Below are 56,822 nucleotides of genomic sequence, written 5' to 3'. Positions count from 1 at the left end.
GTTCCGGACAGCTCCGCGTGCATCGGGATGACGTTGCAGGCGTGCCCGGCCTCGATCCGGCCCCAGGTGACGGACATGCCCGAGCGGGCGTCCATCCGCTTGGTCAGCAGGGCGGGCAGGTCGAGGGCGAGCCGGGCGGCCGCCGTCACCAGGTCGGTGGTCAAGTGCGGACGGGCGGTGTGCCCGCCGGGGCCTTCGAGGGTGACCTCCAGCCGGTCGCAGGCCGAGGTGATGGGCCCGGCGCGCAGGCCGATCCGGCCGGCGTCGACCCGGGGGTCGCAGTGCAGGGCGATGATCTTGCCCACGCCGTCCAGCACCCCGGAGTCGATGGCCTCGGTGGCGCCGCCGGGCAGCACCTCCTCGGCGGGCTGGAAGAGCAGCCGCACCGGACGGGGAAGCTCGCCGCGGCGGTCGAGCTCGGCGAGGACGAGGCCCGCGCCGAGCACCACGGCGGTGTGCACGTCGTGGCCGCAGGCGTGGGCGCGGTCCGGGACGGTCGAGCGGTACGAGACGTGCGTCTTGGCGTCCGGGATGGGCAGGGCGTCGATGTCCGCGCGCAGGGCCAGCATGGGACGTACGCCGTCCCAGGTGCCGACGTCACAGATGAGCCCGGTGCCCGACTTCAGCACCCTCGGGCGCAGGCCCGCTTTCTCCAGCCGGGCCTTGATCGCCGCCGTGGTGCGGAACTCCTGGTGTCCTAGCTCGGGATGCATGTGCAAGTCCCGGCGGAAGGCGATCAGTTCGGCACGCAGGTGGTCCGGAAGCTTGCCGGGCAGCTCGGGCCGGTCGGGCGTGCCGGGCAGGGCGGTCTGGGACTCGCGGGACATCAACTGGTTCACCCGTTTAAGGGTAGGCCCACCCATGGGTCAACTGGCTGGAGATCACAAAAAGTTCATGCCGTTAGGGGAAAGAAACCCGGCCTCTGGACGCATGACCGGATGTGGGCGCGGGTAAACTCGCGCGCTCACTCGTCCACTCATCCGGCCGCCGGAGCCGTCTGAGCAGGAAGTCTGTGCACATCACGGGCGGTTTCGGTGACTCCGGCGAGGAAACCGCGGGCCCGCTCCGAGGCCGACGCGGTGAGCCAGCTCGGATCCACTTCGCATACGGCCACGGTCACACCGGTGCCGGTCAGCGCGTAGGGCAGGGTGTGGACCACCGTGGAGGGAAAGCTGACGATCGTCCGGCCGACCGGGCCCCGCCGGGCGATCAGCTCCAGCGGCAGGTCGGGACGTACGATCTCCAGCCCGGTCGCCTCGCTCAGGGAGCGCAGCTTCTCCGGGGATTCCCGGCGGTGGGCGAAGTAGCGGGTGGCCCCGTGTTCCAGGGTCAGGGCGCGCACCGCCTCCAGGTAGCGGTCCGGGTCGACCACGCCGGTCTCCACCAGCGAGGTCCCGACCAGGTCGGTGCCCTTGGTCAGGAGGGGCGGGCCGAAGCGGGCCCGGGTCCACGCGAAGTCGTTGAGCCGTACGGTCATCCCGCCGTGCGCGGTGACCGGCATCGAGCTGAACACCTCGACGCGGCGGCCGCCGCCCCCGCCCGGGGTGAACCGCCGCCGGGCCGTCGCCGAGACCGGCGCGTACGCCAGCTCCCGCAGCCGGGCCGGGAGGCCTCCGCCGCCGACCCGGTGCCAGCGCACGAGGCGCTCGCCGCGGGCCGTCTGGGCGACGAACTCCATCGTCGCGGTGCCGTCGTCGACCACGACGAGCTCCTCGGCCCGGACGAGGGTGAGCAGGAGCTGCACGTAGCGGGAGAACGGATCCCCTATGACCACCCGCTCGGCCGCCCGCACCTCCCGCGCGAGCGCGGCGAAGGCCTTGAACGGTGCGAACCGCCCCCCGCGGGCCTCCTGCCACCGCACCTCGTGCCCCTCGTCCCGGGCCAGCCCCGCCATCCGGCGGAGCTGGCCCCGGGACATGGGGTCGGTGGGCGGGAGCACCACGATCCGCAGACCCGGGACAGCCGCCTCGGCCGGGGCCGCCGCCCCGGCCTGTCCGGGCTCGGTCCCGCCGCCGCGGGCCGGCTGGCGCGGGACGACTCCGAGAAGCCGGCCGGCGCCCCGGGCGTGCGCCCACTCCAGGACGTTGAGGAGCTGGACCGGGCTTTCGACGAAGGCCAGGGTCGGGGCGGGGGCTGAGGGGGTCACCATGTGCTCCTCGTCGGAGGGTGGAGGGGAACGGTGCGGCCGGCGGCACGCCGGACGGAGTCCGGCGCAGCGCGCCGAAACCCGGGAGGCCCGCCAGGGCCGAGCGGTGCGAGGGGTGCGTGAAGAATCAGACGGAGGCGAGCTCCCCCTGGACGCGGCGGAGCTTCTTCATCGGGCCGAGCTCGGACTCGTAGACCCGCTTCACCCCGTCGCCCAGCGCGGTCTCGATGGTGCGGATGTCGCGGACCAGGCGGGTCAGGCCGCCCGGCTCGACGGAGGCGGCCTGGTCGGAGCCCCACATCGCGCGGTCGAGGGTGATGTGGCGCTCGACGAAGGTGGCGCCGAGGGCGACGGCGGCCAGGGTGGTCTGCAGGCCCGTCTCGTGGCCGGAGTAGCCGATCGGGACGTTCGGGTACTCCTCCTGGAGGGTGTTGATCACCCGCAGGTTGAGCTCCTCGGCCTTGGCCGGGTACGTCGAAGTGGCGTGGCAGAGCAGGATGTTGTCGCTGCCGAGCACCTCCACCGCGTGCCGGATCTGCTTCGGGGTGGACATGCCGGTGGAGAGGACGACGGTGCGGCCGGTGGCGCGCAGGGCTCGCAGCAGCTCGTCGTCGGTCAGCGAGGCGGAGGCGACCTTGTGGGCGGGGACGTCGAACTTCTCGAGGAAGGCGACGGCCTCGGTGTCCCACGGGGAGGCGAACCAGTCGATGCCGCGCTTGGCGCAGTGCTCGTCGATGGCGCGGTACTCGTCCTCGCCGAACTCCACGCGGTGGCGGTAGTCGATGTAGGTCATCCGGCCCCAGGGGGTGTCGCGCTCGATGTCCCACTGGTCGCGGGGGGTGCAGATCTCGGGCGTGCGCTTCTGGAACTTCACGGCGTCGCAGCCGGCTTCGGCGGCGGCGTCGACGAGGGCGAGGGCGTTGCCGAGATCGCCGTTGTGGTTGATGCCGATCTCGCCGACGACGTAGACGGGGTGGCCGGGGCCGGCGATGCGGGAGCCGAAGGTTCGGAGGCGGGAGGTGGGGGTGACCGTCATGGCAGGGCTGTCCTTCGGAGCGTGGGGTGTACGGGGAGGTGCGGGCACGGATGCGAGCACCGGGGTGTGGAGCGAGGTGTGGACTGCGGTGGGGACTGCGGTGGAGAGGGGTGTGGGGGCCGGTGTGGCCACGGGAGTGAGTACGGGTACGAGGGCGCGGGCGCGGGCCAGGTCGTGGGGGTCGTCGATCTCCAGCACGCGTGCGGGGTCGGTGGCGACCGGGACGGTCCGCCCGAAGAAGCGGTGGCGGGCGGTCCGGAAGCCGGCGGCGTCCATGGCGTAGGCGGCGCCGGTCTCCAGGAGGTCCTGGGGGCGGTCCTGGCGGCGGGGGCGGTACGAGGTGTCGTGGTTGACCCCGGTCCCGGAGCCGTCGGGGGCCGCCCGCCAGAGGAAGCCGTGGAAGGGGGCCGCGGTGAGCGCGGAGTCGGCGGCGCCGGACGCGACGGCGGCGGCGACGGACTCCACGTCGGAGGCGGTGACGAAGGGGCTGGTGCACTGGACGAGGAGGACCACGTCGACGGTGACGGAGTGCAGTTCCTCGAAGGAGTCGAGCGCGTGCAGGACGGCGGCCTCGCTGGTGGCGGTGTCCCCGGAGATCCCGGCGGGCCGCCGCAGCACCACGGCCCCGGCTCCCCGGGCGGCGTCGCCGATGGCCTCGGAGTCGGTGGACACGAGGACGTCGGTGACGGTCGCGGCCCCCAGGCAGGCCCGCACGGCCCGGACCACGAGCGGCATCCCGCCGACGTCGGCCAGGTTCTTGCCGGGCACTCCCTTGGACCCGCCGCGCGCGGGGATCACGGCGAGCACCCTGGGCACGGCGCGGGCCTCGCGGAGGGATCCCGCGGTGGCCGGGGCGGGGACGGCGGCGGTCGCGGGGACGGCGGCGGTGACGGCGGCAGCGGCAGCGGCAGCGCTGTCAACGGCAGCGCTGTCAACGGCGGCGCTGTCGACGCCAGCGGTGTCGGCGGCGGCGCTGTCGACGGCGGGCGTTCCGGCTCCGGCCGGGCGGGGGCTCACAGCTCCCCCAGGCGGCGGATCACGGGCGCGACGCGCTGGACGCCGTGGCGGTAGGCGCCGCGGGCGGCTTCGCGCAGGTGGGCGCGGAGGCGGCGGCGCAGCCGGGACCCTCCGTCGTCGGTCCGGGCCGCACCGGGCAACGGGTGCCCGTCGGGGCCGAGATGGTGTCTGGACAGGATCCCGGGCAGGTATCCCGGCGCGGTGTCCTGCGTGTAGTAGGGCGCCACGGCCGGGAGCGGGCCCGCGCCCAGCAGCTCCGCGAGGCGTGCCCGCGCGGCGGTGTAGGGGTCGTGCCCACCGGCCTGTCCGGCCGGCCCGGCCCAGCCGCCCTCTCCGCCCTCTCCGGCCCCGTCGGCCCGCCCGGCCCCGTCGGCCGCCGGGGTGCCCACGCCCTGGGCCGCCAGCCAGTCCGGGTCGGCCTTCGGGAGCAGGCCCGCGTCGAGCTGGGTCCAGGAGGCCATGCAACCGGAGCCCAGGAAGTGGTGGTTCCCGAGGGTCTCGCGGACTCCGAGGTCGGTCAGGACGGCCGTCGGGATGCCCCGGTGGAGGGATTCCAGGGCCGCCGTGGAGGAGACGGTGACCAGCAGGTCCGTGGTGTCCAGGACCTCGCCCATGTTCCCGTACACCAGACGGCAGTTGGAGGGGAGGCCGCCGGGGATCCGCTCCGCGAGGCGCTGGTACGGGAGCTCCTCCAGGTGCGTGGTGTGCTCCCCCGGCCGGCTGCGGAGTTTGATCAGCACCTCGCGCCCGGGGTGCAGCCGGGCGTGTTCCGCGGCGCGGCGCAGCAGGTACGCGCGGTCCGCCCGGGTGTCCGGCACGGACGGCTGGACCGCGAAGACCACCCGGTGGACGGTGGCGCCCACCGGCTCGTAGGGCTTCACGCCGACCGGCGCGAGGAAGGGCAGCGCGGTCTCCACGACGGCGCCGGCTTCGGCGCCGACCCCCTCGTAGACCGCGCGGAACCGTCCGGCGTCGTGGCGGGAGTTGGCGAGCACCAGGTCGGCGCCGTGGCGCAGCAGCAGGCCGTCGGCGAGCTTCTCGTAGACGACTCCGACGTAGCCGGTGACGAACGCCGGCCGCGCGGCCGGCTCCGGCCACAGGGCCCGGGCCCCGTGCAGGACGGCCTGGACGGCGCCGCCGACCAGGGCGAGGACGACGACGTCGTAGGGGTCGCGGGACTCCCGCTCCGCCGCGAGGAGTTCGGCGAGGAACTGCGCGCAGGTGACTTCGGCGAGCCGGTCCGCCGTGACCCCGACTTCGCCGAGCTGGCGCGCGGTGGGCGTGGCCCGGCCGCGGAGCAGGTACCCGGTCAGGTGGACGGAGTCCGGCTCCGGGGCGAGACGGCGCGCGGTGAGCGCTCCCCATTTCCAGCGGGTGTCGGAATCGGCGAGTACGGCCACACGGAGGGCGCGGTTGCTTGCTGGCACCCGGCAGAAGTTATTCCGGCTTTTCGGTGATCGGCCCAACGAACGCACAACAGCGGGTTAACAACCCGTCGACGGAATGCGAAAGCGTGCGGGTTAACGCTCCCGCCGTGCGTCGTTCACGTGGAGTCCGCGTCCGGGCCACAGTCGATGACGAGCAGCGCTCTAATGTCTCGAAGGTGCTCAAGCTCTCTGTTGTCGTGCCGTTCTTCAACGTGCAGACGTATGCGCCGGATGCCCTGAAAAGCCTCGAAGTCAACGCTCGGGACGATTTCGAATTCCTGCTCGTGGACGACCGCTCCACGGACGGGACGCCCGCACTCCTGGAGCGGGCGGCCCGCGAGCTGCCCGGCGCCGTGCACCTCAGACACGAGCGCAACGGCGGCCTGGCGACGGCGCGGAACACCGGTCTGGACGCGGCCCGCGGCGAGTACATCGCCTTCCTGGACGGGGACGACTGGCTGGCGCCGGGCCACCTGGCCCGCACCCTGGCCGCCATCGAGGCCCTGAAATGCGATTTCGTCCGTACCGACCACGTCCAGTGCACGGGCAGGACGCGCAGCGTCCAGCGCGTCCCCTACGGGCCGGAGTCGGTGGTGGCCGATCCGCGCAGCGGAATCCTGCCCGTCACCCGCGCGACCTCGGTGGACTATCCGTACGCCTGGGCGGGGATGTACCACCGGCGGCTGCTGGACCGCGGGCTGCTGCACTTCACGGACGGTCTGCGGACGGCGGAGGACCGGCCGTGGATCTGGCGGCTGCACCGGGAGGCTGAGTCCTTCGCCCCGGTCGGTCTGCCCGGAATCTTCTACCGTCGCGGGGTCTCCACCTCGCTGACGCAAATCGGTGACGAGCGGCAGCTCGATTTCATTCGGGCATTCGATCAGGTTCTGACCGAAGCGGCCGCCGACCGGGAATCCGATCTCCTCCTCCCGAAGGCCGTCCGAACATACTGCGCGATTATCGCTCACCATGTCGGGTCCATCGAAAGGTTCGAACCACCCGTGGCCAGAAAACTCCGCTCGATGAGCACGGCCGCGCTCGGCAGAATGCCCCAGCGGGTACTGGACCGGACCCTGGACTCGATGGACGCCGACCGCGCGGCCCTGCTCCGCCGGCTCCGCAGGCGCGCCACGGCCGGATCCGCCCCGGCGTCCCCCGCCGCGACCCCCGCGTCCCCCGCCGCGTCCGCCACGTCCGACGCATCCGCCGGGGTGAAGGCGTGAACGTCACCCAGATCTTCCTGGCCTCCACCCTCTACGGCACGGCCACCCTCGCCGCCGCCCTCGACGCGAACCTCTTCCCGCCCGCCGGCCGGCGGATCCTGCTGACCAGCAACCACTCCGTGACCGCCGAGATCACCCCGGGCCTGACCGCCGCACCCGGCTTCGCCGCCCTGCGGACCCGTTTCGACGAGGTCCTCGACTGGAACGCCGTCATCGCCCCGCAGCACCCCAGCACCTGGAGCCCGCGCCCCGACGACGTCCCGCTGTGGGAACGCCAGCTGCGCTCCTCCTGGGGCCTGGGCACCGACCGCGTCGAGCTGATCGTGGAATCGCTCCAGGTGCCGCCCGCCCAGAGCCTGTGCCGGCTCTTCCCCGGGGCTGCCATGGAGGTCTACGCCGACGGGCTGATGAGCTACGGTCCCACCCGCTTCCGCCTCGATCCCGGGCTCGGGATGCGCGTACGGCGGGTGTTGCACCTGGACCTCGTACCGGGCCTGGAGCCGCTGCTGCTGACCGAGTTCGGCGTACGGGCCGAGGCGATCCCGGCCGCCGCCTTCCTCAAGGTCATCGGCGAGCTCGAAGCGGCGGTGGAGACACCGGTGGAGCTGCCTCCGGCGCCGGCCGATGCGGACTCCGGGGGCCCCGCGCTCCTGCTGGGCCAGTACCTCTCCGCCCTCGACCTCGTGCCGGCCGACGAGGAGGAGGAACTGCACGGGGAGATGGTCCGCGGCGCCCATGCGCTGGGCCACCGCGAGATGGTCTTCAAACCACACCCCAGCGCCCCCGCCGCCTACGCCCGCCGGGCGCGGGAGGAGGCCGGGCGGCTCGGCGTGCGGCTCACCGTGCTGACCACCCCGGTGCTCGCCGAGACCCTCTACGAGCGGCTGCGCCCGGCCCTGGTCGTCGGATGCTTCTCCACGGGGCTGCTGACCGCCGCCACCCTGTACGGGCTCCCGGTGGCCCGGACCGGCACGGGAACCGTGCTGGGGCGCCTGTCCCCGTACCCGAACAGCAACCGGATCCCGCTCGTGCTGGCCGACGCCCTGCTGCCCGACCTCGCGGACCCCGCGGCCGTACGCTCCTGGACCCCGCCGGGGCCCGAACGGGTGGCGGCCGAGCTGGCCGGCCTGGTCACGGCGGTGGGCTTCACCATGCAGCCCAAGATCCTGGCGGAACGCCGCACGGAGGCCGAGCGCTGGCTGGCCGCGAACCTGACCCCGGACACCTGGCGCTACTTCACCCGCGGCCGGCTGACCACCCTCGGTCTGCCGGGCGGCATCCCGGCGCAGTTGTCCTTCCTGCCCCGCAGCCGCGCGGCCCGCCGGGTGGCCCGGCTGCTGCGCAGAGCGGTCCGCTAGCCGCCGCACCGCCGCGAGGCCGGATCAGCTGACGGCGAGCTTCGCGGCGAAGCCCAGGAACAGCACGCCCGCCGCCGAGCTGGCACCGGCGGCGAGCCGCTTGCGCCGCCGGAAGGCTGCCGCCAGGCGGTTCCCGCCGAAGATCAGCGTGGTCAGGTAGAGGAAGCTGCCGATCTGCATCAGGCCGCCCAGCAGCAGGAAGGACAGTGCCGGGTAGGCGTAGGCCGTGTCCACGAACTGCACGAAGAAGGACATCAGGAAGAGGATGGCCTTGGGGTTGAAGACGCTGATCAGCAGCGCCCGCCGGTAGGGCCGCTCCGTGTCGCCGGCCTTCACCCCGGCCGCGGCCACGGCCGCCACCGGGCTCTCCCCGGCGAGCCCGTCGGTCCCGGCGCGTTCGCGGCGGGCGCGCCACATGGTCCACGCGCCCCGCAGCATGCCGATGGCGAGCCAGGTCAGGTATCCGGCGCCGAGCAGTTTGACGACGCCGAACACGATCGGGCTGGTCTGCAGCAGCGCCCCGGCACCGACCGCGGCCAGGGTCATGAGCAGGGCGTCTCCGGTGAACACGCCGGCGGCGGCCCGGTACCCCTGGCGGACCCCGCCGCGCGCGGCGACGGAGAGCACGTAGAGCGAGTTCGGCCCCGGCAGCAAAATGATCAGCACCAGGCCGGCGAGATACGTCGGAAGATCTGTGACACCCAGCATGTGCAGGAGTGTCCCATGAGGACACACCTGTCGCGCCAGTCGATTTCACGGGCCGGGACCGAATCGGAATCAGCCGCGGTCACCAGCCGGAATCAGCCGGCACGTACGTCCCCCACACCTCCCGCAGCGCCCCGCAGACCTCCCCCACCGTGGCCCTGGCCCGCAGCGCCTCGCGCATCGGATAGAGCACGTTCTCCGTGCCCGCCGCCGCTTCCCGCAGCGCCGCCAGCGCCTCGTCCACGGCCGCCCCGTCGCGCCCCGCCCGCAGCGAGGCGAGGGACGCCCGCTGCCGGTCCTCGATCGCCGGATCCACCCGCAGCGGCTCGTACGGCTCCTCCTCGTCCAGCGCGAAGCGGTTGACCCCGACCACCACGCGCTCGCCGGCCTCGGTCTCCCGGGCGATCCGGTACGCGTTCCGCTCGATCTCCGCCTTCTGGAAGCCCGCCTCGATCGCGGCCACCGCCCCGCCCATCGCCTCGACCCGCGCCATCAGGTCGAGCGCCGCCGCCTCCACCTCGTCCGTCATCCGCTCCACCGCGTAGGACCCGGCGAAGGGGTCGACGGTGTGCGGCACGTCCGTCTCGTACGCCAGCACCTGCTGGGTCCGCAGTGCGAGGCGGGCCGACTTCTCGGTGGGCAGCGCGATCGCCTCGTCGAAGGAGTTGGTGTGCAGCGACTGGGTGCCGCCCAGCACGGCCGCCAGCCCCTGCACGGCGACGCGGACCAGGTTCAGCTCCGGCTGCTGCGCCGTCAGCTGCACCCCGGCGGTCTGGGTGTGGAAGCGCAGCATCAGGGATCTGGGGTCCCGGGCCCCGAACTCCTCGCGCATGACGCGGGCCCAGATCCGCCGGGCCGCGCGGAACTTCGCGACCTCCTCCAGGAGGGTGGTGCGGGCGACGAAGAAGAACGACAGCCGGGGCGCGAACGCGTCGACCTCCATCCCGGCGGCCAGCGCGGTCCGTACGTACGCGATCGCGTCGGCCAGCGTGAAGGCGATCTCCTGCGCGGGCGAGGCCCCCGCCTCGGCCATGTGGTAGCCGGAGATGGAGATGGTGTTCCACCTGGGGAGCTCGGCCCGGCAGTAGCGGAAGACGTCGGCCGTCAACCTCAGGGAGGGGCCGGGCGGGAAGATGTAGGTCCCCCGTGCGACGTACTCCTTCAGCACGTCGTTCTGGACCGTGCCGGTCAGCAGGCCGGGCTCGATCCCCTGTTCCTCGGCGACCAGTTGGTAGAGCAGGAGCAGCAGCGCGGCCGGCGCGTTGATCGTCATCGACGTGGACACCCGGTCGAGCGGGATCCCGTCGAAGAGCACCCGCATGTCCTCGACCGAGTCGATCGCGACGCCCACCTTCCCGACCTCGCCGTGCGCGAGCGGGGCGTCGGAGTCGTGACCCATCTGGGTGGGCAGGTCGAAGGCCACGGACAGCCCGGCGGCGCCGCCCGCGATGAGCTGCCGGTAGCGGGCGTTGGACTCGGCGGCCGTGCCGAAGCCGGCGTACTGACGCATGGTCCAGGGCCGTCCGGTGTACATCGTCGGGTAGACGCCCCGGGTGTACGGGTACTCCCCCGGCTCTCCCAGCTCGGTCCCGGGGTCCCAGCCGGCGAGGTCGTCCGGGCGGTAGACGGGCGCGATCGGGATCCCGCTCTCGGTGTGCCGCTCCATGGGGCGCGCTCCTTCGTGGATCCGAGGGGCCCGGGGCTGATAAAACGTCCCCGCGGCGACCGCGCGGCGGCCGCTGGTCACAATGGCGCAACATCGCGGCCGTCCCCGCAACTGTCCACGCCCACGTGGCATCACCTAGTTACACACGCAGAAATCGGGGGACCGCAATGCACCGCCAGAAAGCAATAGTTCGCGCACTGGGCCTGGCCACCGCCGTCGCGCTGGCCGCGACCGCCTGCGGGCCGCAGAAGACGGAGTCCGCGGGCTCCGGTTCTTCCGCGCCCGCATCGCCCACGGCGGTCGCCTCTCCCGACGTCTCCGCGTCCACGGACGGAAAGCCGGGCGACGCCTCGCCGTCGGCGTCCCCGTCCGCGTCGCCTTCGCCTTCGGCCTCCGCTTCCGCCTCGCCCTCGCCGACCGTGAAGCAGGTCATGGCGAACGGCGACGACAGCGAGCTGGTCCGCGAACTGCAGGCCCGGCTGCGTCAGCTCAAGCTGATGACGGTCGCCCCGACCGGTTTCTACGGTTCGAAGACGACCGCGGCGGTCAGGTCCTTCCAGTCGAAGAACGGCCTGCCCGCCACCGGCGGCGTGGACGAGCCCACCTGGAAGAAGATCCAGAACGCCACCAAGAAGCCGACCGAAGCCGAGCTGCGCCCGCCGACCGTCAACGAGCCGGACGCGCCCGACGCGCGCTGCATGACGGGCCGGGTGATGTGCATCAGCAAGGAGAGCCGCACCCTCGCCTGGATGATCGACGGGAAGGTCGTCTCCACGCTGGACGTGCGCTTCGGCTCGGAGAAGACCCCGACCCGCGAGGGCGAGTTCAAGGTGGAGTGGAAGGCCAAGGACTGGACGTCGACGATCTACCACACGCCGATGCCGTACTCGATGTTCTTCAACGGGGGCCAGGCCGTGCACTACTCGGCCGACTTCGCCGCCCGCGGATACGCCGGCGCCTCGCACGGCTGCGTGAACGTCCGGGACAAGGCCAGGCTGGCGACGCTGTTCGACGCGGTGAAGGTCGGCGACAAGGTCGTCGTCTACTGGTGACCTACCGACGGCCCGGCGCGGGGCCGTCCGGTCCGGGCGTCCACGGTCGGAAGTTGAGGGCGCGGGCGGGATCGGGGGAACGAATCCCGCCCGCGCCGGTTGCGCAGAGCCCAGGGGTACGGGGGGAACCCCGGCTCATGCGCGGCCGATGACCAGTCGGCTCGTTATGTACTGCGCCGCCGGTTCGAAAAGTGTTACAGCGGGGGCGCCGCCTGTTTCAGGCCAGTGTCCGGTACCCGGTCCCGCGCCTTTTCCCGGGCCGTTCCGCGCCCGTGCCGTGCCCGTGCCGGGCCCGTTCCCGCACCCCGGCCCGCCCTCGGGCGGGACCTTCTCAGCGGCGCTCGCCCACACCCGGCGACGGAGCCGGCGAGGCGGTCCCGGCCGGGGTCAGGTCCAGCGAGCGCGAAGGAGAGCTGGGCGTGTCGCCGCGCGAGCCGCCGCCCGGGGCCATGTCGAGCACCACCTGGCAGTAGCGCGGGACCCGCAACAGCCCCTTGGCCAGCCGTACGAGCCGCTCACGACCGGCCTCGTCGAGCCGCCCCGCCCGGAAGTCCCGGCACAGCTCCACCGGTCCGGTGCGGCCCTCCCGGTCCCGGCCGGAACCGTCGCGGGGTTCGGTCGTCGAGCCGTCGGTGCCGCCCTGGAGGGACCGGTCGCGGCCGTCCCGGCTGCTGCCGGTCGAGCCGCTCGAGGACGGTTCCCTGCCGGTGCCGCCGACCGCACCGGAGACCCCGTCGGGCGCCGTGGTCGTACGTCCTTCCGTGCCCGGGGTGTTGCCGGGGCTCGGGCTGCCGCTCCAGCCCCCGCCGCCCTCGGGCGCGGTGCTGCGGAGCGGCGCGAAGGGTGTCGCGTACCCGCCGTCCGCCGAGGCCCCGGAGGAGGAGCCGACCGACACCGAGACGGCCGGCGCCCCGCCTGCGGCGTCCCGGGCGTCCCGGTCCAGCAGTCCGGCGCCCGCGGCGGCCGCCAGGCCGCCCACGGCGACACCGGCCACGGCGGCGGCGAGGACGAAGCGGACCGGGCGGCCGCGCCGGGAAGGGTGTGCGGCCGGGCCGGCCGGCGGGCCGAGCTCCACCACCGTGTCCGCGGAGCCGAACAGCGCGGCGTCCGGAGCCTGCGTCTGGGGTTCCGCCTGGAGTGCGGAGCCGCGCGCGCGGAACGCGGCCACCGCGGCGGCCTCACCGCGCAGTTCCCCGGGCAGCCCGCCGGGAGCCGCGGGCGGCGGCTCGGCAAGTGCGTCGAGGGCGGCGCGCAGCCGCTCGGACCGGACCCGGGCGTGGTGCTCGGCGCCAGGTGCGGCCGGTTCTCCGCGCAGCAGTCTGTCCGCCGCGGCTTTGTCCAGCCACCTGTCGCGCTCGTCGGCCATCACATGTCCTTCTGCGTCCGCCAACGTGAATGCGTCACACCGGTTTGTTCTACGAGGCCCGCGGCGCGGGCCCGCTGCGCCGGTACGGCGTCGAGGTCCCGCCCGCCCCCGGCGCCCCGTGCGCGCCCGTCATTATCACCGAGGCCGCGCCGGCGTCCGGAGCCGACGCCCACGGTGGAGCCGATGCCGGACTCGGGGTCGACGTCGGGGTCGGAGCCGGGGCCGGACTCCGGGTCGAAGTCACCCTCGACGGCCTCGCCGAGCAGCTCGGCCAGCTTCTTCAGGCCCCGGTGTGCGGCGGTGCGTACCGCGCCGGGGCGCTTGCCCAGGGTCTCGGCGGCGCTCTTGGCGTCCAGGCCGACGACCACCCGCAGGACGACGGCCTCGGCCTGGTCCCGCGGGAGCTGGGCTATGAGTTCCATGGTGCGGCAGGTGGAGAGGGACTCCATGGCCTCGCCGGCGGTGTCGGACTCGGCGGCGTGACCCGTCAGCTCGGTCTCGTCCCCGCCGACGGCGGGCCGGCGCCCGCGCATCCGGATGTGGTCGAGGGCGCGGTTGCGGGCGATGCGGGCGGCCCAGCCGCGGAATCGGTCGGCGTCGCCGGTGAAGGAATCGAGGTCGCGGGCGATCTGCAGCCAAGCTTCGGAGGTGACGTCCTCCGCGTCGCCGTCCCCGACGAGCGTGCGGACGTATCCGAGCAGGCGCGGGTGCACGGCGCGGTACACAGAACGGAACGCGAGCTCGTCGCCGTCTTGTGCCGCGAGCACCGCGGTGGTCAGCTCCGCGTCGTCCCCCAGCAAAATCCCCAACCCGTTCACAGTCCCGTTCGTGTGGCGCAAATCAGCACGTTACGGCTTTCAAGCACCTTCGTCCACGAGTTGTACAACGCGCAACCATCCCTGCGCGGAGCGGGGTGTGACACAAAACGCACCGAAGGCGCTGACAGGGGTGCGGGCTTGTCGCACGAGTCCGCGCCGGATGGCGGCCGGGGCCTCTCCTGTGGGGGGTGGCGGCCTCGGTCGCCCTCCCCTTCCCCGCCGTCCCCGCGGCCATCATGCCCCGGTGCCCGCAGGGGGCCCAAGCGGCCCTCCACCCGGTCCGACATGCGCTCTCGTCATCCTTTCGGCTCACTTCCGAGTGAAATCCAAGAATGGGTACGACACACCCGGCCCCACGTCGATAGCGTGGCGGGACACCCGCGCCGCGCCACGAGGAGCCCCCCGCTGTCCAGCCACCTTCCGGCACAGGCCCGCGGAGGCTCCGACCCTTCCCTCGGCTCCCTCCCCCTCCACGGCGTCGGCCCTTGCGGCGACACCGGGCTCGTACGGTTCAACGCCCTGTCCCCCGAGGCCGCCCACTCCGCCCTGCTGCACTGCTGCGGCAGCCGGCGCTGGGCGCACCGGGTGGCCGCCCACCGCCCTTACCCCGACTTCGGCGCGCTACTCGCCGCCGCGGACGAAGCTTCGTACGACCTCTCCCAAGCGGACCTCTCCGAGGCGCTGGCCTGCGAGTTCCCGCCGGAGCTGGAGCACGGGGCCTCGTACGCCGCGCTCCTCGCGCTCGACGCGGCGCACGCGGAGTACGAGCGGACCTATCGCCACGCCTTCGTGATCTGCCTCCACGGGACCACCCCGGAGGAGCAGGCGGACCAGCTGCTGGCCGCGATCCGGCGGCGGATGGAGCTGGACGTGGACGAGGAACGCGCGATCTCCGCGGACGAGCTCCGTCGCGTCGCGCAGGTCCGGCTCGCCGACCTGACACACTGGCTGACCTCGACAGATGGGGTATCTGCTGCCGAATTCGGGCTATTCGCCCCTGTGGGATAGTCCGTCCGTGCCTGTTTGATCACACCGATGGCCCCTGCGCAAGGGAACCGACAAAGCGTCGCTACGATGGCCGGGGCCGGAGGACCGTACCCGGCCGGGCCCGACCGACAAAGAAGCCGGCTGGCCCCCGCCCCGCTTCCGGAGGGTTTTCCGTGCCGGCTGGAACGTTGTACCGCGGCCGGGAAGGAATGTGGTCCTGGGTGGCTCATCGAGTCACCGGCGTCCTCATTTTCTTCTTCCTGTTCGTACACGTCCTCGACACCGCTCTCGTCCGCGTCTCCCCCGAGGCGTACGACGATGTCGTGGCTACCTACAAGACTCCGATCGTCGCGCTGCTGGAGTACGGCCTCGTCGCCGCAATCCTGTTCCACGCGCTCAACGGTCTCCGTGTCATCGCCGTGGACTTCTGGTCCAAGGGCCCCCGCTACCAGAAGCAGATGCTCTGGTCCGTGGTGGGCATCTGGGTCGTGCTGATGGTCGGGGCCCTGTACCCCGTCCTCGGACACGCTTACCTCGAACTCTTCGGGAAGTGACACGCATGTCTTCTGACACTTCTTTCGAAAAGGGCATCGGTGACGTGGAGGGCGTGTCCCTCTACGACGTCGACAACCCGGCGCCGTACATCGAGGCCCCGCGCAAGCGCACCGGCAAGACGCCTCGCTCGACCCGCGGCAACTTCGAGATGGTCGCGTGGCTCTTCATGCGCCTCTCGGGCATCGTGCTCGTCGTCCTGGTCCTCGGCCACCTGCTGATCCAGCTCGTCCTCGACGGCGGCGTCTCCAAGATCGGCTTCGCCTTCGTGGCGGGCCGCTGGGCCTCCCCGTTCTGGCAGGGCTGGGACCTGCTGATGCTGTGGCTCGCGATGCTGCACGGCGCGAACGGTCTGCGTACCGTCATCAACGACTACGCGGAGCGCGCCAACACGCGTCTGTGGCTCAAGGGCCTGCTCTACACCGCCACGGTGTTCACCATTCTTCTGGGCACGCTGGTGATCTTCACCTTCGACCCGAACATCCGCTAGGCAACGGGGCTGAGGCGAAACCAATGAAGATCCACAAGTACGACACCGTCATCGTCGGGGCGGGCGGCGCAGGCATGCGCGCCGCCATCGAATCGACGAAGCGCAGCCGCACCGCCGTGCTGACCAAGCTCTACCCCACCCGCTCCCACACGGGCGCCGCGCAGGGCGGCATGGCCGCCGCGCTCGCCAACGTGGAGGACGACAACTGGGAGTGGCACACCTTCGACACGGTCAAGGGCGGTGACTACCTGGTCGACCAGGACGCCGCCGAGATCCTGGCGAAGGAGGCCATCGACGCGGTCCTCGACCTCGAGAAGATGGGCCTGCCGTTCAACCGCACCCCGGACGGCACCATCGACCAGCGCCGCTTCGGCGGCCACTCCCGCAACCACGGCGAGGCGCCGGTCCGCCGGTCCTGCTACGCCGCGGACCGCACCGGCCACATGATCCTCCAGACGCTGTACCAGAACTGCGTCAAGGAGGGCGTGGAGTTCTTCAACGAGTTCTACGTCCTGGACCAGCTCCTGGTCGAGGAGGACGGCGTCCAGAAGTCGGCCGGCGTGGTCGCGTACGAGCTCGCCACCGGCGCGATCCACGTGTTCCAGGCGAAGTCCGTCATCTACGCCTCGGGCGGCACCGGCAAGTTCTTCAAGGTGACCTCCAACGCGCACACCCTCACGGGTGACGGCCAGGCGGCCTGCTACCGCCGCGGCCTGCCGCTGGAGGACATGGAGTTCTTCCAGTTCCACCCGACGGGCATCTGGCGCATGGGCATCCTGCTGACGGAGGGCGCCCGCGGTGAGGGCGGCATCCTCCGCAACAAGGACGGCGAGCGCTTCATGGAGAAGTACGCGCCGGTCATGAAGGACCTCGCGTCCCGTGACGTCGTCTCGCGCTCCATCTACACCGAGATCCGTGAGGGCCGCGGCTGCGGTCCCGCCGGTGACCACGTGTACCTGGACCTGACGCACCTGCCGCCGGAGCAGCTCGACGCGAAGCTCCCGGACATCACCGAGTTCGCGCGCACGTACCTGGGCATCGAGCCGTACACGGACCCGATCCCGATCCAGCCCACCGCGCACTACGCCATGGGCGGCATCCCGACGAACGTCGAGGGTGAGGTCCTCAGGGACAACACCACCGTCGTCCCGGGCCTGTACGCGGCCGGCGAGGTCGCGTGCGTATCGGTGCACGGCGCGAACCGCCTGGGCACCAACTCGCTGCTGGACATCAACGTCTTCGGCAAGCGCTCGGGCATCGCGGCCGCCGCGTACGCCCACGCCCACGACTACGTCGAGCTGCCCGAGAACCCGGCGCAGCAGGTCATCGACCAGGTCGAGCGGCTGCGCAACTCCACGGGCAACGAGCGGGTCGCGGACCTTCGCCTGGAGCTCCAGGAGACGATGGACGCCTGCGTGATGGTGTTCCGCACCGAGCAGACGATCAAGACCGCGGTCGAGAAGATCGCGGAGCTGCGCGAGCGCTACCTGAACGTGTCCGTCCAGGACAAGGGCAAGCGCTTCAACACGGACCTGCTGGAAGCCATCGAGCTGGGCAACCTGCTCGACCTGGCCGAGGTCATGGCCGTGTCCGCGCTGGCGCGCAAGGAGTCCCGCGGCGGTCACTACCGCGAGGACTACCCGAACCGCGACGACGTCAACTTCATGCGCCACACCATGGCGTACCGCGAGGTCGGCGACGACGGCAAGGACTCCGTCCGCCTGGACTACAAGCCGGTCGTCGTCACCCGCTACCAGCCGATGGAGCGTAAGTACTGATGGCCACCCCGACCCTGTCCAAGACGGACGCGATGGAGGCCGCGGCCGCGGCCTCGCCCTTCATCACGGTCACGTTCCGGATCCGCCGCTTCAACCCCGAGATCTCGGACGAGTCGCAGTGGCAGGACTTCCAGATCGAGATCGACCCGAAGGAGCGCGTGCTCGACGGTCTCCACAAGATCAAGTGGGAACTCGACGGCACGCTGACCTTCCGTCGCTCGTGCGCGCACGGCATCTGCGGCTCCGACGCGATGCGGATCAACGGCAAGAACAGGCTCGCCTGCAAGACGCTGATCAAGGACATCAACCCGGAGAAGCCGATCACGGTCGAGGCCATCAAGGGCCTGACGGTGATGAAGGACCTCGTCGTCGACATGGAGCCCTTCTTCCAGGCGTACCGGGACGTCATGCCGTTCCTGGTCACCAAGGGCAACGAGCCGACGCGCGAGCGCCTGCAGTCCGCCGAGGACCGCGAGCGCTTCGACGACACCACCAAGTGCATCCTGTGCGCCGCGTGCACGTCCTCGTGCCCGGTGTTCTGGAACGACGGCCAGTACTTCGGCCCGGCGGCGATCGTCAACGCGCACCGCTTCATCTTCGACTCGCGTGACGAGGCGGGCGAGCAGCGCCTGGAGATCCTGAACGACAAGGACGGCGTGTGGCGTTGCCGCACGACCTTCAACTGCACCGACGCGTGCCCGCGAGGCATCGAGGTCACGAAGGCCATCCAGGAAGTGAAGCGGGCACTGATCACCCGCCGCTTCTAGCCTTTCGAGGACTCCGTCCGCCGGTCTCAGCCGAGGCCGGCGGGCACGGGGCCCCGCCCCCTGCGGATCCTTTCCGTGAGGGGGCGGGGCCTTCGCCGTAGGGCCTGCGGATCAACCCGCCCGGTACGAACAGCCCTTCGACGGCCCCCGCCCCCGGGCGAACATCACGCTCCCCGCGCCCGGAGATCGAGGCGGGCGCCGACAACCGCCCTACGGGCCCCTGCGCGACTGTGGAATTATCGGCCGCATGAGCGAGCAGCAGCCCAACCCGTACAAGAGCGAGCCCGGCGCGGGTGGCCAGGGTGACTACAACACCACTCCGGGACAGCCGAATTACGGCTACCCGCCGCAGCCCGGCTACGGCTACCCGCCCCCGGCACCGGACCAGCCGGGCTACGGCTACCCGCAGCCCCCCGCCTACCAGCCGACCATCGCCGGCGCGGGCATCCCCGCCCCGGCCGGCCCCACCACGCCCCCCATGGGGACCCCGGGCCCGCCTCCCATGGGCTACCCCGTCGGCTCCGCCGGGCTCTCCCTGGGCGACATCACGATCGCCGGCGACCAGATCATCACCCCGTCGGGCAACATGCCGCTCAGGGGCGCGATCTGGAACGCCACGGACTTCTCGCGGACGGAGGAGAAGATCCCGGCGCACGCGATCGTGCTGGCCGTCATCTTCTTCATCTTCTGCCTGCTCGGCCTGCTCTTCCTCCTGATGAAGGAGCGCCGCACGACGGGCTACATCCAGATCACCGTGAACAGCGCCGGCCGCCACCACTCCACGATGATCCCCGCGGTGGACGCGGGCACGTACATGTGGGTCATGAGCCAGCTCAACCAGGCGCGTGCGCTGAGCATGTGAGTCCGGCCGGGCGGGAACCCGGTGGCGGGCCGGGGGTCCCGTCGCGGATGATCGCGGCATGATCATTTCTCATGATGTGGACGGGCCCGCCGATGCGCCGGCCGTCGTACTGCTCCATTCCTCCGTGTGCGACCGGCGGATGTGGGAGCCGCAGTGGCAGCCGCTGCTCGCGGCCGGGTTCCGGGTGGTCCGGCCGGACTTCCGGACCTGCGGGGACTCCCCCGCCGCCGAGGCCCCGTACAGCGACCACGAGGACGTACGGGAGCTGCTGGCGCACCTCGGAATCCGGCGGGCCGCCTTCGTCGGCAGTTCCTACGGCGGGCGGGTCGCGCTGACGCTGGCCGCGCTGCGTCCGGAACTGGTCAGCGCGCTGGCCCTGCTCTGCCCCGCCCGGCCCGCGCAGCGGCGCGGCCCCGCACTGCTCGCCTTCAACGCCGCCGAGGCCGCCCTGCTGGACGCGGGCGACCTGGAGGGCGCGGCCGGGCTCAACGCCCGCCAGTGGCTCGGCCCGGACGCCGACGAGGCCACACACGCCCTCGTACGCGCCATGCAGCTCGGGAACCTGCGGGGCGCCCTGGCCGCCGACGAGGACCACGAGCTCCCCGAGCCCGCCTTCGAGCCGGCCGCGATCACCGCCCCCGTCCTCGCCGTCGGCGGCGCGTACGACATCCCCGACTTCCGGGACGTCCCCGCCGAGCTCCCCTCCCTGGTGCCCGGCGCCGTCCACGTGGAGCTGCCCTGGGCCGGCCACCTGCCCTCCCTCGAACGCCCGGAGGAGATCACGCGGTTGCTGCTGCCCTTCCTCTTCGAGGCGGCCCTCCCGAGGCACTGACCGAGCCCGGCGCGCCATTCGCTTGAACCTGTTCAAAAAGAGGTCTACAGTCGATGTCGTCAGCAGTTGAACACGTTCAAAGGGGCTGAGGGCATGGACCTCACCGTGGTCGCGTACGTCATCTACCTGCTCATCAGCATCGGACTCACCATCTGGGTGGCCCGCACGCTCAGCCGCAACGGCCGCGTCTTCATCGGCGACGTCCTCCAGGGGAACGAGAAGCTCGCCGACGCCGTCAACCAGCTCCTGGTGGTCGGCTTCTACCTCGTCAACATCGGCTTCGTGACCCTCTACCTGCGGTCGGCCGAGGAGATCGTCGCGGCCCGCGGACTCTTCGAGGCCCTGTCGGTCAAGCTCGGAGTCGTGCTCCTGGTCCTCGGCTTCATGCACCTCGCGAACGTCTGGGTGCTGAACAAGATGCGCCGCCGGGGAATCATGGAGCGTCAGGGGACCCCGCCGGTCGCCCCCCAGGGGTGGACCGCGCCCCAGGGGTGGACCGCGCCCACCGGGGCCTGATCCCCGTGGCCACCGCGGCGACCCGGCACCTGACGGTGCTCTACGACGCGAACTGCCCGCTCTGCGTGCACATCCGGCACTGGCTGCTCGGCCAGCGCCGGCTCGTACCGCTCCGGCTCGTCCCCGCGGCCTCCGCCGAGGCGCGGGGGCGGTACCCGCGGCTCGACCACGCCTCGACCCTGAAGGAGATCACCGTCATCGGCGACTCCGGACAGGTGTGGAGGGGGACCGACGCCTTCATCGTCTGCCTGTGGGCGCTGGCCGAGCACCGGCCGAAGGCGAACTGGCTGGCCACCCCGGCCGGCCGGCCCTTCGCCAGGGCGGCCATGTACACCGCCTCCACCTGGCGGGAGGCGGTTCGGACCGGCTCCCCGGCGCAGGACGGGGAACCGGCCTGTGACGACCAGTGTTCCGCTCCCCGATAGGCTCGGGACCGTGACTGATCAGAAGGCTCCCAAGAGCGAGCAGACCCGCACGCTCATCCTCGAAACCGCGCTCCGCCTCTTCCAGGAGCGCGGCTTCGACAAGACGACGATGCGCGGTATCGCCAAGGAGGCCGGAGTATCGGTCGGCAACGCCTACTACTACTTCGAGTCCAAGGAACACCTGGTCCAGGGCTTCTACGACCGGATCGGCGCCGCCCACCTGGCGGCGGTCCGGCCGATCCTGGACCACGAGACCGATCTGCAGAAGCGGCTCGCGGGCGTACTGACCAGCTGGCTGGACATCGCCGCGCCGTACCACGAGTTCGCCTCGCAGTTCTTCAAGAACGCCGCGGACCCCGAAAGCCCGCTCAGCCCGTTCTCCCCGGAGTCGGAGGCGGCCCGCAAGCAGGCGATCGACATGCACCGCGAGGTGCTGGCCGGGGCCAAGACCAAGGTGCCCGACGAACTGGCCGACGTACTGCCGGAGCTGATGTGGCTCTCGCAGATGGGCCTGGTCCTCTACTGGGTCTTCGACCGCTCCCCGGACAGCGAGAAGACCCGCAAGCTCGCACAGCGCGGGGCGCAGCTCACGACGCGCGGCATCATCCTGGCCCGGTTCCGGGTGCTGCGGCCGCTGGTGCGCGAAGTGCACGAGCTGTTCACGGACTTCCTGCCGGGCATGGCCCAGTCGGCCGTGTCCCGTCCGGGCCGCAAGCGGGCCTCCGACCCCGATGCGGGGCCGGAGGAGGGCCCTGAGGTGGGCCCGTAGACGGGTCCTACAGCCAGTTGAGCTCCCACAGGCGCCACACACCGGTGCCGTCCGAGAGGTACTGGGCGCCCGCGACGGCCTCGCGGGACATCACGTAGTCCTTCTTCTGCCAGATCGGCATCATCGGGACCTGCTGCGCGACCAGCTTCTGCAGGTCGCGGAAGTCGTTGGCGGCGGCGCCGCGGTCCGAGAAGGACTGGGTACGGGTGATGAGGTCGTCGACGGCCTTGTCGGAGTAGCCGTTGTTCATCGAGTTGTCGGCACCGACGAGCGGGGCCAGGAAGTTGTCCGCGTCCGGGAAGTCGGCGATCCAGCCGATGGTGTAGGCGTCGAACTCGCCCGCCGCGTAGGCCTTCTGGAAGTCGCTCCACTTCTCGACCGGCTTGATGGCCAGCTTGAAGAGGCCGGTGGACTCCAGCTGCGCCTTCAGCTCCTCGGCCTCGGGAACGCTCGCGCCGCGCTCGTTGACCCCGAGGGTGATCGCGACCGGGGTGGTGATCCCGGCGTCCTTGAGCAGCTTCTTCGCGGTGAGCCCGTTCGGCGAGGGCCAGGCGTCGAAGAACGGCGTGCTGTGGGCGGCGATGCCCGCCGGGACGAGCGAGTAGAGCGGGGTGACGGTGCCCTTGTAGACCTCGGTCGCGACCTTGGCCCGGTCCACGATCGCGGCGACGGCCTGGCGGACGGCGGGCTGGGCCACCGGGGAGCCGGGGCGGAGGTCGAAGACCATGCTGCGGATCTCCGTACCGCCCGAGGCCTGGTACCGGGTGTCCTCCAGGCCCGGGTTCAGGCCGGCCAGGACCGCCGGGGGCATGTCGCGGTGGGCGACCTCGATCCCCCGGTCGGTCCAGGCCTGCTCCAGCTGCGCGGAGTCCTTGAAGTACTTCACGGTGACCGGGCTCTTGGAGATCTTGCCCTGGCCCTTGTACGAGGTGTTGGGCTTGAGTTCGGCGCTCGCGCCGGCCGTGTAGCCGTCGAGGGTGAAGGGGCCGGAGCCGTCGACCTTCTCGTCCTCGCGCAGGGCCTTGGCCGGGTACTTGTCCTTGTCCACGATCGAGGCGGCGCCCGTCGCGATCTTGAACGGGAAGGTGGCGTCCCCGGCGGAGAGGCCGAAGGTGACGGTGCGCCCCTCCGCCTTGACCGACTCCAGGGTGTTGAACAGCGGCGCCGGACCCTGGTCGGAGTTGATCGCCTTGATCCGGTCGAAGGAGTACTTCACGTCCTCGGCCGTGATCGCCCGGCCGGAGGAGAACTTCACGTCCGAGCGCAGCTCGCACTGGTACGTGGTGAGCTTGTTGTCGATGAAATTGCAGGAGGAGGCCGCGTCGGGCACCGGGGTGTCCGAGCCGGTCCTGATGGTCAGCAGCGACTGGTAGACGTTGCTGAACAGGGCCCAGGAGCCCGCGTCGTACGCGCCTGCGGGGTCGAGGGAGGAGACCACGTCGCTCGTGCCGACGCGGATGGGCTCCCCGCCGCCGGCCGTCTGCGGCAGCAACTGCCAGGTGGCGACGCCGGCGACGCCGAGGACCAGCCCGGCCGCGATGGCTTTCGAGCGGACAGACCGCAACATCCTTGACTCCACCCCACGTGGGCGCACACCGAAATCCGCGACCCGTTATCCGATTATCGGTCACATCCCATCACGGAATTTCAGCCTCGGGAAGGCCGATTTGTGGCGTGGCGTTGAAGGTTCGGACGGTTCAGGCCTGATATGAGGCGAGTTCGACGACTGTGATGTCCGACGGTGCGCCGACCCGGACCGGCGGCCCCCAGGCACCCGCGCCGCGCGAGACGTACAGCTGGGTGTCGCCGTAGCGCTCCAGCCCGGCGACGGTGGGGTTGGCGAGCTCGGCCACGTACTCGCCGGGCCAGAGCTGCCCGCCGTGGGTGTGGCCGGAGAGCTGGAGGTCGGCCCCGTACCGGACGGCCTCGTCGATGACCACCGGCTGGTGGGCGAGGAGTACGGCGCTGCGGGCGCGGTCCCGGTCGCCGAGCGCCGCCTGGAAGTCCGGGCCCTGGCCCTCGCTCTCGCCCGCGATGTCGTTGACCCCGGCGACGTCGAAGTACGGGAGCTCGCGGCGGGCGTTCTCCAGGGGGGTCAGGCCGAGCTCGCGGACGTGGTCGACCCACTGCCGGGCGCCGGAGAAGTACTCGTGATTGCCGGTGACGAAGTACGAGCCGTGGCGCGCGCGGAGGCCGCGGAGCGGTTCGGCTGCGGGGGCGAGGTCGTGGACGCTGCCGTCGACGAGGTCGCCGACGATGGCGATGAGGTCGGGCTGCGTGCGGTTGATCGTGTCGACGATGCGGGTGGTGTGGGCGCGGCCCAGGATCGGGCCGAGGTGGATGTCGCTGACCACGGCGATGCGGAAGCCGTGGGCCGCGCGGGGGAGCTTCGCCAGGGGGACCTGGACCCGCTTGACACGGGGGCCGCGGAGGACGCCGTACGTGCCGTAGCCGACGGTGCCGACCGCTGCGGCGGCGGCCGTGCCGGCGGCGATGCGTGCGAAGCGGCGGCGGCTGACGCCGGACGGGGTGGGCTCAGTCGGGCTGGGCGCCGCTGCGGGGTCGGCCCCCGCCGGGTCGGCTTCCGCCGGGTGTTGCCCGGCCGGGGCCGCGGGCTCGGCGGTGGCTTCGAGGGTGGCCTGCGGCGCAGTTCCCCTCCCCGCCCCTTCCCGAAACCGGGGCTCCGCCCCGGACCCCGAGAGGTCCGCGGCGGCGTGGCGGGGCTCCGCCCCGGACTCCGGGGTGGGGGTGGGGGTCGGGTGGGGCTCCGCCCCGGAGCCCGCCGGGGCCGCGCCTGCGGAGGCGGCCCGGGCCGTGGGTCCGTTCTGGCGGCGGAGCCAGACCGTGCGGACGGGTTCGGCCAGCAGCATGGCCAGGGAGAGGTAGAGGAGGACGGCCAGCCAGAGGTAGCCCGGCCAGGCGACCGTGCGCTCCAGCCAGAAGGGGGCTCCCGCGCGGCCCGCCACGAGGGCGGCCACGGACAGGAGCGGGAGCGCGAAGGCCAGGACGGTGCCCGCGCGGCGGATGCCCGTGCCGGGGGCGGTGGTGTCGCGGACCAGGCGGATCCAGAGCCAGCGGTGCACCAGGACCAGGAGGGTCAGGACCAGCAGGGCCACGACCGCGAAGAGGACGATCGTCACGCGCCCGCCTCCGTACGTGATTCACGCCGCAGCGCCCCCACCCCGCGCAACCCGATCACTCCGACGGCCGTCCCCAGGAGAAAGGACGCCACCGCCAGGAGAAGGTGGACCCAGAAGTACGTGGTCGGGTCCCCCGCGTCGTCGAAGGCCAGACCGCTGCCGTCCTTCCACAGGTTCCGGACGAAAGACACCCAGATGAACCAGCTCCACACTCCGAAGGCGAGCAGGAACCAGGAAGCGGCGCGGCTGAGTTTCATGAGCTCAGTATCGGTTTCGTCGCCAGGACGGACGCGCCGGGGTGGGCTGTCCCGGCGGTGGTTGCGGCGGGTTGGCCGGTCCGTGACGCTAAGCACAGCATCGGGATGTACTTTCACCTGCGTGTCTGCCAAGAAGACCGCGTTGACGGTCCTATCCGCCGCACTTCCCGCCCTGCTGGTCCCGACGCTGCTGGCCTCGCCCGCGTACGCCGTGCCGACGCCGACGCCACCGGTGGACGGGAAAGGGCAGCCGCGCAAGGCGCCGGCGCCGCCCGCCTCGATGTCCACGGTCGGCGGCTCGGCGCTCGGGCAGCCCGGTACGCAGGTCAACCTGCTGCCCGGCGCGCCCGCGCTGCCCGCGAACCTGACGGGCCGTTCGTGGATCGTGGCCGACGCCGAGACGGGCGAGATCCTCGCCGCGCACAACGCGCACTGGCGGCTCCCCCCGGCCTCGACCATGAAGATGCTCTTCGCCGACACCGTGCTGCCGGGTCTGCCCAAGGACCAGGTCCACAAGGTCACCGACCTGGAGCTGGACGGGGTCGGTTCCGGCTCCAGCCTGGTGGGCATCAAGGAGGACGCCGAGTACAGCGTCCACGACCTGTGGCTCGGGGTGTTCCTGCGCTCCGGGAACGACGCCGTGCACGTACTTTCGGCCATGAACGGCGGCGTCGAGAAGACCGTCAAGGACATGCAGGCGCACGCCGAGGAGCTCCAGGCCCTGGACACCCACGTGGTGTCCCCGGACGGCTACGACGCTCCGGGCCAGGTCTCCAGCGCCTACGACCTCACCCTGATCGCCCGCTCCGGTCTACAGAAGCAGGACTTCCGGGAGTACTGCGGCACGGCCAGCGCGAAGTTCCCCGGCCGGCAGGAGGCGGGGAAGCCGCGCGAGACCTTCGAGATCCAGAACACCAACCGGCTGATGACCGGCGCCGGCGGCCTCCCCCCCTACAAGGGCATCGCCGGGGTGAAGAACGGCAACACCACGATGGCCGGCTCCACCTTCACCGGAGCCGCCCAGCGCGGTGACAAGAAGCTGCTGGTCACGGTGATGAACCCGGGGACCGGCGGCGCCAACTCCGTGTACGAGGAGACCGCCGACCTGCTCGACTGGGGCTTCGCGGCGAGCGGGAAGGTCAAGCCGGTGGGCGAACTGGTGCCGCCGAAGAGCGCGGACACCACGTCCCACGGCTCCCCGGCCCAGTCCCACGAGAACAACCCGTCGGCGTCCGGTGCGGGCTCCGGCGGCGGGGCCGGTACCGCCCTCGGCGTGGCGGGCGGGGTGCTGGCGGTGGTGGCCGGCGGGGCCTACGCCGTCAACCGGCGCTGGCCGCGGGGGCGCGGCCGCCGGGCTCGCGGCCGGGCGTAGCGGAGCCTGCGGGCTCCGCGGCGGACTCACCGCCGGGCTCCGCGGCGGACTCACGGCCCGGCTCCGGAGCGGGCTCACGGCCCGGCTCCGGGTCCTCCACGCCGTCCCCGTCGGCATCGTCGCGGCTCGCGGTCCACGCCGCGCAGAACAGCAGCAGCTTCGCCGTGAGGTTGATCCAGATCAGCAGCGCGATCGGCACGCCGAAGGCCCCGTACATGCTCTTCGTGGCGACCTCCCGCATGTAGCCGCTGAGCAGCAGCTTCAGCAGCTCGAAGCCGGCCGCGCCGAGGAGGGCCGCCTCGATCAGGCGGCGGCGGGGCGGTTCGACGCCGGGGAGCAGGGTCAGGACGTAGAGCAGGAGCAGGAAGGCGGCCACGACTCCGACGAGGAAGGCCCCGCCCCGCAGCAGGCCGCCGCCCGCGCCGTCGCGGGGGACGCCCAGCCAGTCCCCGGCCTTGCCGACCGCGCTGGAGCCGAAGATCGACGCGGCGGCCGAGGCCAGGCCGACGCCGCCGAGGCCGACGAGGACGAGCGCGTCCTTGCCCTTGCGGACGAAGGGGTTGCCCTCGTCCTCGTCGTCCTTCTCCCACACCGCGCGCAGGCAGTCCCGCATCGAGGTGATCCAGCCGATTCCGGTGAAGAGCAGGACGGCGGCGGCGATCAGGCCGACCGTGCTCGCGTTCGCGACGAGGGCGTTGATGTCGAGCTGGTCGGAGATGCCGGGGACCTGCTCGGCGAGGTTCTTCTGGAGCCGGTCGAGCTGGTCCTGGGTGAGCAGTCCGGCGCCGATCGCGGCGGCGACCGTGATCAGGGGGAAGAGGGCGAGGAAGCTGATGAAGGTGATCGCGGCGGCGAGTCTGCTCCAGTGCACGCGGTCGAGCCGCTGGTACGAACGCCACAGGTGCGTCCGCATCACGGCGGACACGAGGGGCCCGATGAGCGGGAGTTTCGTCAGCCAGTCCATACGGTCACCGTAAATGAGCTGTCGTAAATAGCCGGGATTGCCGCTTTTGGGGACTACGGTCGTCGATTGTGACTTTTCGCCCGACGGCTCGGCCGTTCCACGCCCTGATCCTGCGAAGGATCGGTTTCCGGTTGCGGTTCCTGCGTCAGGAACGGCGTGCGGTCGCCTCGCCCGCGGCTGCCGCCGCACTGTTGTCCGTAGCCGAGCCGAGCTGCGCCGGAACGGCGCTCGCCCCACCGCTTGCCCCGTTGCCGAACGGATATTCCCGCAGCTTGCGCCAGACCCCGTCCGAGCCCTGCTCGTAGAGGGCGAACCCGGAGCAGAGCCACTGCGCCGCGTAGTCGGCGAGGGTGGTGAACGCCAGGTCCATCGCCTCCTCGGAGATCCCGTGGGCGACCGTGACGTGCGGGTGGTACGGGAACGAGAGCTCCCGGCTGAGCGGCCCGTCCGGGTCGCGGACCTGGCCCTGGAGCCGGGTGCAGCCGGAGCCGCCCTCCACGACCTGGACGAAGACCACCGGCGAGAGGGGACGGAAGGTGCCCGTGCCGGCCAGCCGCATCGCGAAGGGGCGGCCGGCGGCCGCGACCGCGGCCAGGTGGGCGCGGATCTCGGGCAGCCGGTCCGCGGCCACCTCCGTCGGCGGTACGAGGGTGACGTGCGTGGGAATGCCGTGCGCGGCGGCGTCCCCGAAGCCCGCGCGCAGCTCCTGAAGGCTGCTGCCGTACGGCTCCGGGACCGCGATCGAAACGCCGAGCGTTACGGTCCCCACGTAGCTCTCCTCCGCCTGTAGTCCTGTGCGTGGTCTGTGCTCCGCATGTGCGTCGCACGAGTGCTGCCGCCCCAGTGTGGCGGCAGCACCCCCCAGATCGCCAGGGCCCTCTTTCTCTTCGGTCCCCGTCAGTGCTTCGCGGGGAGGAAACCGAGGTGGTCGTACGCCTGCGCCAGGGTCTCCGCGGCGACCGCCCTGGCCTTCTCCGCGCCCTTGGCCAGCAGGGAATCCAGGGTCTCCGGATCGTCCAGGTACTCCTGGGTGCGCTGCTTGAACGGTGTGACGAAATCGACCATCACGCCGGCCAGATCGGTCTTGAGCGCGCCGTAGCCCTTGCCCTCGTACGCGGCCTCCAGCGCGGGGATGGACTCGCCCGTGAGGGTGGAGTAGATCGTGAGCAGGTTGCTGACGCCGGGCTTGTTCGCGGCGTCGAACCGGACCACGGCCTCGGTGTCGGTCACGGCGCTCTTGATCTTCTTCTCGGTGGCCTTGGGCTCGTCGAGGAGGTTGATCAGCCCCTTGGGCGAGGAAGCCGACTTCGACATCTTGATCGCCGGGTCCTGGAGGTCGTAGATCTTCGCGACCTCCTTGACGATGTGCGCCGAGGGGAGGGTGAAGGTCTGCCCGAAGCGCTGGTTGAAGCGCTCGGCCAGGTCCCGGGTCAGCTCGATGTGCTGACGCTGGTCCTCGCCGACGGGGACGGCGTTCGCCTGGTAGAGCAGGATGTCGGCGACCTGGAGGATCGGGTACGTGAACAGGCCGACGGTGGCGTTGTTGGCGCCCGACTTGGCGGACTTGTCCTTGAACTGGGTCATCCGGCTGGCTTCGCCGAAACCGGTGATGCAGTTCATGACCCAGCCGAGCTGCGCGTGCTCGGGCACGTGGCTCTGGATGAAGAGCGTGCAGCGCTCGGGGTCGAGACCGGCGGCGAGGAGCTGCGCGGCGGAGAGCCGGGTGTTCGCGCGGAGATCCTTCGGATCCTGCGGCATGGTGATCGCGTGCAGGTCGACGACCATGTAGAAGGCGTCGTGCGTCTCCTGCAGGGCGACGTACTGCCGGATGGCTCCGAGGTAGTTCCCGAGGTGGAACGAACCGGAGGTGGGCTGGATGCCGGAGAGCGCGCGAGGACGATCAGAAGCCATGGCGCCATTCTCTCAGGTGTGACACCGGGCTCGGCCCCGCCGCTGGCCGGAACCCGGCGGGTCGCTCCGCCCCCGCCCGTCCCTGCCACGGGTACCGAACGGTAGCGGCCCGTCCGGATCTTGCCCCGGCCGAGCGACCGCTTTCCCCCTGGGCCGGGACACCGCTGCGCGGGGCTCCGTGGGCGCCGCCCACACCCGCGCCTCAAACGCCGGCGGGGCTGGATTTTCCGCGCCCGGGGCTGGATGGCGCGGAGCGCCATCTCAGCCCCGCCGGCGTTTGAGGCGCGGGGTCTGGGGCGGAGCCCCAGGGGGTCCGGGCGCAGCCCGGGGAACGGTGGAAGGGCGGGTCGGGGACAGCCCCGCAGGGACCGGCCCCTGCCCGCCCCACAAGGGGCTGCCCCACCCGGGGAATCAGGCGACGGGAAGGCCCGGGGCCGGGAAGGCGGCCATCAGGTCGGCCACCGCGGAGCGGATCGCGCCGAGGGCCGCCTCATCGCCAAGGGCCGCCGCGGAGACCGCCTCCGAGATCCAGTCGGCGACCACCGGCATGTGCTCCTCGGAGAGCCCCCGCGAGGTCAGCGACGGCGTCCCGATCCGGATCCCCGACGGGTCGAACGGCTTGCGCGGGTCGAACGGCACCGTGTTGTAGTTCACGACGATCCCGGCCCGGTCCAGCGCCTTCGCCGCGATCTTGCCGGACACCGACTTCCCCGTGAGGTCGATCAGGATCAGGTGGTTGTCCGTACCGCCCGAGACGAGGTCGAAGCCCCGCTCCAGCAGCGCCGCGGCCAGCGCCTTCGCGTTGGCCACGACCGCGTGCGCGTACGACACGAACGAGGGCTGCGCCGCCTCGTGGAGGGCCACGGCGATGCCGGCCGTCGTCTGGTTGTGCGGGCCGCCCTGGAGGCCCGGGAAGACCGCCTTGTCGATGGCCTTCGCGTGCTCCTCGCGGCACATCAGCATCGCGCCGCGCGGGCCGCGCAGGGTCTTGTGCGTGGTCGTCGAGATCACGTCCACGTGACCCGCCGGGGAGGGGTGCGCCCCGCCCGCGATCAGGCCGGCGATGTGCGCCACGTCGGCGACGAGGACCGAGCCCGCTTCCTTCGCGATCGACGCGAACGCCTCGAAGTCGATCGTGCGCGGGAGCGCCGTACCGCCGCAGAAGATCAGCTTGGGCCGCTCCGCGAGCGCGAGGTCCCGTACGGCGTCGTAGTCGATGAGGCCGGTCTCGGCCTGGACCCCGTACTGCACGCCGCGGAACCAGGAGCCCGTCGCCGAGACCCCCCAGCCGTGCGTCAGGTGCCCGCCCATCGGCAGCGCCATGCCCATCACCGTGTCGCCGGGCTTGGCGAAGGCCAGGTAGACCGCGAGGTTGGCGGGCGAGCCGGAGTACGGCTGCACGTTGGCGTGGTCGACGCCGAAGAGGCCCTTCGCCCGCTCCACGGCCAGGGCCTCGATGCGGTCGATGTTCTGCTGGCCCTCGTAGTAGCGGCGGCCCGGGTAGCCCTCGCTGTACTTGTTCTGCAGCACGGTGCCGGAGGCCTCCAGCACGGCCGAGGACACGTAGTTCTCGCTCGGGATGAGGCGCAGGGTCTCCGCCTGGAGGGTCTCCTCGGCGGCGACGAAGGAGGCCAGCTCGGGGTCGGTCGCCCAAAGGGAAGGGTGGCTGCGGGCGGGGTGGCGGTACGGGTGGTGGTGGTTCGCGCTCATGGCGGCTCCTCCGGGGTCGATGTCAGGTCTCGTCCCCGCGAGGCCCAGGCGAGCGGCCCTGTATGCGGTCGTGCGCGCACGGCTCCCCCGGAGTCGGTTCTCCGTGCGCCAGTCGCGGTGCGTGTCCGACACCTTAGCGGGCACGCCGCGAGAAAGGTTTCTCCGTCCGTCATTCGAGCGAGGATGGACAGTGACGCCACCCTCGTCACCGGCTTGACGGACGATCGGAGACCCCGTGTCGACAACTGCTGATGCCATCCGCTCCGCCGACGCGCACAGCGCGCACAACTACCACCCCCTGCCCGTCGTCGTCGCCACCGCGGAGGGCGCGTGGATGACCGACGTGGAGGGCCGCCGCTACCTCGACATGCTCGCGGGCTACTCCGCCCTGAACTTCGGCCACGGCAACCGCCGCCTGCTCGACGCCGCCCGCGCCCAGCTGGAGCGGGTCACCCTGACCTCCCGCGCCTTCCACCACGACCGCTTCGCGGACTTCTGTACCGAGCTCGCGGCGCTGTGCGGCAAGGAGGCGGTGCTGCCCATGAACACGGGCGCGGAGGCCGTGGAGACGGCGGTGAAGACCGCCCGCAAGTGGGGTTACGAGGTCAAGGGCGTACCGGACGGACACGCCAAGATCGTGGTGGCGGCCGACAACTTCCACGGCCGGACGACGACCATCGTGTCGTTCTCCACCGACCACGAGGCCCGCGACCACTTCGGCCCGTACACCCCCGGCTTCGAGATCGTCCCGTACGGGGACCTCACCGCGCTCGCCTCCGCCGTCACCTCGAACACCGTCGCCGTGCTCCTGGAGCCGATCCAGGGCGAGGCCGGCGTCCTCGTGCCGCCGGCCGGATACCTGCGGGGCGTACGGGAACTGACGCGCGAGCGGAACGTCCTGTTCATGGCCGACGAGATCCAGTCGGGCCTGGGCCGCACCGGCAGGACCTTCGCGTGCGAACACGAGGGCGTCGTCCCGGACGTGTACATCCTCGGCAAGGCGCTGGGCGGCGGGGTCGTGCCCGTGTCGGCGGTGGTGGCCGACCTCGACGTGCTCGGCGTGTTCAAGCCGGGCGAGCACGGCTCCACCTTCGGCGGCAACCCGCTGGCCTGCGCCGTCGCCCTGGAGGTCATCGCGATGCTCCGCACCGGCGAGTACCAGCAGCGCGCCACCGAGCTCGGCGACCACCTGCACCGGGAGCTGAACCTGCTGGTCGGCGGCGGTGCGGTGACCGCCGTACGGGGCCGCGGGCTGTGGGCGGGCGTGGACATCGACCCGTCGCGCGGCACCGGCCGGGAGATCTCCGAAAAGCTGATGGAGCTCGGCGTGCTGGTCAAGGACACCCACGGGTCGACCATCCGGATCGCGCCGCCGCTGGTGATCTCCAAGGAGGACCTGGACTGGGGGCTGGACCAGCTCAGGTCGGTCCTCGGCGCTTAGCGACCCCGGACTAGAGGATGACGTGGGGCAGGAAGCGGGCGTACTCGTCCGTGACCGGCCCCGCCGATTCGCGGATGCCGAGGCCCGCCGACTCGTCCTCGACGACCCACGCGCCGAGCACCACCCGGTTGCCGTCGAAGTCGGGCAGCGGGGCGAGGCCCTGGAAGACGTACGTCTCGTCCTCCTCCGGTGCGAACGGCTCGCCGCCGACCGGGTGCAGGGTGACGCCCGCGCCCTCGCGGCCCAGCAGCGGCTTCGCCGCGTAGCCGGTGGTGGTGGCGAGCTCGCGCGGGCCGTCCAGGTAGGCGGGCAGCAGGTTCGGGTGCTCCGGGAAGAGCTCCCACAGGACGGCCAGCAGCGCCTTGTTGGAGAGCAGCATCTTCCACAGCGGCTCGATCCAGGCGGTGGTGCCGGAGCCGCCGCCGTGGTCGTACGTGCCGAGGACCTGCGGAGCGAACTCGTCGGTGGCCAGCCACTCCCACGGGTAGAGCTTGAAGATCGCGCGGATGAAGCCGAGCTTCTCGTCCACGAACCGGCCGGACAGGGAGTCCCAGCCGATCCGCTCCACCGACAGCTCCCGCGTGTCGATGCCGGCCTGCTCGGCGGTCTCCTGGAGGTAGGCGACCGTCATCAGGTCCTCGCCGAGCTCGTCGGTCTCGGAGTGCGCGAAGTGCACCGGGCCGGGCGGCAGCAGCTCCGCCTGGCGCCGCCAGGCGTCGACGAGCCGCTCGTGGAGGGAGTTCCACTGGTCGGCGCCGGGGAAGCGTTCCTCCATCCAGAACCACTGCGGGCTGGCCGCCTCCACGAGGGAGGTGGGGGTGTCGGCGTTGTACTCCAGCATCTTGGCGGGGCCGCCGGTGCCGTCGTAGCGCAGGTCGAAGCGGCCGTAGAGCGAGGGCTGTTCGGCGCGGCGCCGCCAGGACTCGGCGATCAGCGCGGCGAGCTTCGGGTCGGTGATGCCGAGGTCGGCGAAGCGGTCGTGGTCGACTATGTGCTGCGCCGCCGCCAGGCACATGGCGTGCAGTTCCTCGACGACGTTCTCCAGCGCCTCGACCTCGGGGAGGCTGAAGGAGTAGTACGCGCTCTCGTCCCAGTAGGGGCGCAGGGAGTCGTCGGGGTAGCGGGTCAGGGGGTAGATCAGCCCCTGCTCCTCGACGGTCTTCTGCCAGTCGGGGCGGGGCTCGATGGTGTGGCGCTTCACGCTGGATCAGCCGCCCGAGGAGCTCTTGTGGCTGCCGCCGATGCCGCCGCGGGTGACGGCGGACTTGTCGAAGCTGCCTCCGCTGACCTTGTTCTTCGCGACGCTGCCGCCGTAGTAGTAGGCGCCGCGGCCGCCGCTCTTGCACTCCTTGGAGTTCAGCTTCTCCAGGGTGGCGCGGTCCGCGCAGCGCTTGTCGGGCTCGTTGCTGCTCCCGCAGGCCACCAGGGCCGCGGCGAGCAGGCCCATGCCGCCGAGGGCGACGGTGCCCGAGCGCATGCGGCGCTTGGTGCGCGTGGTGTCGGTGCTGCTGCTGTCCATGGACTGTTCGCTCCCCCTGGGTGGCCGGCTGCGCACAGACTAGAACGGCCGCCCCGGCCGACGGAATCCGGCCGACGTGGGATCCGTGACCTAGAGTCGGTTCGTGCTCATTGGGATGATTTGCGCGCTCGGTGCGGCGATCTGCTTCGGCACGGCGTCGGTCCTGCAGGCCGTGGCGACGAGGGCGACGGTGCCGGGAACGGGCTCCGGGGTCGACGCCGCGCTCTTCCTGCGGGCGCTGCGCCAGTGGCGCTATATCGCCGGACTCTGCCTGGACGGGATCGGCTTCGTCCTCCAGATCATCGCCCTGCGGCACATCCCGATCTACGCGGTCGGCGCGGCCCTCGCGGCCAGCCTCGCGGTGACCGCGGTCGTCGCGGCGCGGCTGCTGAAGGTGCGGCTGAGCGGGACGGAGTGGGGCGCGGTCGCGGTGGTGTGCGCGGGGCTGGTGATGCTCGGGCTCGCATCCGGGGAAGAGGGCTCCGGCAAGGGCACGCTCGCGCTGAAGCTGGGGCTGCTGGCGGTGGCCGGACTGGTGCTCGTCGTCGGGGCCGTGGCGGGCGGCCTGCCGGACCGCAGCCGGGCGCTGACGCTGGGTCTGGCCGCCGGGACGGGCTTCGGAGTGGTGGAGGTGGCGGTCCGGCTCATCGACGACATCTCGCTCTCCGCCCTGTCCAACCCGGCGTTCTACGCGCTTCTGCTCGGCGGCGGCGCCGCGTTCCTGCTGCTCACCTCGGCGCTCCAGCGGGGCTCCGTGACGGCGGCGACGGCCGGGCTGGTGCTGGGCGAGACGATCGGGCCGGCGGTGGTGGGCGTGGCCTGGCTGGGCGACCGCACCCGCGAGGGCCTGACCTGGCTGGCGGTCACGGGCTTCGTGGTGGCCGTGGCCGGAGCCCTGGCCCTGGCCCGCTTCGGCGAACCCCCGGCGGAGCCGATCCAGCCGTCCGGCCCGTCCGGCGTTTGAGGACCGGGTCCGGGCGGAGCCCGGCTGGGGGTCCCCCCGGACGGAATCTGGGGGATGGAGGAAGGGCGGGTAGGGGACGAGCCCCGCAGGGAACCCCGTTCACGGCAGGGCCGCGACCAAGGCCGCCAGCGTCGGCGCCCACGCGCTCTGGGACGGGGTCCCGAAGCCGACGACCAGGGCCTCGCGCGCGGGCATCGCCGCCAAAGGGTGCCGGAAGAACGACAGCGGCAGCAGCCCCAGGTCCTGCCAGGCGGCCGCCCGCAGGGCCGCCCGTTCACCGCCCGGCGGGAGGTCCAGCACCGCGTGCAGGCCCGCGGCGATGCCGGAGACCTCCGCACGGTCCCCGACGGCCGACACCAGCTCGTCGCGCCGCCGCCGGTAGCGCAGCCGCATCTCCCGCACGTGCCGGTCGTACGCCCCCGACCGGATGAACTCCGCGAGCGTCAGCTGGTCCAGCGCGCCGGAGCTCCAGTCGGTCCGGCCCTTCACCGCGAGCACCTCGTCCATCAGCGGCCCCGGCACCACCATCCAGCCCATGCGCAGCCCCGGCGCCAGGGACTTGCTCGCCGTGCCCAGATACACCACCCGGTCCGGGTCCAGCCCCTGGAGCGCGCCCACCGGCTGGCGGTCGTAGCGGAACTCCCCGTCGTAGTCGTCCTCCAGGATCAGCCCGCCCGTGGACCGGGCCCAGTCCACCGCCGCCGCCCGCCGCCCGGGCGTCAGCGCCGCGCCCGTCGGGAACTGGTGAGCCGGCGTCAGCAGGACCGCCCCCGTGCCCGTACCGGCCAGCTCGGTGGTGCGGGCCCCCGAACCGTCCACCGCCAGCGGCCGCGTCCGCAGCCCGGCGCCGGTCAGCAGCTCCCGGTGCGCGTCCAGCCCGTACCCCTCCACCGCGACCTCCCGGACCCGGCGTGCCCGCAGCATCCGCGCGAGCAGCGTCAGGCCCTGGCCGAAGCCCGCGCACAGCACGATGCGTTCGGGGTCCGCGTACACCCCGCGGGCCCGCGCCAGGTACCCGGCGAGCACCTCGCGCAGCTCCACCCGGCCGCGCGGGTCCCCGTACCCGAAGGCCTCGTTCGGGGCCTCGGTCAGCGCCCGCCGGGCCGCCGCCAGCCAGGCGGCGCGCGGGAAGCCGCCCAGGTCCGGGGAGCCGGGCTTCAGGCTGTACGAGGTCTGCGCGCGCACGGGGCGCCGTACGGGCACGGCCGCCGCGGGACGCCGTAGCCGGGCCCGCTCCGCGACCCGGGTACCGGAGCCCCGGCGGGCCGTCAGCCAGCCTTCGGCGACGAGCTCGGCGTAGGCCTCGGCGACGGTGTTGCGGGCGATCCCGAGGTCCGCCGCGAGCGACCGCGAGGAGGGCAGCCGGGTCCCCGGGGCCAGCCGCCCGCTGCGCGCGGCCTCGCGCAGCGCCTCCGTGAGTCCGGCCCGGACACCGCGCCCGGGGACCGGTTCCAGATGCAGGTCGGCGCCGAAAGTGGCCCACGATTTTGTCATGGATATGGACCATATAGGTGGGCCGCCCGGATCGTAGGTTGGTTCCATGACCCACACCGAGAAGGCACCCGAGCACACCCCCCGCATGCAGCTGGCGAAGCTCGCCCCGGAGTTCTACAAGGCCGCCGTGGCCCTGGACGCGGCGGCGGCCAAGGGGCTGGACCCGGCCCTGGTCGAGCTCGTCAAACTGCGCGCCTCGCAGATCAACCACTGCGCCTTCTGCATCGACATGCACTCCAAGGACGCCCTCGCGGCGGGCGAGGACGTGGAGCGGCTGCTGCTGCTCGGCGCCTGGGAGGAGTCGCGGCACTTCTATACGGAGAAGGAACTCGCCGCCATCGAGCTGACGGAGGCCGTGACCGTCCTGACCGACGGCTTCGTTCCCGACGAGGTCTACGAGCGGGCCGCGCTCCACTTCGAGGAGCACGAACTGGCCCAGGTGATCGCCCTGATCGCCGCGATCAACGTCTGGAACCGGATCGGCGTCACCACCCGCCTGACCCCGGGTCACTACACCCCGGGGATGTACAAGTAGCCGGCCCGCAGGCGGCGCGGCCCTCGTCGGCCGCCGTGCACGCCAAACGCCCCGGCCTGGTTCGGCCGGGGCGTTTCGGTGTTCACACGGGTCCGCACGCCTTCGCGCGCGTGCGTACGGGGGCCTGCGCGGCCGGACCGTACGCGACCGGTCAGATCAGGCCGAGTTCGCGCACCGCGTCGCGCTCCTCGACGAGCTCCGCCACGGACGCGTCGATGCGCGCACGGGAGAACTCGTTGATGTCCAGGCCCTGGACGATCTCGTAGCGGCCGTCCTTGGTGGTGACCGGGAAGGAGGAGATGATGCCCTCCGGGACGCCGTAGGAGCCGTCGGACGGGATGCCCATGGAGGTCCAGTCGCCCGCCGCGGTGCCGTTGACCCACGTGTGGACGTGGTCGATGGCGGCGTTGGCGGCCGAGGCGGCCGAGGACGCGCCGCGGGCCTCGATGATCGCCGCGCCGCGCTTGGCGACGGTCGGGATGAAGTCGTCCGACAGCCAGGCCTGGTCGTTGACCAGCTCGGCGGCGTTCTTGCCGGCGATCTCCGCGTGGAAGATGTCCGGGTACTGGGTCGCCGAGTGGTTGCCCCAGATGGTCAGGCGCTTGATGTCGGAGACGGCGGCGCCGGTCTTGGCGGCCAGCTGCGAGATCGCGCGGTTGTGGTCCAGGCGGGTCATCGCGGTGAAGCGCTCGGCCGGTACGTCCGGGGCGGCGGCCTGCGCGATGAGCGCGTTGGTGTTGGCCGGGTTGCCCACGACCAGGACCTTGATGTCGTCCGCGGCGTTCGCGTTGATCGCGGCGCCCTGCGGCTTGAAGATGCCGCCGTTGGCGGAGAGCAGGTCACCGCGCTCCATGCCCTTGGTGCGCGGGCGGGCGCCGACCAGCAGCGCGACGTTGGCACCCTCGAAGCCCTTGTTCGGGTCGTCGAAGATGTCGATGCCGGCGAGCAGCGGGAAGGCGCAGTCGTCGAGCTCCATGGCGGTGCCCTCGGCGGCCTTCATGCCCTGAGGGATCTCCAGAAGACGGAGCTTGACCGGCACGTCCGCGCCGAGCAGGTGGCCGGAGGCGATGCGGAAGAGCAGCGCGTAGCCGATCTGGCCGGCGGCGCCGGTGACGGTGACATTCACGGGAGTGCGGGTCATGGCCTTCTCCGTTAGACAGCTGGCGGTGGGGCGTCCCTGCCCCATGTGCTGGGAGGACGCCGCTCCGTTGCCCAGTAAATCTTGACGTGAAGAGACATCCGCCGTCAGGCTATCCGACCCTGGGGCACCCCAATCCCCCACCCCGTGTGGCGCGGGGCACACGGGGCCTCCCCCGGGGGTGTCCCGGGGGCGCCGGGAGGCTCAGCGGACCGTGAAACGGACCGCTGTCTCCAGGAAGGGGACGTTCAGCAACGGGTCGGGCTCCATGACCAGGGCGAGCAGCACGATCGCGACGCCCAGCAGGCCGTACGTGACCATGTCCGTGAAGCGGGAGCGCACCGCGAGCATGCCCACGGAGGGCAGCAGCCGGCGCATCGCCGAACCCGCGATCATCGCGCTCCCGATCAGCAGGCAGCCGATGCGCGGATGGTCCATCGCGGTGAGCAGCAGTCCGGCGGCCGTCGCGGCGAGGACGGCCAGCATCGGCCACTGCCGGGCCGGAGCCGGCGCGTCGCCGGGCGCGGCCCGGCCGCCGCCCTCGGGACGCGCGGTGTCCCGGGTGACGGAGGGGAAGCGGCGGGACCTGGCCCCTTCGGGCTCCGCCGAGGCGACGGCCCTGGCGGGAGCGGCCGCGGGGACCGTGCCGCGCTCCGGCTCCTGTTCAGCCGGCACGGGGAACCGCCCGCTCGGCCGCCTCGACCACGTTGACGAGCAGCTGTGCCCGGGTCATCGGGCCGACGCCGCCCGGGTTCGGGGAGATCCAGCCGGCCACGTCCGCGACCCCGGGATGCACGTCCCCGACGATCTTGCCGTTCTCGTCGCGGCTGACGCCGACGTCGAGCACGGCCGCGCCCGGCTTCACGTCCTCCGGCTTGACCAGGTGCGGCACACCGGCCGCCGCGACGACGATGTCCGCCTGGCGCAGCAGTCCGGACAGGTCGCGCGTGCCGGTGTGGCACAGGGTGACGGTCGCGTTCTCGGATTTGCGGGTGAGCAGCAGGCCGATGGACCGGCCGACGGTGATCCCGCGGCCGAGGACGACCACGTGCGCGCCGTTGATCTCGACGCCGTGGTGGCGCAGCAACTGGACGATCCCGTAGGGGGTGCACGGCAGCGGGCCCGGCTCGTTCAGGACCAGCCTGCCGAGTGACATCGGGTGCAGGCCGTCGGCGTCCTTCGCCGGGTCCATGAGCTCCAGGACGCGGTTGGTGTCGATGCCCTTGGGGAGGGGGAGCTGCACGATGTAGCCGGTGCACTCCGGGTTGGCGTTCAGCTCCCGCACGACCTCCTCGATGTCCTCCTGGGAGGCCGTCGCGGGCAGTTCGCGCTGGAGGGAGGCGATGCCGACCTCGGCGCAGTCCTTGTGCTTGCCGTTGACATACCAGCGGCTGCCCGGGTCGTCGCCGACCAGCAGGGTGCCGAGGCCCGGGGTGATGCCCCGGGTCTTGAGCGCCGCCACGCGGGCGGTCAGTTCGGACTTGATCGCGGCTGCGGTGGCCTTGCCGTCGAGAATCTGGGCGGTCATGGCCCCATCCTCCCGGATGGAGCGGTCCAGGATCCAGTCGCGGATCCGGTCGCGGATCCGGCCACGGGCCGCGCAGGGCCTGTCCGGCTTCGCTCCGGGCTCGTTCCGGCTTCGTTCCGGGCTCGTTCTGGGTTCGTTCTGGGTTCGTTGCACTTGCACAACGAGTGCGGGGCGGGCGGTGTCCCGGCTGGACAAGCCCGGTCCGGCCGGACGACGATGCGGGGATCAGTAGTGCCGCGGGCAGTGCCGGGGGGCGGGCCGCACGACGTGCAGTGAATCCTCCGCGCGTGCCGTGCGTCCCCGCACTTCCACGGAGGAACACCCCAGATGAGCTTCGGCGACCCGAACAACCCGTACGGGCAGCAGCCGCAGGGCGGCCAGCCGGCCTACGGCTACCCCCCGCAGGCCCCCCAGGGCATCCCGGCCCAGGGCGGCTACGCCTACCCACAGCAGGGCTACCCGCAGGCCTACCCGGGCGTCCCCGGCTACCCGGGCTCGCCGATGCCGATGCCGGGCGGGGTCAAGGGGGCTCGGGTCATCCTCTACATCCTCGGGATCCTCCAGGCCCTCGGCGGCCTGGCCGTCGTCGTCATCGGCGCCGTGTTCGCCTCCGAGTTCTCCGACTCCAGCTACTCGTCGAGCGACGCCGGCACCGCCCTGAGCGTCGTCTTCGTCATCATCGGCATCGTCTGCATCGGCTTCGCGCTGTGGCCGATCCTGACCGCCGCCAAGCTCGGCAAGGGCCGCGGCGGCGTGCGGGTCTCCGGCATCATCTTCGGCTCGATCCAGACCCTCTTCGCCGGAGGCAGCCTGATCGTCAACCTCGCGACGCTCAGCAACCTGCACGACGCCGGCATCGGGGTGTTCATGGTGTCGACCATCCTCACGGGCATCTCGCTGGCCCTGGGCCTGTGGATCGTCATCGGCCTGGCCAACTCGGCCGCGGGCGTCTACTTCAAGCGCCCGCTGTACTAGGAACGCCGCCGGCACGAGCGGCCGTACCCGTACCCGTACCGGCACCGCGTACGGCGAAGGCCGCGTACCGCAGCAGTGCGGTACGCGGCCTTCGCCGTACGCGGGTGAGCGCCGGACCCGGCGACTCGGTGATCGGTGACTCGGTGATCGGTGACTCGGTGCCTCAGTGGAAGAAGTGGCGGGTCCCGGTGAGGTACATCGTCACGCCGGCCGCCTTCGCTGCCTCGATCACCAGCTCGTCGCGCATCGAACCACCCGGCTGGACCACGGCCTTGATGCCGGCGGCCGTCAGGATCTCCAGACCGTCCGCGAAGGGGAAGAAGGCGTCGGAGGCGGCGTACGAGCCCTGCACGCGCTCGGCGCCCGCCCGCTCGACGGCCAGCTTCGCGGAGTCGACGCGGTTGACCTGACCCATGCCGACGCCGACCGAGGCGCCGTCCTTGGCGAGCAGGATCGCGTTGGACTTGACCGCGCGGCAGGCCTTCCACGCGAAGGCGAGGTCGGCGAGCTCGTCGGCGGAGAGCGCCTCGCCGGTGGCCAGGGTCCAGTTGGCCGGGTCGTCGCCCTCGGCCTGGAAGGCGTCCGACTGCTGGAGCAGCACGCCGCCGGAGATGGGCTTGAGGTCGCCCGGCTGGTGCGGGTGGCCCTCCACCTTCAGGACGCGGATGTTCTTCTTCTTCGCGAGGACCTCGACGGCGCCCGGCTCGAAGTCGGGGGCCACGATGACCTCGGTGAAGATCTCCGCGACCTGCTCGGCGAGCTCGACGCTCACCGGGCGGTTGACGGCGATGACCCCGCCGAAGGCGGAGACCGGGTCGCAGGCGTGCGCCTTGCGGTGGGCCTCGGCGACGTCCTTGCCCACCGCGATGCCGCACGGGTTGGCGTGCTTGATGATCGCGACGCAGGGCTCTTCGTGGTCGTAGGCGGCGCGGCGGGCCGCGTCGGTGTCCACGTAGTTGTTGTAGGACATCTCCTTGCCGTGCAGCTGCTCGGCGTTGGCGAGCCCGCCCGGCTGCCCGTCCGTGTACAGCGCGGCCGCCTGGTGCGGGTTCTCGCCGTAGCGGAGGGTGGACTTGCGCTCCCAGGCGCCGGCCAGGAACTCGGGCAGTACGGCCTCCGGCTCGGGCGCGTACGCGTTCGTGAACCAGGAGGCGACGGCCACGTCGTACGCGGCGGTGTGCTGGAAGGCCTCGGCCGCGAGCCGCTTGCGGGCGGTGAGGTCGAAACCGCCGCCCTGGGCGGCGGCGAGCACGGCGTCGTAGCGCGCCGGGCTGGTGACCACGGCCACCGAGGGGTGGTTCTTGGCGGCGGCGCGGACCATCGAGGGGCCGCCGATGTCGATCTGCTCCACGCACTCGTCCGGGGTCGCGCCCGACTGGACGGTCGCGAGGAACGGGTAGAGGTTGACGATCACCAGGTCGAAGGGCTCGACGCCCAGCTCGGCGAGCTGGTTGCGGTGGTCCTCCAGGCGCAGGTCGGCGAGGATGCCGGCGTGCACGCGCGGGTGCAGGGTCTTGACCCGGCCGTCCAGGCACTCGGGGAAGCCGGTCAGCTCCTCGACCTTGGTGACGGGCACCCCGGCGGCGGCGATCTTCGAGGCGGTGGAGCCGGTCGAGACGAGGGCGACACCCGCCTCGTGCAGACCGCGGGCCAGCTCTTCCAGTCCCGTCTTGTCGTAGACGCTGATGAGCGCGCGCCGGATCGGGCGCTTCGACGCGGCGAGGTCCTCGCCCTCTGCGGTCACGGTCTCTGCGGTCCCTGCGGCCTCTGCGGCGGTCACTGGATTGTTACCTTTCGTCCCTCGATGCGGTAGCCGTGCCGGGCCAGGCGCCCCACGACGTCGACGAGCAGCTCGCGCTCGACTTCCTTGATCCGCTCATGGAGAGCGGCTTCGTCCTCTTCGTCCCTGACCTCGACCACACCCTGGGCGATGATCGGACCGGTGTCCACGCCCGCGTCCACGAAGTGGACGGTGCAGCCGGTGACCTTCGCGCCGTAGGCGAGGGCGTCCCGTACGCCGTGGGCGCCCGGGAAGGCCGGGAGGAGGGCCGGGTGCGTGTTGACGAACCGGCCGCCGAAGCGGCCGATGAACTCCGGCCCGACGATCTTCATGAACCCCGCCGAGACCACCAGGTCCGGCGCGTGCGCGTCGGTGGCCGCGGTGAGGGCGGCGTCCCACTCCGCACGGCTCGCGTACGACCTGACCGGGCACACGAAGGTGGGGATCCCGGCCTTCTCGGCGCGCTCCAGTCCGGCGATGTTCTCGCGGTCGGCTCCCACGGCGACGACTTCGGCGCCGAAACCCTCGGGTCCGCCGGGATGGGCGTCGATGGCGTCGAGCAGGGCCTGGAGGTTGGTGCCGGATCCGGAGACCAGCACGACCAGGCGGGAGGCGGCCATGGGAGGCCCTTTCTCGTCGAGCGGGGGCGCCTCCCGGCGTGAACCGGGGGCGCGTCGTTCGTCTTGTGCGATCGCATGAAACTTCGGGTCCCCGGTATACGGGGGACCATACGAAGCCACCGACCGCCTGCAACGATACCGGCACACCGGACGGCCCCCGAGGGACGGGGGGACGGGTGGGCGGTAGCGTCTGGCGTACACGCCGTAAACAGGCCTCGGACGTCCCAGCGGCGTCCACGACACAGGGGATGAAACACACCCGATGCCGGACCGCCCCCAGCCCGACCGCCCCACCGACGACAACCCCTTCGCGGCGCCCCCGGAAGGCCGGCCCGACCGGCTCTGGGAGCCGCGCGCCGGCGGTGACGGCGGCGACCAGCAGGAACCCGGGTCGGGACCGGGCGCGGACCCCGGGTCGGGACCGGCGCGCTGGGACCCCACGGACCCGATCCAGCGGCGGGCGCGGTACGCGCTGCTGGCCGGCATGTGGGGCTTCTTCTTCGGGGTCTTCGGCATCCCCTCGATGGGGCTGCTGCTGGGCGCGCTCGCCCTGTACTGGGGGATCAGCGCGCTGCGCGGGGTCCCTGCGAAGCCGTCCGGGGACGGGGCGAAGGGCGCGTCCGGCCGCTCGCGCGGCACGGGCGCCTCGGCGGAGGACGTGGGTACGGGGACGGGCAGGAGCGCCGCTGCGGATCCGGGTGCCGGTACGGCCACGGGTGCCGGTGCGGCTCCCGGTGCGGCCCGGGGCGGGCTGGCGGCGCTGGGTGCCGCCGCCCGGCCCCAGCGGACGGCGGCGGCGAGCGGTCTGGTGACGGCTTCCCTCGCGATCCTGCTGGCGCTGTCCTCGTATGCCGTGCAGCTCACGTACAAGGACTTCTACGTCTGCAAGCAGGACGCCCTCACCAAGCCGGCCGAGCTGCAGTGCAACGACCTGCTGCCGGACAACTTCATCGGCAAGATGCTCGAGGTCCAGCGCTAGCCGGTCGATGGGCTGGTCGATCCGGGCGGCCTCCGGCGCGGGCTGTCCGGCCTGCCCCGGGTCCCTTGCCTAAGCCGGTTCGATTCCCGGTTCCGCTGCCGGTTCCACTGCCGGTTCCGTTCCGGGTTTCCGGCGGGTCAGTACGCGGGCTCCGGTCACCGGCGGGACGAGCGGGGCCGCGGCCGGGGGCTGCCGGGGCGGTGGCGGGGGCTCCGGAAGGGACGATCCTGCCGGTACGAGGGCCCCGGGCCGGGGCTCGGCTGCGAGGGCCGATGCGGGTGCGGGTGCGGGCACGGGCACGGGCGTGTGCGGGGGCGCTCCCGCGGTCGCCGGCAGCGGCTCCGCGGGAAGTGCGGGCAGCGGGATCGGGGTCAGGTCCAGCTTGAGGCCGGGCATGACCAGCACGGGGCGCTTCGGCGGTGCGGACACCGGCCGGGACGCTTCCTCCGGAGCCCGGGCCGGGGACGGCCCGTCACCCTCGGCCGGGGTGCCCGAGAAGTCCGGGATCAAGGTGCCCGCCGCCCGGCGCAGAGCCGCCCAGCGGACCTCGCGCACGCCGCTGTCGTGCCAGGCGTCCTCGGAGCCGGCGCCGGCCAGGCCCCTCGCGGGCCGGTTCCGCCAGGCGTGCACGGTGACGGCCAGCGGGACCGCGAGGGCCAGGGTCCAGCCCAGGGCCGCCCCGCCCGTCTGCCACCACACCGGGCCGAAGGCGGCCAGCTCCCGGGAACCGAGCGGCCCCGCCGAAGCCGCGGTGAGGGCGGCCGTCGCCAGGGCGCACACCAGGGCGCCCAGCGCCGCCGTGAGCGCGGTCTCCCCGTACGAGACATCGCGTGCCCGGCGTACCGCGAACCAGCCCACCGCCAGCCCGGCCACCACCGGCACCGCGCCGACGGCCCAGGTCAGCGGCGTACCGGGGCCCTCCGGGGGCAGCGCCGCGAGCAGCGGGAAGCGCGGCAGCGCGGGCGAGCCGCCGAAGCCGAGCGGGGTCGCGGCGGCTCCGGTGCCCAGAGCGAAGCCGGGACCGAGGGCGTAGGCGGCGCCCCAGACGACGGTGTTCGGGATCAGCACGAGGGAGAGCAGCAGCACCGCGAAGCGGCCCGACCAGTCCCCGGTCAGCGCCGCGAAGGAGCCCTGCACCTCCGCCCCGTGCCAGGCCAGCGAGCCCCCGACCAGCAGGGCTCCGCCGCCGAGGAGCACCAGCACCCCGCCGGCGCCGGCCCGCAGCGCGAGGGTGTGGCGGGGCCGGGTGAGCCGGCCGGGCAGCTGCCCGAGCGGCCGCCCCCGGGACTCCCAGACCCCGCCGGCGGCGGCGAGGGCGGCGACGACCGGGAGGTGGCGGGCCGCACTGAGCGGGTCGGCCGGCAGCGGCCCGGCTGCGGCGTACACGACGGCCAGGGCGCCGACCCCGAGGTAGCCGCAGAGCACGGCGGAGAACACCACGCCCGCGGGCAGCGGCTCCGCGCCCCGGTCCTCCTGCCCGGCGCTGCCGAGCCGGGCGGCGCGCCGGATCAGCAGCGCGGGCAGGGCCACGAGCAGCAACGGGGTCAGGCCGACGGGGGCGGGCACCCCGGAGAGGGTTTCGTAGCGGACGAGGTCGGTCCCGTGGGCGAGCAGCCAGAGGCCCGCCGCGAGGTGCAGGGCGCCGCCGGGGCCGCTGTCGGGGTAGGGGGAGCTGATCCACAGCACGATGACGAGCACGGCGAGGAAGCCGAGCCCCAGTACTGCGGCGACGGCGCCACCCACGACACACGCGGCGGCCGCCGGTGAACGGCGCCGTGCGGGGGCCCTGGGGGGCATGGGCAACGAGGTCCCGCGTTCGGTCACTTGGGTCACCCCGCCATGGTGCCAACGACACGCGCTATGGGCGGGTAACAGGCGAATGACCGTGGTGTCGCTCAATATACGTTTATGTACTTTTTCGCTCAGGGCGTCCGGGTCGCGGGGAGTGTGGCATGACACAAAGCGTCACGGAGCTGGGCCTCCCCACCCCGAAGGAACGCCGACGCCTGCGCGAAGCGGCCGACCTGACGCACGATGAGGTCGCGGCGGCAGTGGGCGTCACCTCGAACACGGTCCGCTCCTGGGAGACCGGCCGCACCCACCCCCGGGGCCGCAAGCTGGAGGCCTACTCCAAGCTCCTGACCCGCCTGTCCACGGACGAGTCCGCCGACTCCACCCCCTCGGACCCTATGGGCCTCACAGGCCCCACAGGCCCCACAGGCCCCACGGGCCCCACGGGCCCCACCGCGCGGACCGACGGCTCGGCTCCCCCGGACGGCCCGGCCACGGGGTCCGCCGTCGACGCGTCCGCCGCAACCGGCCCCGCCGGAGCGGACACGGACGCGGCGTCAGCCCCGTTCGCCACGTCCGAGAGCCCGCTCGACAGCGACACGGAGCGCACCGAGGCGGCAACCGGCGCCGGAACCGCGGACGCAGACGCGGCGTCAGCCGACGATGCCCCCGAGAGCCGGTTCGGGCTGCGCATGATGCGCGGACTCACCCGGCCCGCCGGGGCGCAGACCCGGCCCAAGGCCGCCGTCAAGCGCGCCGCGAAGCCGCCCGTCGGGATGCCCCGGCACGAGGCGAAGTCCACGGTCAGGGCCGGAGCCGCCCAGGGCGGCGCCGGCCACGGCGGAGGCGGCCACGGCGGAGGCGGCCACGGCGGAGGCGGCCACGGCGGAGGCGGCGGCTTCGCAGCCCTCCGCCCGGGTGGCCCCGGTCTCCCGGGCGCCGGTACGGGTGCGGCCCCTGACACCGGCTCAGGCGCCGGACCGGACTCGGAGCCGCGCTCCGGGAGGCCCGCCGCGCCGAGCACCGGGCCGGGCACGGGGAACCCCGCCGGACGGGGCTCCGAAGCCGCCACCCGGACGAGCACCACCGGGCCGGGCTCCGGGCCGGACACCGGTTCGGAATCCCACCCGGCCACCGGGGCGGGGCCGACCGGGGCGGGCTCCTGGGCGGGCTCCGGTGCCGGCTCCGGTCCGGGCTCCGACCCGGCCGCCGGGAAGGCCCCCGGGAGGGCCGCCGCTCCCGACTCCGCGCCGACCGGCAAGGGCGCCGGGCCGGCAGCCCCCGAGGGAGACGCCCGCACGGCGGGCGGCCCGGCCGCGAAGGCCCGTACCGCCCCCGAGGACGCGCCCGGGGACGCCCCCCAGGCCCCCGGCGACGGCGCCCCGACCGTGACGGCGACCTCCGCCTTCGACGCCCTCTACGCCCGCACGGCCCCCGCCCTGTCCCGCCAGGCCTACCTCCTCACCGGCCGCCACGCCCTCGCCTGTGAGGCCGTGGAGCGCGCCTTCCAGCAGGCGTGGGAGCGCTGGCCCGAGGTCGCCACCGATCCCGATCCGGTCGGGTGGGTGCGGGCGGCGACGTACGAGTACGCGCTCTCCCCCTGGCACCGGTTCCGGCGTTCGCACCGGCACCCCGACAAGCCTCCGGCCGAGCCCGCCGACCGCGTCCTGCTGGACGCGATGCTCGGGCTGCCCCCGGCCCACCGCCGGACCGTGCTGCTCTACGACGGCGTCGGGCTGGACCTCCCCGACACCGCCGCCGAGACGGAGGCGTCCACGCCGACCGCCGGCAGCCGGCTCGTCAACGCGCACGCCGACCTCGCCGACCTGCTCCCCGAACTGGACGGCGTGGCGCCCGCGAAGCAGTCCGCGGTGCTGCGCGAGCGGCTCGGCACGCTGACGCCGGCCCGCCCGCTGGAGCCGCGCGCGGCAGCCGTCGTACGGGTGGCCGGCGAGCACCGCAACCGGCTGTGGACGCGGGCGGTGATCGGGGTATCGGCGGCCATCGCCGCCGCGACGGCCTACACCTGGGTGACCGCCCCCACCGAGTACGAGCCTCCGCGCGCCCCCGGCACGAGCGTGTCGGGCGTGCCCCCGCACAGCGGCCCGCAGCAGCTCACGGACGAGGGCCGGCAGCTCCACGACAAGCTGCTGTCCGATCCGTCGGCCGGACCGGCCCGGATCGCGCCGAGCCTCGAATAGCCGTACGTCCGGCGCTCTCCGTCTACGGAAACGGGCGTGGCCCGCACCCCTCACAGGGTGCGGGCCACGCCCGTCCGCACGTACAGCCGAAGGCTGCCGCTTACTGCTTACTGCCTACTGCTTGCTGCTTACTGCGCGGCGTTCAGGATCTCGCGCGCCAGCTTCGCGGTCTCGGTCGGCGTCTTGCCGACCTTCACGCCCGCGGCCTCCAGGGCTTCCTTCTTGGCCTGTGCGGTGCCCGAAGAACCGGAGACGATCGCACCGGCGTGACCCATGGTCTTGCCCTCGGGGGCGGTGAAGCCCGCGACGTAGCCGACGACCGGCTTGGTGACGTTCTTCGCGATGAAGTCCGCCGCACGCTCCTCGGCGTCGCCGCCGATCTCGCCGATCATGACGATCAGGTCGGTGTCGGGGTCCGCCTCGAACGCCTCGAGGGCGTCGATGTGCGTGGTGCCGATGACCGGGTCGCCACCGATGCCGACGGCCGAGGAGAAGCCGATGTCACGGAGCTCGTACATCATCTGGTAGGTCAGCGTGCCCGACTTGGACACGAGACCGATGCGGCCGGGCTTGGTGATGTCGCCCGGGATGATGCCGGCGTTGGACTGGCCGGGGGTGATCAGACCCGGGCAGTTCGGGCCGATGATCCGCGTCTTGTTGCCCTTGCTGGAGGCGTACGACCAGAAGGCGGCGGAGTCGTGCACCGCGATGCCCTCGGTGATGACGACGGCCAGCGGGATCTCGGCGTCGATCGCCTCGACCACGGCGGACTTGGCGAACGCCGGCGGGACGAAGAGGACGGAGACGTTGGCGCCCGTCTTCTCCATCGCCTCGGCGACGGAGCCGAAGACCGGGACCTCGGTGCCGTCGAAGTCGACGCTGGTGCCGGCCTTGCGCGGGTTCACGCCGCCGACGATGTTGGTGCCGTCAGCCAGCATCAGCCTGGTGTGCTTCATGCCCGTGGCACCGGTCATGCCCTGGACGATGACCTTGCTGTCCTTGTTGAGGAAGATAGCCATGTGAGTCTGTGACCTCTGCCCTTACTTCGCAGCCGCGAGCTCGGCGGCCTTGTCGGCCGCGCCGTCCATGGTGTCCACGCGCTGAACCAGCGGGTGGTTGGCGTCCGAGAGGATCTTGCGACCCAGCTCGGCGTTGTTGCCGTCGAGGCGGACGACCAGCGGCTTGGTGACCGCCTCGCCCTTGTCCTCGAGCAGCTGCAGCGCCTGGACGATGCCGTTGGCGACCTCGTCGCACGCGGTGATGCCACCGAAGACGTTGACGAAGACGGACTTGACGTCCGGGTCGCCGAGGATGATCTCGAGACCGTTGGCCATGACGGCGGCGGAGGCGCCACCGCCGATGTCCAGGAAGTTGGCGGGCTTGACGCCGCCGTGGTTTTCGCCGGCGTAGGCGACGACGTCGAGGGTGCTCATGACGAGACCCGCGCCGTTGCCGATGATGCCGACCTCGCCGTCGAGCTTCACGTAGTTGAGGTTCTTCGCCTTGGCGGCGGCCTCGAGCGGGTTCGCGGCAGCGTGGTCCACGAACTCCTCGTGACCCGGCTGGCGGAACTCGGCGTTCTCGTCGAGCGAGACCTTGCCGTCGAGCGCGATGACGTCGCCGTTGGCGACCTTCGCGAGCGGGTTGACCTCGACGAGGAGCGCGTCCTCGGCGATGAAGGTCGCCCACAGGGTCACGAGGACCTCGGCGACCTTCTCGGCGACCTCGGCCGGGAACTGCGCCAGCGCGACGATCTCGCGGGCCTTCTCGATGGTCACGCCCTCGTTGGCGTTCACCGGGACCTTGGCGAGCTTCTCCGGGGTCTCCTCGGCGACCTGCTCGATGTCCATGCCGCCCGCGACCGAGGCCATGGCCAGGAAGGTGCGGTTGGTGCGGTCGAGGAGGTACGAGACGTAGTACTCCTCCAGGATCTCCGGAGCCGTCTCGGCGATCATCACCTTGTGGACCGTGTGGCCCTTGATGTCCATCCCGAGGATGTCCGTCGCACGGGCGACGGCCTCGTCCGGGGTGGCGGCGAGCTTGACGCCGCCGGCCTTGCCGCGGCCGCCGACCTTCACCTGCGCCTTGACGACCGACTTGCCACCCATGCGCTCGGTGGCCGCTCGGGCTGCCTCAGGCGTGTCGATGACTTCACCGGCCAGCACCGGTACACCGTGCTTGGCGAAGAGGTCCCTCGCCTGGTACTCGAACAGGTCCACGCGCGTCCGTCCCTTGTCTTTTTAAAGATTCGCAGTGATTCGCGGTTGTCTGCTATCTGCGTGGGCGTGCCGCGGAGGGCAACGTGACGGCGCTGTCACAAGGAAGGCGCACACGGTGACCGTGGACGCGGCATGTCCGTCCCGCAGGTTATCCCCGTGGGACGTAGGTCCCTAAATCGCAGATCACACCTGAGCGGTGATACCTGTCACAGATCGCCTCACGGTTGAACTGCATCTTCGTGCGATCTGCCGATGGCCGACCGCCGCGAGGACTCCCCTACGGGCCCCCGCGCGGGCGGTGCGGCGGCCGACCGCGGTGGTGCCCGGCCGGTCACGGAACGGGCAGGGGACGCTTCTCCAGCGCCGCGGCCATCACCTCCGGAAACAGGTCCGGAGTGCAGGCGAAGGCCGGGGCGCCGAGCGCGGCGAGGGCGGCGGCGTGGGCCCGGTCGTAGGCGGGAGCTCCCTCGTCGGACAGCGCGAGCAGCGTCACGAACTCCACCCCCGCCGCCTTCATCGCCGCGACCCGTTTCAGCATCTCATCGCGTATGCCGCCCTCGTAGAGGTCACTGATGAGGACGACGACGGTGTCGGCGGGACGGGTGATCTTCGACTGGCAGTAGGCGAGCGCGCGGTTGATGTCGGTGCCGCCGCCGAGCTGGGTGCCGAAGAGCACGTCGACGGGATCGTCGAGCTGATCCGTCAGGTCGACCACCGCGGTGTCGAAGACGACCAGCCGTGTCGCGATCGAACGCATCGAGGCCAGCACCGCCCCGAAGACGGAGGCGTAGACGACGGAGGCCGCCATCGAACCGGACTGGTCGATGCACAGCACGACCTCCTTCTTCACCGCCCTCGAGGCGCGCCCGTATCCGATCAGCCGCTCGGGGACGACGGTCCGGTATTCGGGGAGATAGTTCGTCAGGTTCGCCCGGATGGTCCGGTCCCAGTCGATGTCCGCGTGCCGCGGCCGGCTGATCCGCGCGGACCGGTCGAGCGCGCCCGTCAGCGTGGCCCGCGTCCGGCTCGCGAGCCGCTTCTCCAACGCCTCGACCACCTTGCGGACGACGGCGCGGGCGGTCTCCCGGGTGGTCTCGGGCATGGCCTTGTTGAGGGAGAGCAGGGTGCCGACGAGGTGTACGTCCGGCTCCACCGCCTCCAGCATCTCGGGCTCCAGCAGCAGGGCGGACAGCCCGAGCCGCTGGATCGCGTCCCGCTGCATGACCTGCACCACGGAGGTGGGGAAGTACGTCCGGATGTCCCCGAGCCAGCGCGCCACGTTCGGTGCGGAGCCGCCGAGCCCGGCCGACCTCTCCCCCGCCCGCTTGCGCCCTCCGCCGCCGTCTCCCCCGTACAGCGCCCCGAGCGCGGCATCCATCCCGGCGTCCGCCCCGCTCAGCGCACACCCGGTCCCCTCCCCCTCTCCCCCGCCCAACACCATCCGCCACCGCCGCAACCGCTCGGCGCCGCCGCCACTCACTTCCGCACCAGCCATCTCCATCGGTCCCACCCCTCACTCTCGCCACACCCATCAACCTGTGCTGGCCGGTGCGGGGCATCCCCCGACCGATACCGCCGCACGGGGCGGAGTCCCCTACCCGCCCTTCGCCCGTTCCCCGGGCTGCGCCCGGACCCCTCCTGGGGCTCCGCCCCAGACCCCGCGCCTCAAACGCCGGCGAGGCTGAATGGACCCACCTCCTGCGTGCACGTGCAGGCTGACGCCCGCGAAAATCCAGCCCCTCCGGCGTTTGAGGAGCGGGGGTCCGGGGGCTGGCCCCCGGAAACGGCGCCGCACCCGGCGAAGGGTCCGGGGCGCAGCCCCGGGGAACGGGCGAGGGCGGGTAGGGGACTCCGCCCCGCGCAGCGGCCCACCGCGGCCGCCCCGCCAGGGCCCCTCACCCCCGCGCCCCCGCCAGCAGCAGCTGGACCAGGTCCACCACCGCATCCGCCCGGACCGGATCCAGCTCCGCACCGAAGCCGTCCGGCGCGCCCCCGGCCCCCACCCCGGCCGGGCCCCCACCCGGCCCCCGCCGCACCAGCTCCCCCAGGCTCCGCCGAACCCCCGCCTCGTACCCACCGAAGGTCCTCCGCAGGAGCGGCAGCACGTCGATGAACGCCCGCTCCGGCACCGACGCCAGCCAGCCGTCGATGAGCGCCAGCAGCCGCTCGTCGTGCACCAGCAGCGTGCCGCCGCCCGAGCCCCCGCCCGCGAACCCCTCGATCCAGCCCGCCGCGTCGGCCGGCGCGCACGCCGGGGACAGCGAGAGCCCCATCAGCCGGGCGGTCTCCTCGGGCGCCAGCCGCCCGTCGTCGAGCAGCAGCCGCGCCGCCCGCCCGCGTATCAGCCCGGGGACGGTGTCGCGCCCGGCCAGCGTCCGCAGCACCGCCGCCCAGCGCTCCCGCAGGCCGTCCGTGTCCAGCGCCTCCAGCAGCCCGACCGCACCGTGCACGCCGTCCACGTGCCCCCGCAGCTCCTCCGCCGCGTCGGCGTCCAGCCCGGCCGCGCAGGCGGGCGGCAGCGCCACGCATATCCGCTCCGCGAGCCCGGCCGCCACCGTCCCCAGGGCCGCCGCGTCCGTGCCTCGTACGTCCCCGTACCGCAGCGAACGGGCCAGCGCGGGCAGCGCCTTGGCCAGGCCCGCCACATCGGTGTCCAGCGCGGCCCGGTCGGCGAGGGCCCGCAGTACGGCGGGCAGGGCCCCGGAGAGCCCGGCCAGCAGGCACCGCTCCGCCAGGGCGGTGACCTCGCCCAGGTCCCCGGCGCCCGCCGCGTCGGCCTCGGCCCTGGCGGTGGCCGCCCCGAGGACGGTGGTCCCCCAGATGCCGGCTTCGGCCACCCGCACCGCGAGCTCCGGCTCCCAGCGCAGCCGCCAGGTCTCGCGGAAGGTGCCCGTGCTCCCCCGGGAGGCCGTCGGGACGCCCCAGTCGATGCCGAGCAGCCGCAGCCGGTGCAGCAGCAGGGACTTGGCCGCGTCGGTGTCCTTGCGCAGGTCGAGTTCCAGTTCCCGGTCCTGCGCCTCGGGCTTGAGCCGCAGCGAGCGCTGCCGGCGGGTGAGGTCGCGCTGGAGCGGTACGACGGGCGCCGCGTCGGGGACTTCGCCGAGCACGTCTCCGACGACGAGCCGGTCCTCGATCAGGGCGAGCGGTATGTCGGAGCCGTCACACATCACCGCCCGGACCGCTTCCAGGGTCTCCGTCAGCCCCGGCACCGGCCGGCCCCGCATCGCGGCCAGGGTGTCGGCGAGCCGGACGGCTTCGATGACGTGGGCCGGGGAGACCTGCCGGTCCTCCTCGCGGAGCAGGCCCGCGACCTTGGTCAGCCAGCGTTCGACGGGCCGGTCCCGGGCCGCGAAGAGGTGTGCGTACCAGCCGGGCGAGGTGATGCCCGCGCCGTACCCTCCGGCCCGGGCGAGGCGCCGGTGGGTCCAGGGCACCCAGGTGGTCTCCACCTTGACCTTGGGCAGGCCGGCGAGGAGCGCCTTGTCCGCGGCCGCGGTGGTCTTCGTCCGCAGGGCCGGGACGTGCCAGGCCCCGCAGACGACGGCGTAGGCGTCGCCGAACTCCCGGCGCGCGGCCCGCATCCGCTGCCGCATGTACGCCTCGCGCACCAGGTCCCGGTGGTGGCCGCCCGCCCCGTACTCCTCGCGCAGGGCGCCCATGGCCTCTCCGAGCGCCTCGAACACGCCGAGCGGGTCGGTGGCCGGTCCCGTCCCGCCACGGTGCTCGACCACGTCCTCCCACCACCGCTCGGGGTCCTCGTACCCGGCGGTCTCCGCCAGCACGGCCAGCGGGTCCAGCCGTACGGATCCGTGCGCCGCTCCGTCCGCCGCGTCCCCCGCCCCCTCCGGGTCCTGCTCCGGGGCCTCCGGCACGGCCAGCGAGTGCGCGGCCGGGAGGTCGATGAACCGCACCGGCACGTCCCGCTCCTGCGCCCACCGGATGGCGGCCCATTCCGGGGAGAAGCCGGCCAGGGGCCAGAACGCGGCCCGCCCCGGGTCGTCGGCCGCGTGGGCGAGCAGGGCGACGGGCGGGCGCATCCCCGGGTCCGCGGCGAGCGGGAGCAGGGCGTCTCCCTCCGGCGGTCCCTCGATCAGCACCGCCGCCGGCCGCGCCGCGTCCAGGGCGGCGCGCACCGCGCGGGCCGAGCCGGGCCCGTGGTGCCGTACGCCGAGCAGCAGCGGGCCCGCGGCGACCGTGCCGTGGGTGTTCGGGACCGTCGTCCCGGGGCTCATGCCGTCACCTCCCGGCAGGCCCGGTAGAAGTCCTTCCAGCCGTCGCGCTCGCGGACCACGGCTTCCAGGTACTCCTGCCAGACCACCTGGTCGGCGGCCGGGTCCCGGACGACGGCCCCGAGGATCCCCGCGGCCACGTCGGAGGGGCGCAGGACGCCGTCCCCGAAGTGGGCGGCCAGGGCGAGGCCGCCCGTGACCACGGAGATGGCCTCGGCGGTGGACAGGGTGCCGCTGGGCGACTTGATCTTCGTACGCCCGTCGTCGGTGACTCCGCCGCGCAGCTCGCGGAAGACGGTGACGACGCGGCGGATCTCCTCCAGGCCCTCCGGGGCGGCGGGCAGGTCGAGGGCGCGGCCCATCTGGTCGACGCGGCGGGCGACGATGTCGACCTCGGCGTCGGCGGTGGCGGGCAGCGGCAGGACGACGGTGTTGAAGCGCCTGCGCAGCGCGCTGGAGAGCTCGTTGACCCCGCGGTCGCGGTCGTTCGCGGTGGCGATGAGGTTGAAGCCGCGCACGGCCTGCACTTCCTGGCCGAGCTCCGGTATCGGGAGCGTCTTCTCGGACAGGACGGTGATGAGGCTGTCCTGGACGTCGGCGGGGATCCGGGTGAGTTCCTCGACGCGGGCGGTCATGCCCTCGGCCATGGCCCGCATGACCGGGCTCGGTACGAGCGCTTCGCGGCTCGGGCCGTGGGCGAGGAGGCGGGCGTAGTTCCAGCCGTAGCGGATGGCCTCCTCCGGGGTGCCGGCGGTGCCCTGGACGAGGAGGGTGGAGTCTCCGCTGACGGCGGCGGCGAGGTGTTCGGACACCCAGGTCTTGGCGGTGCCGGGCACGCCGAGGAGCAGCAGCGCGCGGTCGGTGGCGAGGGTGGTGACGGCGACTTCGACGATCCGTCGCGGGCCGACGTACTTGGGTGTGATGACGGTGCCGTCTTCGAGCGTGCCGCCCTGCAGGTACGTGGCCACGGCCCACGGGGAGAGTTTCCAGCGGGCCGGGCGGGGCCGGTCGTCGGCGGCCGCCAGGGCTTTCAGTTCGTGCGCGAAGGCGTCTTCGGCGTGCGGTCGCAGCGCCTCTGCGGTGGTCTCGTTCCCGGTCGTGGCCATGGTCCCCCTCCAATGCTGCGCAGCCGCTTCCGACTGCTGGAACCACGATGCACCCGACCACTGACAACGGGCCCCGGAAGATGTGTTGTTGCAGGTCAGAGCGATTGTCAGTGGGGGTCTCTACCGTGGAACACATGACTGAGCAGGGGGTCCGCTGGACAGCGGAACAGGTACTGGCTCTGGCTCCTGACGATGCCTCACGCAAGGCGGGGGCCAGACTCGGTGGGGCGGGGCCGTGGTCACAGACCGGAGGTTCCGCTTCCGGTGCGGTGTGGGGGTTGTGCAAGGGCAGCGGCAGCAAGCCGTACCGGACGGTCGTCGACCTGTCCGGGCCGGCGTACAACTGCTCTTGCCCGAGCCGGAAGTTCCCGTGCAAGCACGCGCTGGGCCTGCTGCTGCTCTGGGCCGCGGAGGGGCTCGACACCTCGGCCGGCACCTCGGCCGGCACCTCGGCCGAAGCTCCGGACTGGGCGGACGGGTGGCTCGCCGAGCGGGCGGCGAAGGCAGCGCGCCCGGCCGCCGACCGCTCCGGCCGGGCGGGGCCCGCCGACGCCGAAGGGGCCCGCAAGCGGGCCGAGCGGCGGGCGGCCCGGATCGGCGCGGGCGTCACCGAGCTGGAACAGCGGCTCGCGGACCTGGTGCGCGGCGGCCTCGCCGGTCAGGAGCGGGCGGGATACGCGGCCTGGGAGGAGACCGCCGCCCGGATGGTCGACGCCCAGGCACCCGGACTGGCCGCGCGGGTGCGGGAGTTGGGGACGATACCCAGTTGCGGCGCCGGCTGGCCCGCCCGGATGCTGGAGGAGGCCGCGCTGCTGCACCTGCTGGACCGGGCCTGGCTGGGGGTTTCCGGACTGCCGGAACCGCTGGCCGCGACGGTCCGCAGCCGTCTGGGACTGCAGCCCCAGACGGACGGCGAGGCCGTACGGGACCACTGGCTCGTGCTGGCCCAGTACGACACGGCGTCACCGGACGGCCGTCTCACCACCCGCCGGATATGGCTGCGCGGGCTGGCGAGCGGGCGGCCGGCCCTGGTCCTGGACTTCGGCCCGCCCGGGCGACCGCCGGGGCTGGCGCTGCCCGTCGGGCTGGTGTTGGAGGCGGAAGCCCGCTTCCGGCCCGGCTCCGCCGGGCTGCGCGCGGATCTCGGGGAGAGGTTC

Annotated in this window: 50 protein-coding genes, 1 pseudogene and 1 riboswitch (2 of these 52 only partly in view); of the genes and pseudogenes, 21 read left to right on the top strand and 30 right to left on the bottom strand. The window is 72.6% G+C overall.

Translation table 11 applies throughout. The features are described 5' to 3' along the window. The 5 genes and pseudogenes from OG247_RS26620 to OG247_RS26600 all read right to left on the bottom strand — a co-directional run. Window positions 1–827, bottom strand: the 5' portion of a protein-coding gene (locus tag OG247_RS26620; RefSeq protein WP_327257632.1) for an amidohydrolase. 442 nt of this gene lie to the left of the window's left edge; the window shows 827 of its 1,269 coding nt (coding positions 1–827); the start codon lies at window positions 825–827; the stop codon falls past the left edge of the window. Between the two features lie 149 nt (window positions 828–976). Beyond that, window positions 977–2,149: a hypothetical protein gene (locus OG247_RS26615; protein ID WP_327254585.1), complete on the bottom strand. Its 1,173-nt coding sequence runs from the start codon at window positions 2,147–2,149 to the stop codon at window positions 977–979. A 124-nt stretch (window positions 2,150–2,273) separates the two neighbouring features. Further along, a complete protein-coding gene (locus OG247_RS26610) occupies window positions 2,274–3,182 on the bottom strand; it encodes an N-acetylneuraminate synthase family protein (protein ID WP_327257631.1) in 909 nt (302 codons plus the stop codon). A gap of 444 nt (window positions 3,183–3,626) precedes the next feature. Continuing rightward, window positions 3,627–3,980 (bottom strand): annotated as a pseudogene (locus OG247_RS26605) (acylneuraminate cytidylyltransferase family protein); the annotation flags it as partial. Window positions 3,981–4,195: 215 nt separating this feature from the next. Beyond that, window positions 4,196–5,626 carry a DUF6716 putative glycosyltransferase gene (locus OG247_RS26600; RefSeq protein ID WP_327254584.1) on the bottom strand — a complete coding sequence of 477 codons (1,431 nt, stop codon included), beginning with the start codon at window positions 5,624–5,626 and terminating at the stop codon, window positions 4,196–4,198. A gap of 176 nt (window positions 5,627–5,802) precedes the next feature. Between OG247_RS26600 and OG247_RS26595 the strand changes: the two genes are divergently transcribed. After that, window positions 5,803–6,849: a glycosyltransferase family 2 protein gene (locus OG247_RS26595; protein ID WP_327254583.1), complete on the top strand. Its 1,047-nt coding sequence runs from the start codon at window positions 5,803–5,805 to the stop codon at window positions 6,847–6,849. Continuing rightward, window positions 6,846–8,207, top strand: a complete 1,362-nt coding sequence (locus OG247_RS26590) for a polysialyltransferase family glycosyltransferase (RefSeq protein ID WP_327254582.1) — start codon at window positions 6,846–6,848, stop codon at window positions 8,205–8,207. Before OG247_RS26595 ends, OG247_RS26590 begins: the two co-directional genes overlap by 4 nt. A gap of 24 nt (window positions 8,208–8,231) precedes the next feature. On the opposite strand, the gene leuE is transcribed toward OG247_RS26590, so the two are convergent. Together leuE and OG247_RS26580 are read right to left on the bottom strand one after the other, a co-directional pair. Continuing rightward, window positions 8,232–8,915 (bottom strand): leucine efflux protein LeuE, encoded by a 684-nt coding sequence (leuE, locus tag OG247_RS26585; protein WP_327254581.1) that lies wholly within the window; start codon window positions 8,913–8,915, stop codon window positions 8,232–8,234. A 79-nt stretch (window positions 8,916–8,994) separates the two neighbouring features. After that, window positions 8,995–10,578 carry an acyl-CoA mutase large subunit family protein gene (locus OG247_RS26580; protein WP_327254580.1) on the bottom strand — a complete coding sequence of 528 codons (1,584 nt, stop codon included), beginning with the start codon at window positions 10,576–10,578 and terminating at the stop codon, window positions 8,995–8,997. 167 nt (window positions 10,579–10,745) lie between these two features. On the opposite strand from OG247_RS26580, the gene OG247_RS26575 reads away from it, so the two are divergent. Next, entirely contained in the window at window positions 10,746–11,630 is an 885-nt protein-coding gene (locus OG247_RS26575; RefSeq protein ID WP_327254579.1) for a L,D-transpeptidase family protein, read from the top strand. Between the two features lie 331 nt (window positions 11,631–11,961). On the opposite strand, the gene OG247_RS26570 is transcribed toward OG247_RS26575, so the two are convergent. Together OG247_RS26570 and OG247_RS26565 are read right to left on the bottom strand one after the other, a co-directional pair. Next, window positions 11,962–12,996 (bottom strand): hypothetical protein, encoded by a 1,035-nt coding sequence (locus OG247_RS26570; protein WP_327254578.1) that lies wholly within the window; start codon window positions 12,994–12,996, stop codon window positions 11,962–11,964. Beyond that, window positions 12,996–13,796, bottom strand: a complete 801-nt coding sequence (locus tag OG247_RS26565; protein WP_327257630.1) for an RNA polymerase sigma factor — start codon at window positions 13,794–13,796, stop codon at window positions 12,996–12,998. Before OG247_RS26565 ends, OG247_RS26570 begins: the two co-directional genes overlap by 1 nt. Window positions 13,797–14,180: 384 nt before the next feature. On the opposite strand from OG247_RS26565, the gene OG247_RS26560 reads away from it, so the two are divergent. The 10 genes from OG247_RS26560 (at window position 14,181) to OG247_RS26515 (ending at window position 21,792) form a co-directional block, all read left to right on the top strand. Then, window positions 14,181–14,822, top strand: a complete 642-nt coding sequence (locus OG247_RS26560; RefSeq protein ID WP_327254577.1) for a 2-oxo-4-hydroxy-4-carboxy-5-ureidoimidazoline decarboxylase — start codon at window positions 14,181–14,183, stop codon at window positions 14,820–14,822. A gap of 152 nt (window positions 14,823–14,974) precedes the next feature. Then, on the top strand, window positions 14,975–15,355 hold the full coding sequence (sdhC, locus tag OG247_RS26555; RefSeq protein ID WP_274549171.1) for a succinate dehydrogenase, cytochrome b556 subunit: 381 nt from the start codon (window positions 14,975–14,977) through the stop codon (window positions 15,353–15,355). A gap of 5 nt (window positions 15,356–15,360) precedes the next feature. Beyond that, on the top strand, window positions 15,361–15,843 hold the full coding sequence (locus OG247_RS26550) for a succinate dehydrogenase hydrophobic membrane anchor subunit (protein WP_327254576.1): 483 nt from the start codon (window positions 15,361–15,363) through the stop codon (window positions 15,841–15,843). Window positions 15,844–15,866: 23 nt separating this feature from the next. Then, window positions 15,867–17,621 (top strand): succinate dehydrogenase flavoprotein subunit, encoded by a 1,755-nt coding sequence (sdhA, locus tag OG247_RS26545; RefSeq protein ID WP_327254575.1) that lies wholly within the window; start codon window positions 15,867–15,869, stop codon window positions 17,619–17,621. After that, complete coding sequence (locus OG247_RS26540) at window positions 17,621–18,388, top strand: succinate dehydrogenase iron-sulfur subunit (protein ID WP_327254574.1); 768 nt, start codon at window positions 17,621–17,623, stop codon at window positions 18,386–18,388. The genes sdhA and OG247_RS26540 overlap by 1 nt, the downstream gene beginning before the upstream one ends. Window positions 18,389–18,635: 247 nt before the next feature. Further along, window positions 18,636–19,250 carry a hypothetical protein gene (locus tag OG247_RS26535; protein WP_327254573.1) on the top strand — a complete coding sequence of 205 codons (615 nt, stop codon included), beginning with the start codon at window positions 18,636–18,638 and terminating at the stop codon, window positions 19,248–19,250. Between the two features lie 58 nt (window positions 19,251–19,308). Further along, entirely contained in the window at window positions 19,309–20,082 is a 774-nt protein-coding gene (locus OG247_RS26530) for an alpha/beta fold hydrolase (protein ID WP_327254572.1), read from the top strand. A gap of 93 nt (window positions 20,083–20,175) precedes the next feature. Next, window positions 20,176–20,598 (top strand): hypothetical protein, encoded by a 423-nt coding sequence (locus OG247_RS26525; RefSeq protein WP_327254571.1) that lies wholly within the window; start codon window positions 20,176–20,178, stop codon window positions 20,596–20,598. Next, complete coding sequence (locus OG247_RS26520; RefSeq protein WP_327257629.1) at window positions 20,595–21,023, top strand: thiol-disulfide oxidoreductase DCC family protein; 429 nt, start codon at window positions 20,595–20,597, stop codon at window positions 21,021–21,023. The genes OG247_RS26525 and OG247_RS26520 overlap by 4 nt, the downstream gene beginning before the upstream one ends. A 10-nt stretch (window positions 21,024–21,033) precedes the next feature. Then, the gene (locus tag OG247_RS26515) at window positions 21,034–21,792 is read left to right on the top strand and encodes a TetR family transcriptional regulator (RefSeq protein ID WP_327254570.1); all 759 of its coding nucleotides are present in this window, start codon (window positions 21,034–21,036) and stop codon (window positions 21,790–21,792) included. 7 nt (window positions 21,793–21,799) lie between these two features. On the opposite strand, the gene OG247_RS26510 is transcribed toward OG247_RS26515, so the two are convergent. The 3 genes from OG247_RS26510 to OG247_RS26500 form a co-directional block, all read right to left on the bottom strand. Next, window positions 21,800–23,356 carry an ABC transporter substrate-binding protein gene (locus OG247_RS26510; protein WP_327257628.1) on the bottom strand — a complete coding sequence of 519 codons (1,557 nt, stop codon included), beginning with the start codon at window positions 23,354–23,356 and terminating at the stop codon, window positions 21,800–21,802. Between the two features lie 133 nt (window positions 23,357–23,489). Continuing rightward, window positions 23,490–24,932 (bottom strand): metallophosphoesterase, encoded by a 1,443-nt coding sequence (locus OG247_RS26505; RefSeq protein ID WP_327254569.1) that lies wholly within the window; start codon window positions 24,930–24,932, stop codon window positions 23,490–23,492. Next, complete coding sequence (locus tag OG247_RS26500; protein ID WP_327254568.1) at window positions 24,929–25,189, bottom strand: SCO4848 family membrane protein; 261 nt, start codon at window positions 25,187–25,189, stop codon at window positions 24,929–24,931. The genes OG247_RS26505 and OG247_RS26500 overlap by 4 nt, the downstream gene beginning before the upstream one ends. A gap of 121 nt (window positions 25,190–25,310) precedes the next feature. Here OG247_RS26500 and OG247_RS26495 point away from each other — a divergent pair, with 121 nt between their 5' ends. Further along, a complete protein-coding gene (locus tag OG247_RS26495; protein ID WP_327254567.1) occupies window positions 25,311–26,561 on the top strand; it encodes a D-alanyl-D-alanine carboxypeptidase family protein in 1,251 nt (416 codons plus the stop codon). On the opposite strand, the gene OG247_RS26490 is transcribed toward OG247_RS26495, so the two are convergent. From OG247_RS26490 to glyA, 4 genes are all read right to left on the bottom strand, one after another. Continuing rightward, window positions 26,509–27,525, bottom strand: coding sequence for a YhjD/YihY/BrkB family envelope integrity protein (locus tag OG247_RS26490; protein WP_327254566.1), 1,017 nt, complete (start codon window positions 27,523–27,525; stop codon window positions 26,509–26,511). The two genes, OG247_RS26495 and OG247_RS26490, sit on opposite strands and share 53 nt — an antisense overlap. 145 nt (window positions 27,526–27,670) lie before the next feature. Continuing rightward, on the bottom strand, window positions 27,671–28,294 hold the full coding sequence (locus OG247_RS26485) for a 2'-5' RNA ligase family protein (RefSeq protein ID WP_327254565.1): 624 nt from the start codon (window positions 28,292–28,294) through the stop codon (window positions 27,671–27,673). 128 nt (window positions 28,295–28,422) lie between these two features. Continuing rightward, a complete protein-coding gene (trpS, locus tag OG247_RS26480) occupies window positions 28,423–29,436 on the bottom strand; it encodes a tryptophan--tRNA ligase (protein WP_327254564.1) in 1,014 nt (337 codons plus the stop codon). Window positions 29,437–29,847: 411 nt separating this feature from the next. Beyond that, a complete protein-coding gene (gene glyA, locus OG247_RS26475; RefSeq protein WP_327254563.1) occupies window positions 29,848–31,146 on the bottom strand; it encodes a serine hydroxymethyltransferase in 1,299 nt (432 codons plus the stop codon). A gap of 35 nt (window positions 31,147–31,181) precedes the next feature. Further along, window positions 31,182–31,272: riboswitch (ZMP/ZTP riboswitch) on the bottom strand. 109 nt (window positions 31,273–31,381) lie between these two features. Here glyA and rocD point away from each other — a divergent pair. After that, complete coding sequence (gene rocD, locus OG247_RS26470; RefSeq protein ID WP_327254562.1) at window positions 31,382–32,587, top strand: ornithine--oxo-acid transaminase; 1,206 nt, start codon at window positions 31,382–31,384, stop codon at window positions 32,585–32,587. Between the two features lie 10 nt (window positions 32,588–32,597). Here the strand turns inward: rocD and OG247_RS26465 are convergent, their stop codons facing one another. Then, window positions 32,598–33,788, bottom strand: coding sequence for a glutathionylspermidine synthase family protein (locus OG247_RS26465; protein WP_327254561.1), 1,191 nt, complete (start codon window positions 33,786–33,788; stop codon window positions 32,598–32,600). A gap of 6 nt (window positions 33,789–33,794) precedes the next feature. Further along, on the bottom strand, window positions 33,795–34,106 hold the full coding sequence (locus tag OG247_RS26460) for a hypothetical protein (RefSeq protein WP_327254560.1): 312 nt from the start codon (window positions 34,104–34,106) through the stop codon (window positions 33,795–33,797). A gap of 115 nt (window positions 34,107–34,221) precedes the next feature. Between OG247_RS26460 and OG247_RS26455 the strand changes: the two genes are divergently transcribed. Next, window positions 34,222–35,070 carry a hypothetical protein gene (locus OG247_RS26455; RefSeq protein ID WP_327257627.1) on the top strand — a complete coding sequence of 283 codons (849 nt, stop codon included), beginning with the start codon at window positions 34,222–34,224 and terminating at the stop codon, window positions 35,068–35,070. Window positions 35,071–35,169: 99 nt separating this feature from the next. Here the strand turns inward: OG247_RS26455 and pdxR are convergent, their stop codons facing one another. Further along, window positions 35,170–36,564, bottom strand: coding sequence for a MocR-like pyridoxine biosynthesis transcription factor PdxR (pdxR, locus tag OG247_RS26450; RefSeq protein WP_327254559.1), 1,395 nt, complete (start codon window positions 36,562–36,564; stop codon window positions 35,170–35,172). A 46-nt stretch (window positions 36,565–36,610) separates the two neighbouring features. Between pdxR and OG247_RS26445 the strand changes: the two genes are divergently transcribed. Next, a complete protein-coding gene (locus tag OG247_RS26445; RefSeq protein ID WP_327254558.1) occupies window positions 36,611–37,099 on the top strand; it encodes a carboxymuconolactone decarboxylase family protein in 489 nt (162 codons plus the stop codon). A 151-nt stretch (window positions 37,100–37,250) separates the two neighbouring features. Here OG247_RS26445 and OG247_RS26440 read toward each other — a convergent pair whose 3' ends face one another. From OG247_RS26440 to OG247_RS26430, 3 genes are all read right to left on the bottom strand, one after another. After that, entirely contained in the window at window positions 37,251–38,240 is a 990-nt protein-coding gene (locus OG247_RS26440; RefSeq protein WP_327254557.1) for a malate dehydrogenase, read from the bottom strand. A gap of 201 nt (window positions 38,241–38,441) precedes the next feature. Further along, window positions 38,442–38,912, bottom strand: a complete 471-nt coding sequence (locus OG247_RS26435) for a DUF3017 domain-containing protein (protein ID WP_327254556.1) — start codon at window positions 38,910–38,912, stop codon at window positions 38,442–38,444. Beyond that, window positions 38,902–39,765 carry a bifunctional methylenetetrahydrofolate dehydrogenase/methenyltetrahydrofolate cyclohydrolase gene (locus OG247_RS26430; RefSeq protein WP_327254555.1) on the bottom strand — a complete coding sequence of 288 codons (864 nt, stop codon included), beginning with the start codon at window positions 39,763–39,765 and terminating at the stop codon, window positions 38,902–38,904. Before OG247_RS26430 ends, OG247_RS26435 begins: the two co-directional genes overlap by 11 nt. A gap of 327 nt (window positions 39,766–40,092) precedes the next feature. On the opposite strand from OG247_RS26430, the gene OG247_RS26425 reads away from it, so the two are divergent. Beyond that, on the top strand, window positions 40,093–40,740 hold the full coding sequence (locus tag OG247_RS26425; RefSeq protein ID WP_327254554.1) for a hypothetical protein: 648 nt from the start codon (window positions 40,093–40,095) through the stop codon (window positions 40,738–40,740). A 163-nt stretch (window positions 40,741–40,903) separates the two neighbouring features. Here OG247_RS26425 and purH read toward each other — a convergent pair whose 3' ends face one another. After that, a complete protein-coding gene (purH, locus tag OG247_RS26420) occupies window positions 40,904–42,484 on the bottom strand; it encodes a bifunctional phosphoribosylaminoimidazolecarboxamide formyltransferase/IMP cyclohydrolase (protein ID WP_327257626.1) in 1,581 nt (526 codons plus the stop codon). 32 nt (window positions 42,485–42,516) lie between these two features. Further along, the gene (gene purN, locus OG247_RS26415) at window positions 42,517–43,140 is read right to left on the bottom strand and encodes a phosphoribosylglycinamide formyltransferase (protein ID WP_327254553.1); all 624 of its coding nucleotides are present in this window, start codon (window positions 43,138–43,140) and stop codon (window positions 42,517–42,519) included. 262 nt (window positions 43,141–43,402) lie between these two features. Here purN and OG247_RS26410 point away from each other — a divergent pair, with 262 nt between their 5' ends. Next, the gene (locus OG247_RS26410; RefSeq protein ID WP_327254552.1) at window positions 43,403–44,119 is read left to right on the top strand and encodes a hypothetical protein; all 717 of its coding nucleotides are present in this window, start codon (window positions 43,403–43,405) and stop codon (window positions 44,117–44,119) included. 69 nt (window positions 44,120–44,188) lie between these two features. Here OG247_RS26410 and OG247_RS26405 read toward each other — a convergent pair whose 3' ends face one another. Then, on the bottom strand, window positions 44,189–45,952 hold the full coding sequence (locus tag OG247_RS26405; RefSeq protein ID WP_327254551.1) for a cell division protein PerM: 1,764 nt from the start codon (window positions 45,950–45,952) through the stop codon (window positions 44,189–44,191). A gap of 119 nt (window positions 45,953–46,071) precedes the next feature. On the opposite strand from OG247_RS26405, the gene OG247_RS44880 reads away from it, so the two are divergent. Then, a complete protein-coding gene (locus OG247_RS44880; RefSeq protein ID WP_442813408.1) occupies window positions 46,072–48,111 on the top strand; it encodes a helix-turn-helix domain-containing protein in 2,040 nt (679 codons plus the stop codon). A gap of 128 nt (window positions 48,112–48,239) precedes the next feature. Here OG247_RS44880 and sucD read toward each other — a convergent pair whose 3' ends face one another. From sucD to OG247_RS26370, 5 genes are all read right to left on the bottom strand, one after another. Further along, window positions 48,240–49,130, bottom strand: coding sequence for a succinate--CoA ligase subunit alpha (sucD, locus tag OG247_RS26390; RefSeq protein WP_327254550.1), 891 nt, complete (start codon window positions 49,128–49,130; stop codon window positions 48,240–48,242). A 21-nt stretch (window positions 49,131–49,151) separates the two neighbouring features. After that, window positions 49,152–50,330, bottom strand: a complete 1,179-nt coding sequence (gene sucC, locus OG247_RS26385) for an ADP-forming succinate--CoA ligase subunit beta (protein ID WP_327254549.1) — start codon at window positions 50,328–50,330, stop codon at window positions 49,152–49,154. A gap of 331 nt (window positions 50,331–50,661) precedes the next feature. Beyond that, window positions 50,662–51,825 carry a VWA domain-containing protein gene (locus OG247_RS26380; protein WP_327257625.1) on the bottom strand — a complete coding sequence of 388 codons (1,164 nt, stop codon included), beginning with the start codon at window positions 51,823–51,825 and terminating at the stop codon, window positions 50,662–50,664. A 400-nt stretch (window positions 51,826–52,225) separates the two neighbouring features. Continuing rightward, entirely contained in the window at window positions 52,226–54,562 is a 2,337-nt protein-coding gene (locus OG247_RS26375) for a DUF5682 family protein (protein WP_327254548.1), read from the bottom strand. Next, window positions 54,559–55,665, bottom strand: a complete 1,107-nt coding sequence (locus tag OG247_RS26370; protein WP_327254547.1) for an ATP-binding protein — start codon at window positions 55,663–55,665, stop codon at window positions 54,559–54,561. Before OG247_RS26370 ends, OG247_RS26375 begins: the two co-directional genes overlap by 4 nt. A gap of 134 nt (window positions 55,666–55,799) precedes the next feature. Here OG247_RS26370 and OG247_RS26365 point away from each other — a divergent pair, with 134 nt between their 5' ends. Further along, window positions 55,800–56,822: the 5' portion of an SWIM zinc finger family protein gene (locus tag OG247_RS26365; RefSeq protein ID WP_327254546.1), read on the top strand. The gene runs 390 nt beyond the window's last position; only the first 1,023 of its 1,413 coding nucleotides appear in the window; it begins with the start codon at window positions 55,800–55,802; its stop codon lies beyond the right edge, outside the window.

Origin of the sequence: Streptomyces sp. NBC_01244 (genome assembly GCF_035987325.1) — a bacterium.
Classification (GTDB): Bacteria; Actinomycetota; Actinomycetes; order Streptomycetales; family Streptomycetaceae; genus Streptomyces.
The sequence above is the reverse complement of the archived record's forward strand: the minus strand, read 5'-3'. Positions and strand labels throughout refer to the sequence as shown.

Excerpts from the sequence above, each read along its gene's own strand:
- OG247_RS26615 (WP_327254585.1), bottom strand. The coding sequence starts at position 2,149 with ATGGTGACCCCCTCAGCCCCCGCCCCGACCCTGGCCTTCGTCGAAAGC.
- OG247_RS26610 (WP_327257631.1), bottom strand. The coding sequence starts at position 3,182 with ATGACGGTCACCCCCACCTCCCGCCTCCGAACCTTCGGCTCCCGCATC.
- leuE (WP_327254581.1), bottom strand. The coding sequence starts at position 8,915 with ATGCTGGGTGTCACAGATCTTCCGACGTATCTCGCCGGCCTGGTGCTG.
- OG247_RS26580 (WP_327254580.1), bottom strand. The coding sequence starts at position 10,578 with ATGGAGCGGCACACCGAGAGCGGGATCCCGATCGCGCCCGTCTACCGC.
- OG247_RS26575 (WP_327254579.1), top strand. The coding sequence starts at position 10,746 with ATGCACCGCCAGAAAGCAATAGTTCGCGCACTGGGCCTGGCCACCGCC.
- OG247_RS26570 (WP_327254578.1), bottom strand. The coding sequence starts at position 12,996 with ATGGCCGACGAGCGCGACAGGTGGCTGGACAAAGCCGCGGCGGACAGA.
- OG247_RS26550 (WP_327254576.1), top strand. The coding sequence starts at position 15,361 with ATGTCTTCTGACACTTCTTTCGAAAAGGGCATCGGTGACGTGGAGGGC.
- sdhA (WP_327254575.1), top strand. The coding sequence starts at position 15,867 with ATGAAGATCCACAAGTACGACACCGTCATCGTCGGGGCGGGCGGCGCA.
- OG247_RS26540 (WP_327254574.1), top strand. The coding sequence starts at position 17,621 with ATGGCCACCCCGACCCTGTCCAAGACGGACGCGATGGAGGCCGCGGCC.
- OG247_RS26535 (WP_327254573.1), top strand. The coding sequence starts at position 18,636 with ATGAGCGAGCAGCAGCCCAACCCGTACAAGAGCGAGCCCGGCGCGGGT.
- OG247_RS26530 (WP_327254572.1), top strand. The coding sequence starts at position 19,309 with ATGATCATTTCTCATGATGTGGACGGGCCCGCCGATGCGCCGGCCGTC.
- OG247_RS26525 (WP_327254571.1), top strand. The coding sequence starts at position 20,176 with ATGGACCTCACCGTGGTCGCGTACGTCATCTACCTGCTCATCAGCATC.
- OG247_RS26500 (WP_327254568.1), bottom strand. The coding sequence starts at position 25,189 with ATGAAACTCAGCCGCGCCGCTTCCTGGTTCCTGCTCGCCTTCGGAGTG.
- OG247_RS26490 (WP_327254566.1), bottom strand. The coding sequence starts at position 27,525 with ATGGACTGGCTGACGAAACTCCCGCTCATCGGGCCCCTCGTGTCCGCC.
- trpS (WP_327254564.1), bottom strand. The coding sequence starts at position 29,436 with ATGGCTTCTGATCGTCCTCGCGCGCTCTCCGGCATCCAGCCCACCTCC.
- glyA (WP_327254563.1), bottom strand. The coding sequence starts at position 31,146 with ATGAGCGCGAACCACCACCACCCGTACCGCCACCCCGCCCGCAGCCAC.
- OG247_RS26460 (WP_327254560.1), bottom strand. The coding sequence starts at position 34,106 with ATGGACAGCAGCAGCACCGACACCACGCGCACCAAGCGCCGCATGCGC.
- OG247_RS26455 (WP_327257627.1), top strand. The coding sequence starts at position 34,222 with ATGATTTGCGCGCTCGGTGCGGCGATCTGCTTCGGCACGGCGTCGGTC.
- pdxR (WP_327254559.1), bottom strand. The coding sequence starts at position 36,564 with ATGACAAAATCGTGGGCCACTTTCGGCGCCGACCTGCATCTGGAACCG.
- OG247_RS26445 (WP_327254558.1), top strand. The coding sequence starts at position 36,611 with ATGACCCACACCGAGAAGGCACCCGAGCACACCCCCCGCATGCAGCTG.
- OG247_RS26440 (WP_327254557.1), bottom strand. The coding sequence starts at position 38,240 with ATGACCCGCACTCCCGTGAATGTCACCGTCACCGGCGCCGCCGGCCAG.
- OG247_RS26430 (WP_327254555.1), bottom strand. The coding sequence starts at position 39,765 with ATGACCGCCCAGATTCTCGACGGCAAGGCCACCGCAGCCGCGATCAAG.
- OG247_RS26425 (WP_327254554.1), top strand. The coding sequence starts at position 40,093 with ATGAGCTTCGGCGACCCGAACAACCCGTACGGGCAGCAGCCGCAGGGC.
- purN (WP_327254553.1), bottom strand. The coding sequence starts at position 43,140 with ATGGCCGCCTCCCGCCTGGTCGTGCTGGTCTCCGGATCCGGCACCAAC.
- OG247_RS26410 (WP_327254552.1), top strand. The coding sequence starts at position 43,403 with ATGCCGGACCGCCCCCAGCCCGACCGCCCCACCGACGACAACCCCTTC.
- OG247_RS44880 (WP_442813408.1), top strand. The coding sequence starts at position 46,072 with ATGACACAAAGCGTCACGGAGCTGGGCCTCCCCACCCCGAAGGAACGC.
- sucD (WP_327254550.1), bottom strand. The coding sequence starts at position 49,130 with ATGGCTATCTTCCTCAACAAGGACAGCAAGGTCATCGTCCAGGGCATG.
- OG247_RS26380 (WP_327257625.1), bottom strand. The coding sequence starts at position 51,825 with ATGGCTGGTGCGGAAGTGAGTGGCGGCGGCGCCGAGCGGTTGCGGCGG.
- OG247_RS26375 (WP_327254548.1), bottom strand. The coding sequence starts at position 54,562 with ATGAGCCCCGGGACGACGGTCCCGAACACCCACGGCACGGTCGCCGCG.
- OG247_RS26370 (WP_327254547.1), bottom strand. The coding sequence starts at position 55,665 with ATGGCCACGACCGGGAACGAGACCACCGCAGAGGCGCTGCGACCGCAC.